General features: G+C 75.1%; 41 protein-coding genes and 1 pseudogene (1 of these 42 running past the window's edge). 26 read left to right on the forward strand and 16 right to left on the reverse strand.

Features of this window, described 5'->3' with window-relative positions:
- The 4 genes from C8054_RS25520 to C8054_RS25535 all read right to left on the reverse strand — a co-directional run.
- Window positions 1-826, reverse strand: an 826-nt coding sequence (locus C8054_RS25520) for a non-reducing end alpha-L-arabinofuranosidase family hydrolase (RefSeq protein WP_199199916.1), incomplete at its 3' end; no start/stop codon positions are given.
- Window positions 827-965: 139 nt separating this feature from the next.
- The gene (locus tag C8054_RS25525) at window positions 966-2,030 is read right to left on the reverse strand and encodes an SRPBCC domain-containing protein (RefSeq protein ID WP_107161075.1); all 1,065 of its coding nucleotides are present in this window, start codon (window positions 2,028-2,030) and stop codon (window positions 966-968) included.
- 47 nt (window positions 2,031-2,077) lie between these two features.
- On the reverse strand, window positions 2,078-3,394 hold the full coding sequence (locus C8054_RS25530) for a low temperature requirement protein A (RefSeq protein ID WP_107161077.1): 1,317 nt from the start codon (window positions 3,392-3,394) through the stop codon (window positions 2,078-2,080).
- A gap of 12 nt (window positions 3,395-3,406) precedes the next feature.
- A complete protein-coding gene (locus C8054_RS25535; protein WP_107161079.1) occupies window positions 3,407-4,036 on the reverse strand; it encodes a TetR/AcrR family transcriptional regulator in 630 nt (209 codons plus the stop codon).
- Between the two features lie 121 nt (window positions 4,037-4,157).
- Between C8054_RS25535 and C8054_RS25540 the strand changes: the two genes are divergently transcribed.
- Window positions 4,158-5,795 carry an MDR family MFS transporter gene (locus C8054_RS25540; protein ID WP_107161081.1) on the forward strand — a complete coding sequence of 546 codons (1,638 nt, stop codon included), beginning with the start codon at window positions 4,158-4,160 and terminating at the stop codon, window positions 5,793-5,795.
- 88 nt (window positions 5,796-5,883) lie between these two features.
- Window positions 5,884-6,735, forward strand: a complete 852-nt coding sequence (locus C8054_RS25545; RefSeq protein ID WP_107161083.1) for a phosphatase PAP2 family protein — start codon at window positions 5,884-5,886, stop codon at window positions 6,733-6,735.
- 28 nt (window positions 6,736-6,763) lie between these two features.
- Here C8054_RS25545 and C8054_RS25550 read toward each other — a convergent pair whose 3' ends face one another.
- Window positions 6,764-8,842 (reverse strand): cellulose binding domain-containing protein, encoded by a 2,079-nt coding sequence (locus tag C8054_RS25550; RefSeq protein WP_107161085.1) that lies wholly within the window; start codon window positions 8,840-8,842, stop codon window positions 6,764-6,766.
- Window positions 8,843-9,069: 227 nt separating this feature from the next.
- On the opposite strand from C8054_RS25550, the gene C8054_RS25555 reads away from it, so the two are divergent.
- The 7 genes from C8054_RS25555 (at window position 9,070) to C8054_RS25585 (ending at window position 15,288) form a co-directional block, all read left to right on the forward strand.
- A complete protein-coding gene (locus C8054_RS25555) occupies window positions 9,070-9,822 on the forward strand; it encodes a lytic polysaccharide monooxygenase (protein WP_107161087.1) in 753 nt (250 codons plus the stop codon).
- Between the two features lie 141 nt (window positions 9,823-9,963).
- Window positions 9,964-10,530 (forward strand): DUF305 domain-containing protein, encoded by a 567-nt coding sequence (locus C8054_RS25560; protein ID WP_107161089.1) that lies wholly within the window; start codon window positions 9,964-9,966, stop codon window positions 10,528-10,530.
- 461 nt (window positions 10,531-10,991) lie between these two features.
- Window positions 10,992-12,581: a DHA2 family efflux MFS transporter permease subunit gene (locus C8054_RS25565; protein WP_107161092.1), complete on the forward strand. Its 1,590-nt coding sequence runs from the start codon at window positions 10,992-10,994 to the stop codon at window positions 12,579-12,581.
- 138 nt (window positions 12,582-12,719) lie between these two features.
- Window positions 12,720-12,947, forward strand: coding sequence for a hypothetical protein (locus tag C8054_RS25570; protein ID WP_107161094.1), 228 nt, complete (start codon window positions 12,720-12,722; stop codon window positions 12,945-12,947).
- A 36-nt stretch (window positions 12,948-12,983) separates the two neighbouring features.
- A complete protein-coding gene (locus C8054_RS25575; protein ID WP_107161096.1) occupies window positions 12,984-14,066 on the forward strand; it encodes an NYN domain-containing protein in 1,083 nt (360 codons plus the stop codon).
- A 14-nt stretch (window positions 14,067-14,080) separates the two neighbouring features.
- Window positions 14,081-14,554 carry a molybdenum cofactor biosysynthesis protein gene (locus C8054_RS25580; protein WP_107161099.1) on the forward strand — a complete coding sequence of 158 codons (474 nt, stop codon included), beginning with the start codon at window positions 14,081-14,083 and terminating at the stop codon, window positions 14,552-14,554.
- Window positions 14,555-14,721: 167 nt separating this feature from the next.
- Complete coding sequence (locus C8054_RS25585) at window positions 14,722-15,288, forward strand: sigma-70 family RNA polymerase sigma factor (RefSeq protein ID WP_107161101.1); 567 nt, start codon at window positions 14,722-14,724, stop codon at window positions 15,286-15,288.
- Between the two features lie 102 nt (window positions 15,289-15,390).
- Here C8054_RS25585 and C8054_RS25590 read toward each other — a convergent pair whose 3' ends face one another.
- Complete coding sequence (locus tag C8054_RS25590) at window positions 15,391-16,128, reverse strand: zf-HC2 domain-containing protein (protein WP_107161103.1); 738 nt, start codon at window positions 16,126-16,128, stop codon at window positions 15,391-15,393.
- A gap of 117 nt (window positions 16,129-16,245) precedes the next feature.
- Here C8054_RS25590 and C8054_RS25595 point away from each other — a divergent pair, with 117 nt between their 5' ends.
- The 4 genes from C8054_RS25595 to C8054_RS25610 are packed head-to-tail and all read left to right on the forward strand — an operon-like array spanning window position 16,246 to window position 19,430.
- The gene (locus C8054_RS25595) at window positions 16,246-17,442 is read left to right on the forward strand and encodes a D-arabinono-1,4-lactone oxidase (RefSeq protein ID WP_107161105.1); all 1,197 of its coding nucleotides are present in this window, start codon (window positions 16,246-16,248) and stop codon (window positions 17,440-17,442) included.
- On the forward strand, window positions 17,439-17,831 hold the full coding sequence (locus C8054_RS25600) for a sensory rhodopsin transducer (RefSeq protein WP_107161107.1): 393 nt from the start codon (window positions 17,439-17,441) through the stop codon (window positions 17,829-17,831). Before C8054_RS25595 ends, C8054_RS25600 begins: the two co-directional genes overlap by 4 nt.
- A gap of 18 nt (window positions 17,832-17,849) precedes the next feature.
- Complete coding sequence (locus C8054_RS25605) at window positions 17,850-18,950, forward strand: FUSC family protein (protein ID WP_107161109.1); 1,101 nt, start codon at window positions 17,850-17,852, stop codon at window positions 18,948-18,950.
- An 18-nt stretch (window positions 18,951-18,968) separates the two neighbouring features.
- On the forward strand, window positions 18,969-19,430 hold the full coding sequence (locus tag C8054_RS25610; protein WP_107161111.1) for a hypothetical protein: 462 nt from the start codon (window positions 18,969-18,971) through the stop codon (window positions 19,428-19,430).
- A gap of 10 nt (window positions 19,431-19,440) precedes the next feature.
- Here the strand turns inward: C8054_RS25610 and C8054_RS32885 are convergent, their stop codons facing one another.
- Both C8054_RS32885 and C8054_RS25620 read right to left on the reverse strand, forming a co-directional pair.
- Complete coding sequence (locus C8054_RS32885; protein WP_233220182.1) at window positions 19,441-19,581, reverse strand: hypothetical protein; 141 nt, start codon at window positions 19,579-19,581, stop codon at window positions 19,441-19,443.
- 125 nt (window positions 19,582-19,706) lie between these two features.
- Window positions 19,707-20,090 (reverse strand): hypothetical protein, encoded by a 384-nt coding sequence (locus C8054_RS25620; RefSeq protein ID WP_233220183.1) that lies wholly within the window; start codon window positions 20,088-20,090, stop codon window positions 19,707-19,709.
- A gap of 180 nt (window positions 20,091-20,270) precedes the next feature.
- Between C8054_RS25620 and C8054_RS25625 the strand changes: the two genes are divergently transcribed.
- The 5 genes and pseudogenes from C8054_RS25625 to C8054_RS25645 all read left to right on the forward strand — a co-directional run bounded on the left by C8054_RS25625 (window position 20,271) and on the right by C8054_RS25645 (window position 22,650).
- Complete coding sequence (locus C8054_RS25625) at window positions 20,271-21,071, forward strand: helix-turn-helix transcriptional regulator (RefSeq protein ID WP_107161115.1); 801 nt, start codon at window positions 20,271-20,273, stop codon at window positions 21,069-21,071.
- Window positions 21,062-21,253 carry a DUF397 domain-containing protein gene (locus tag C8054_RS25630; protein WP_107161119.1) on the forward strand — a complete coding sequence of 64 codons (192 nt, stop codon included), beginning with the start codon at window positions 21,062-21,064 and terminating at the stop codon, window positions 21,251-21,253. Before C8054_RS25625 ends, C8054_RS25630 begins: the two co-directional genes overlap by 10 nt.
- A 124-nt stretch (window positions 21,254-21,377) precedes the next feature.
- A complete protein-coding gene (locus C8054_RS25635) occupies window positions 21,378-22,010 on the forward strand; it encodes a dihydrofolate reductase family protein (protein ID WP_107161121.1) in 633 nt (210 codons plus the stop codon).
- 22 nt (window positions 22,011-22,032) lie between these two features.
- Window positions 22,033-22,260, forward strand: a pseudogene (locus C8054_RS25640) (VOC family protein); the annotation flags it as partial.
- A gap of 9 nt (window positions 22,261-22,269) precedes the next feature.
- Window positions 22,270-22,650: a VOC family protein gene (locus tag C8054_RS25645; protein ID WP_107161123.1), complete on the forward strand. Its 381-nt coding sequence runs from the start codon at window positions 22,270-22,272 to the stop codon at window positions 22,648-22,650.
- A gap of 1 nt (window position 22,651) precedes the next feature.
- Here the strand turns inward: C8054_RS25645 and C8054_RS25650 are convergent, their stop codons facing one another.
- The 5 genes from C8054_RS25650 to C8054_RS25670 all read right to left on the reverse strand — a co-directional run bounded on the left by C8054_RS25650 (window position 22,652) and on the right by C8054_RS25670 (window position 25,806).
- The gene (locus C8054_RS25650; protein ID WP_107161125.1) at window positions 22,652-23,443 is read right to left on the reverse strand and encodes a shikimate dehydrogenase; all 792 of its coding nucleotides are present in this window, start codon (window positions 23,441-23,443) and stop codon (window positions 22,652-22,654) included.
- Window positions 23,440-24,012: an NADPH-dependent FMN reductase gene (locus C8054_RS25655; RefSeq protein WP_107161127.1), complete on the reverse strand. Its 573-nt coding sequence runs from the start codon at window positions 24,010-24,012 to the stop codon at window positions 23,440-23,442. Before C8054_RS25655 ends, C8054_RS25650 begins: the two co-directional genes overlap by 4 nt.
- Complete coding sequence (locus tag C8054_RS25660) at window positions 24,009-24,950, reverse strand: ROK family protein (RefSeq protein ID WP_107161130.1); 942 nt, start codon at window positions 24,948-24,950, stop codon at window positions 24,009-24,011. Before C8054_RS25660 ends, C8054_RS25655 begins: the two co-directional genes overlap by 4 nt.
- A gap of 7 nt (window positions 24,951-24,957) precedes the next feature.
- Entirely contained in the window at window positions 24,958-25,311 is a 354-nt protein-coding gene (locus C8054_RS25665) for a DoxX family protein (protein WP_107161132.1), read from the reverse strand.
- 63 nt (window positions 25,312-25,374) lie between these two features.
- Window positions 25,375-25,806 carry a type II 3-dehydroquinate dehydratase gene (locus C8054_RS25670; RefSeq protein ID WP_107161134.1) on the reverse strand — a complete coding sequence of 144 codons (432 nt, stop codon included), beginning with the start codon at window positions 25,804-25,806 and terminating at the stop codon, window positions 25,375-25,377.
- Window positions 25,807-25,989: 183 nt separating this feature from the next.
- Between C8054_RS25670 and C8054_RS25675 the strand changes: the two genes are divergently transcribed.
- Genes C8054_RS25675 through C8054_RS25685 form a run of 3 tightly spaced genes read left to right on the forward strand, consistent with a single transcriptional unit; the run spans window position 25,990 to window position 28,989 of the window.
- The gene (locus C8054_RS25675; RefSeq protein WP_107161136.1) at window positions 25,990-27,147 is read left to right on the forward strand and encodes a DegT/DnrJ/EryC1/StrS family aminotransferase; all 1,158 of its coding nucleotides are present in this window, start codon (window positions 25,990-25,992) and stop codon (window positions 27,145-27,147) included.
- Window positions 27,144-28,265: a Gfo/Idh/MocA family protein gene (locus C8054_RS25680; protein ID WP_107161138.1), complete on the forward strand. Its 1,122-nt coding sequence runs from the start codon at window positions 27,144-27,146 to the stop codon at window positions 28,263-28,265. Before C8054_RS25675 ends, C8054_RS25680 begins: the two co-directional genes overlap by 4 nt.
- 34 nt (window positions 28,266-28,299) lie before the next feature.
- Window positions 28,300-28,989, forward strand: a complete 690-nt coding sequence (locus C8054_RS25685; protein ID WP_107161140.1) for an HAD-IA family hydrolase — start codon at window positions 28,300-28,302, stop codon at window positions 28,987-28,989.
- Window positions 28,990-29,175: 186 nt separating this feature from the next.
- Here the strand turns inward: C8054_RS25685 and C8054_RS25690 are convergent, their stop codons facing one another.
- Both C8054_RS25690 and C8054_RS25695 read right to left on the reverse strand, forming a co-directional pair.
- Window positions 29,176-30,186: a 3-dehydroquinate synthase gene (locus C8054_RS25690; protein WP_107161142.1), complete on the reverse strand. Its 1,011-nt coding sequence runs from the start codon at window positions 30,184-30,186 to the stop codon at window positions 29,176-29,178.
- Window positions 30,183-30,959, reverse strand: coding sequence for a hypothetical protein (locus C8054_RS25695; RefSeq protein ID WP_107161144.1), 777 nt, complete (start codon window positions 30,957-30,959; stop codon window positions 30,183-30,185). Before C8054_RS25695 ends, C8054_RS25690 begins: the two co-directional genes overlap by 4 nt.
- A gap of 184 nt (window positions 30,960-31,143) precedes the next feature.
- On the opposite strand from C8054_RS25695, the gene C8054_RS25700 reads away from it, so the two are divergent.
- The 3 genes from C8054_RS25700 to C8054_RS25710 are packed head-to-tail and all read left to right on the forward strand — an operon-like array spanning window position 31,144 to window position 48,158.
- The gene (locus C8054_RS25700) at window positions 31,144-45,648 is read left to right on the forward strand and encodes a type I polyketide synthase (protein ID WP_107161146.1); all 14,505 of its coding nucleotides are present in this window, start codon (window positions 31,144-31,146) and stop codon (window positions 45,646-45,648) included.
- A 29-nt stretch (window positions 45,649-45,677) separates the two neighbouring features.
- Entirely contained in the window at window positions 45,678-47,240 is a 1,563-nt protein-coding gene (locus tag C8054_RS25705; RefSeq protein ID WP_107161149.1) for a bifunctional 3-(3-hydroxy-phenyl)propionate/3-hydroxycinnamic acid hydroxylase, read from the forward strand.
- A 30-nt stretch (window positions 47,241-47,270) separates the two neighbouring features.
- Entirely contained in the window at window positions 47,271-48,158 is an 888-nt protein-coding gene (locus C8054_RS25710) for a class I SAM-dependent methyltransferase (protein WP_107161151.1), read from the forward strand.
- Window positions 48,159-48,210: 52 nt separating this feature from the next.
- Here C8054_RS25710 and C8054_RS25715 read toward each other — a convergent pair whose 3' ends face one another.
- A complete protein-coding gene (locus C8054_RS25715; protein WP_306766828.1) occupies window positions 48,211-48,966 on the reverse strand; it encodes a thioesterase II family protein in 756 nt (251 codons plus the stop codon).
- 232 nt (window positions 48,967-49,198) lie between these two features.
- Between C8054_RS25715 and C8054_RS25720 the strand changes: the two genes are divergently transcribed.
- The gene (locus C8054_RS25720; protein ID WP_107161155.1) at window positions 49,199-54,631 is read left to right on the forward strand and encodes a type I polyketide synthase; all 5,433 of its coding nucleotides are present in this window, start codon (window positions 49,199-49,201) and stop codon (window positions 54,629-54,631) included.
- Window positions 54,632-54,652: 21 nt separating this feature from the next.
- Window positions 54,653-57,671 carry the start of a type I polyketide synthase gene (locus C8054_RS25725; RefSeq protein WP_107161157.1) on the forward strand. It continues 10,832 nt past the right edge of the window, so 3,019 of the gene's 13,851 nt are visible here — the first part of the coding sequence; the start codon lies at window positions 54,653-54,655; its stop codon lies beyond the right edge, outside the window.

The raw sequence follows: 57,671 nt of genomic DNA on the forward strand, positions 1-57,671 counted from the left end.
TCTTGTAGGAGAACGCCGTGCCACCCCACTGGTAGGTCAACACCCAGATGTTGCGCGGGGCGAAGTAGAACAGCGTCGGCGCGACGGTGCCCTGGTTCATGCCGTTCTGGCTGGCCGTGGCCATCTCGGACCAGTTGGTGAACGGGCTGAAGTTCATCGAGCCCCAGGACGAGCCGAAGTCGTGCGTGGTCGCGTACACCAGGTGCTTGCCCTGATAAGGGGCGACGGTGAAGTCCTTCAGCGACGCCCAGCCGGACTTCGGCTGCGCCAGCGCGCCGGTCGAGGACCACCGGTAGCTCGACGGCAACGAGCAGGTGCCGCCCGGCGGTGGTGTCGTGGTGGGCGGCGGGGTGGGCGAGTTGGTCGGTGACGTGGTGGGCGACGACGTGGGCGGCGTGGTGGGGGCGGTGCCGCCGGTGCAGGTGACGCCGTTCAGCGCGAAGCTGGTGGGGGCGGGGTTGCTGCTGGTCCACGCGCCGTTGAAGCCGAACGAGGTGGTGCCGTTGGTGGGGATGGAACCGTTGTAGTCGACGTTCTTGGCGGTGACGTTCGCGCCGCTCTGGGTGACGGTGGCGTTCCAGGCCTGGGTGACGGTCTGGCCGGCACCGTAGGACCAGGTCAGCGTCCAGTTGTTGAGGGGGTCGCCGAGGTTGGTGATGGCGACTTCGGCGCCGAAGCCGCCGCCCCACTGCGACGACACGGTGTATTTCACCGAACAACCGGCGGCCGCCGCGCCGGCTGGCAGCGCCGCGACGACACCGGCCGAGGCCAGCAACGCGACACCGGCCGAGACCAGGCCGACATGGGCCGCTCTGGATCTGGACATGGGGCTTCCTCCTGTGGTGGTGGCGGCTCGCGCATTCGCGGGGGCGATTGTGTTGTGAGCGTTAACAGCCGCGTCAGGTATGTTACGGGAGCGCTCCCATGACCTCAACGATAGAAATATGTGAATGACCTCCGGAGGGTCAGGACGTGGTGCAGGGGGTGCCGTCGGCGGCGCAGGACTCCGGCGCGTCGTGCAGCGGGTCTGGGTCCCGGACGTCGAAGCGGATGGTGGTCGAGCCCTCGGGCGGCAGCTCGGGGCCGGTGAACGTGACCACCACGCCGTCCTGCGCCGCCTCCGCACCGTTGACCGAGCCCACGGTGGCCCCGTCGCCGAGCGTCACGGTCACCGTCCACTCCGAGCGGGGGGCCGGTCCGGGATTGCGCAGCACCACCTCGCCCCGGTAGCCGAAGACCCGGTCGGTGACGGTCTGGTACGTCGCGGTCAGCCCGACGGCGGCCACCGACGGCGTCGGACTCGGCGTACGGCTGGGGGAGCGGGACGGCGACGGCGAGGGGGAGGCGCTGCGGCGGCTGGCGCTCGGCGTGGGCCGGGCGGTGGTGGGCCGCGGCGACGCGGCGGGCGTGGTGGTGGGCAGGACCAGCGCCGGTGACGACGGCGGCGGGGCGGCCGGCGACGGCGGGGTGTCCCGGGTCGCCCACAGCGCCGCCCCGGCCGCGCCGGCGATCAGCGTCGCCGCGCCGGCGGCCAGCAGGACCCGGCGTCGGGGGCGACCGCGCTCGTCGCCGAGCAGGCGGATCACCGGCAGCTCCGCGGTCAGCCCGCCCTCGGCGCGGCGCAGGTCCACCTCCTGGAACGCGAGCCAGTCGAGGATCGCCGGCAGTCGCCCGGTCAGCGCCCGCTCGTGCTGCTCGGCGCGCGCGTCGGCGTCCCAGTCGCCCTCCTCCAGCACCTCGCGGACGGAGAGCCGGGTGCCGTGCCCGCTGGGGGTGAGGTCGCAGGCCAGTCGGGTGGCCCGGTCGCCCTCCCGGCACCGCACCACCAGCCGTCGGGGCGCGCGCAGCTCGACCAGTTCCACCTCGGTGTCGGCGTCGTAGCCGGGCAGCGCCGCGGTCGCCAGTGTCCAGTGGTCGTCCCGCGGTGTGCTGTCGGCGAACCACTTGGCCAGCAGCGCCCGCTCGGTCAACGCCCGCCAGATCCGGGCGGGCTGGTGGAACAGGTCGACCTCGGTGGCGATCTCGATCACCCGGAGACTCTACGGCCCGCGTCGAGCGGCGGACCGGCGCGGTCAGGTCACTCCGACCCGCCGTCGTGCCACCGGGCCCGCCAGGCGGCCTCGTTCTCCTCGGCGCTGGTCCGCTCCTGGTGCACCGCCCGGCGCAGCGCCACGCGGGCGTCCGCGAAGATCACCAGCTCGACCGCGACCAGCGCCAGGCAGATCGCGGTGAGCAGACCGAGCGCGCCGAGCGCGGACAGCTGGCGGCCGACCGGCAGCGTGACCGCCAGCACGACAAGCGTGCCGACCCGGGTCCACGACAGCGTCCGCAGCGTGCGCCACTGGAACGCCATGTTGGCGGCCAGGTAGACCATCACGCCGACGAAGAGCAGCGGCACCGCCGGCCCGTGGCCCCGCTCCGCCGCGCCGCCCACCGGGTCGGTGACGGTCCGGACCAGCTCCTCCGCGCCGAGCGCGAACAGGATCACCCCGGCGATCATGGGCAGGTAGAGATAGGCGTACGCGTCGCGCGCCATCGCCACCCGCGGGTGGCCCCGGGCGGCGTGCAACGCGATCCGGGCGGCCGGCCCGATCATGTCGAAGTGGGCCCACCAGAGCGCGGCGGTGAACAGGATGCCGAAGATCGCCGCCGGGACGGCCGGCCAGGTGACCGGCTTGCCGAGCAGGTTGCCGCCGACGCCGACCGAGATGACCGACTCGCCCAGCGCGATGATCAGGATCAGGTCGTAGCGTTCGGTCCAGTGCTCCGCCGAGGTGATCTTCCAGCCGTCGGTCCCGGCCAGCAGTCCGCTGCTGTACTGGATCGCCGCCACCGCGATCCACAGCGCGTCGCGCAGCCACGGCCCGGTCTCCGGGTCCACCTGCGGCGGCAGCAACGCGGCCACCAGCAGCAGGCAGGTCGAGAGCAGCACCTCGGGCAGGAACAACCACACCTTGCGTCGGGCCGCCGGGTCGCCGCGGGTGGCGTACCAGTAGAGCGACGTGTGCACGACCCGGATGACCACGTAGCTGACCGTGACCAGGATCGGCCCGGCGGTGCCCTGGCGCAGGTCGCCGAACGTCTGCGGCAGGGCCAGCGCGAACGTGAACAACGCGACCATGCCGACCACCATCAGGATCGGCACGAAGCCCTCGCCCAGCCGCAGCCGGGCGGCCACCGCGCTGTGCACCACCCAGCACCACCAGAGCACGGCGAGCACCAGCAGCGCGTGCAGCAGTTCCCGTACCGTCACGTTGGCGGCGGTGGCCCGCGTGATGATGAAGAACGACACCACGAAGACGAGGTCGAAGAAGATCTCGAACTTGTCGACCCGGGTGGCCGGGGCGACCCGCGCCGGGGGCCCGAGCCCCTTGCGCCACCGGTCGCCGCCCACCGGCCGAGTGTGTCAGCCCCGCTCGACCGCCACGGGGAATTCAGCGGGCAGTCCCTCGGCCACGGGGGTGGCGTGGGCGAGCACGTCGCGCAGCACGTCGCGCAGCGGTGCGTCCGGGTGCTCGATCCACTGCTGGGCGGCGACCCGGAGCGTGGCCAGGAACGTGGCGGCCAGCACCCGCGCCCGCAGCGGCGCGTCGGCAGCGGTCAGCCGGCGGGTGATCTCGGTGGACAGCTCCCGCTCGATGGCCGTGTACGCGCCGACCTGGTGGGCCGCCAGGCTCGGGTGGCCGTGCAGTCGACGGCGCCGGTTCAGCCACGGCTCGGCCGGGTCGTCGTACCCCTCGTCGGCCTGGGCCAGGGCGGCCCGGGTCAGCGCGGCCCAGGGCGGCAGCTCGGTGGGTTGCGCCGCGACCAGTTCCAGCATCCGACGCAGCCGCATCGTGTCGCCGTGGAAGAGTGCCTCCTCCTTGCCGGCGAAGTAGTTGGAGAACGTGCGCCGGGAGACGTTGGCGGCGTCGGCGATGGCCTCGACGGTGACCCGGTCCGGGCCGTGCTCGACGGCCAGTCGCAGTGCCGCCTCGTGCAGGGCCAGGCGGGTGGCCGCCTTCTTCCGCTCCCGCAGGCCGGTGCACTCGTCCATGGCGGCCAGCGTACGTGATCCTTTTCTCAACGGGCAAAGTTGCCTGATGGGCAACATTTGTTGATGATTGCTTGAGGCAACCAAGCGGCCACCCCCATCCGACACCCCAGGAGGACGCGCGATGAGCGCACCCACCATGACGGCCGAGGCCGCGCCCATGAGCCGGCGGCAGACGCTGGAGGCGCTCAGCGGCCTGCTGCTGGTGCTCTTCGTGGCCATGTTGAGCAGCACCGTCGTCTCGACGGCCCTGCCGAAGATCATCGGCGCGCTCAACGGCTCGCAGACGCAGTACACCTGGGTGGTCACCGCCACCCTGCTAACCGCCACGGCCACCACGCCGATCTGGGGCAAGCTGGCCGACCTGTTCAGCAAGAAGCTGCTGATCCAGGTCGCCATCGTGGTCTTCCTGGTCGGCTCCGTCGCGGCCGGCTTCTCGCAGAGCGCCGGCCAGCTCATCGCCGCCCGGGCCTTCCAGGGCATCGGCGTCGGCGGTCTCCAGGCGCTGGTCCAGGTGGCCATCGCGGCGATGATCCCGCCGCGCGAACGCGGTCGCTACAACGGCTACCTGGGCGGCGTCATGGCGCTCGCCACGGTCGGCGGCCCGCTGCTCGGCGGCCTCATCGTCGACACCTCCTGGCTCGGCTGGCGCTGGTGCTTCTTCGTCGGCGTGCCGGTCGCGATCATCGCGCTGTTCCTGCTCCAGATCACGCTGAACCTGCCCACCGTGCGCCGGCAGAACGTCAGGATCGACTACCTGGGCGCCGCGCTGATCGCGGCCGGCGTCAGCGTGCTGCTGATCTGGATCTCCTTCGTCGACGACTCGTTCGCCTGGCTCTCCTGGCAGACCGCCGCCATGGTCGGCGGCGCGGTGCTGCTGCTGGCGCTCGCCGTCCGGGTCGAGGCGCGGGCCGCCGAGCCGGTGGTACCGCTGCACATCGTCCGCGAGCGCACCACCGCGCTCGCCATCCTGGGCAGCCTCGCGGTCGGCATGGCCATGTTCGGTGGCGCGGTCTTCCTCGGCCAGTACTTCCAGATCGGCCGCGGCTACAGCCCGACCGAGGCCGGCCTGCTCACCATCCCGATGATGGCCGGCGTGCTGATCTCATCGATCGTGGCCGGCCGGATGATCACCACCAGCGGGAAGATCAAGCCGTACATCGTGTTCGGGGCGATCCTGCTGGTCGCCGGGTTCGCCCTGCTCGGCACCATCGACCACGAGACCTCGCTGGTCATCGTCGGGGTGGCCATGTTCGTCGTCGGCGTCGGCGTCGGCATGACCATGCAGAACCTGGTGCTCGCGGTGCAGAACACGGTGGCGCTCAAGGACATCGGCGCGGCCAGCGCCAGCGTGGCCTTCTTCCGGTCGCTCGGCGGCACCATCGGTGTCTCGGTGCTCGGCGCGGTCCTGGCCCGGCGGGTCACCGACCGGATCACCCACGACCTCGCCGCGGCCGGCATCCCCACCACCGGCGGTGGCGGCAGCACGCTCAACCTGGACGCGCTGCCCGAGCCGGTACGCCAGATCGTCCGCGCCGCGTACGGGGACGCGACCGGGCACATCTTCCTCATCTCGGCCGCGATCGCGGTGGTCGGCGTGGTGGCGGCGCTCTTGCTGCGCCCGGTTACCCTGCGCTCCAGCCTCGACCTGCCGGACCCCGGGCGTTCGGTGGCGGTGGGTGCCGACGCGGTCGACGGAGCGCCCGCGTTCGACGGGGTGGACGCCGACCCGGCCGGCCGGGAGGAACACGTCCGCCGCTGAGCCGGTAACCCCAGGGCCGTCGCCGACCCCGGCGACGGCCCTGGTCCGTGCCGGCCGGCGGGCGGGCGGACCCAGGCGAAGGAGGAGCATGGACACCAGGCGAGGCGCGTCCCGGCCCGGTGGCGCGCTGCGCCGGGCGGCCCGTGAACTGACGCTGGTCGCGGTGCTCTTCCTCGCCTACAAGGCGGGCCGGCAACTGGTCGCCGGACGGGCCGACACGGCGCTGGCCAACGGCGAGCGGATCTGGTGGCTGGAACGGCTGCTGCACCTGCCGGACGAGGCGCTCGTGCAGGCGCCGCTGCTGGCGCACGAGCTGCCGGTACGGCTGGCCAACAGCTACTACGCGTACGTGCACTTCCCGGCCACCGTGCTCTGCCTGGTCTGGCTCTACCTGCGCCGGCCGGCCCACTACCTGCGGCTGCGGCGGGCGCTCGCGGCGCTCACCGGCGCGGCGATGGTGCTGCACGTCTGCGTCCCGCTCGCGCCGCCGCGCCTGACCACACTGACCGGCCTGATCGACACCGGTCGCCGGTACGGCCCGACCGTCTACGGGCCGCCCGACGCCGACCAGCTCAGCAACCAGTACGCGGCCATGCCCTCGCTGCACGTGGGTTGGGCGCTGGCGGTGGCGCTGGCCCTGGTGGCGGTCACCGCCGGGCGACGGCGCTGGCTCTGGCTGGCGCACCCGCTGGTCACCATGGTCGTGGTCGTCGGCACCGGCAACCACTACTGGCTCGACGGGGTCGTCGCGGTGGCGCTGCTCGGGCTGATCCTGGCCGCGCTGCCCCGACCGGCCACGGTGGACCGCCGACCCGTCCCGCCGGTGGTGGGGCCGTCCCGCCCGCACGTGGTGCCGCCGCCACGCCGCGCCGGCCGCCGCCGGACCACGAAGGTCCCGACGGCGGCCGACGTCCGACTCCGCCCACCCGGCCGGGGCTGACCCCGGATCGGGGGGGCGGCCCGCCGGCTCAGGGCCGGACGGTGCAGACCGTGCCGTTGAGCCGGAACACGCCGGGCGGCACGTTCGGCCCGCTGTACGCCCCGACGAACCCGACGCTGGTGCTCCCACCGTCGGCGGCCAGCCGGCGGTTGTCGGCGGTCGGGGTCACCCGGACCTCCGTGCCGGTCTGCGTCCAGGTGCCGTTCCAGCCGCTGCTCACCTGCTGCCAGCCGGTGGGCCAGGTCCAGGTCAGCGTCCAGCCGTCGACCGGGTCCGGGCCGGTGTTGACCACCTCGACGGTCGCCACGTAGCCGTTGCCCCAGTCGGTGTCGTTGTGGAAGCGCACCGCGCAGCCGCTGTCGGCCGGGCTGCCGGTGGCGAACGTCAGCGGCGGGGACGACCAGGACACCCGGCCGGCGGTGTCCCGGGCCAGCACGTTGACCGTGTAGCGGGTGCCCGGTTCGAGGTTGCGCACCGTGAACGAGGTGCCGGCGGTCTCGCCGAGCTGCTCGCTGACGGTGCCGTACTGCCGGTACACCTCGTACTTCGCGATCGGCGCGGCGCCCACGGCGGCGGCCGGCCAGGAGAGGGTCGCCGCGCGGTCGGTGACCGCGCCCGCGGTCGGCCGGCCCGGCGCGCCCGGGCGCCCGGCGGAGCTGCCGGCCGGGCGGAGCACGAGCGTGGTCAGCGAGTACGGCGGCAGGGTCCGGGTGGTGGCGCTGCCGGAGCGGTCGGTGGTCACGCCGCTCGCGCCGTTGGTCAGCGTGTGCACGGTCGGCGCCTCGTCCGCCGGGGTGAAGCCGGCGTAGTCGACCGCCACCGGGTACGCGGTGTCCGGGTCCTTGTTGAGCAGCAGCACCGCGAGGCTGCCGTCCGGCCGGCGCACCGCGTGCGCGCTGACCAGTGGTTGGTCGGTGCCGGCGCGGACGAACTGGTCACCGGGGCGGGCGAACGTGTTCATCAGGGACAGCGCGTGGTACGGCGCGAACGGCGTGTTGAACGGCGGCTCGCACACCTCGCCGTCGCCTGTGCAGCCGCCGCTGGAGAGCAGCCCGAAGTCGCCGTAGTCGGTCTGGTCGGCGACCTCGGAGACGGTGCCGATGCCGTTGTGCACGTTCCACCACTGCACGGTGAAGACGCCCTGCTCCAGCAGGCCGCTGTAGGCGTCGGCGAGGAACAGCGCGCCGGGCTGGGTGGTGCGGCCGGCGTCGACGTTCAGCTCGGTGAGGCTGATCCCGATCCGGTCGGCGTTCGCGCCGGCGTACCTGTCGATCTGCTGACGCAGCAGCCAGGTGGCGTCGGAGATCTGGTTGGTCCGGGTCAGCGACTCGGCGGCGGTGCCGCCCGGGTACCAGTGCACGTCCACGAAGTCGATCTTCGGGCCGGCGAGCGAGAGCACGGTCCGGTTCCACGGGCCCGGGTCGCCGCCGGCGGTGATGCCGTCCGGCCAGTTGCCGGGCATGGTGAGCACCGCGCCGACCTTGACGCTCGGGTCGACCGCCTTCATCGCGTCGGCGTACTCGATCACCAGCTTGGCGTACTGGGTGGCGCTCTTGTCGGCGTGGTCGTCGGCCTCCCAGGCCGAACCGTAGAGGCCGTTGCCGTAGTTCTCGTTGCCGACGGTCCACCACTTCGCGCCGTAGCCCTTGGTGACGTTGGCGTAGCGCACCCAGTCGGCCGCCTCGGCCGGCGTGCCGGTGCCGTAGTTGGCGATGATCATCGGTTGCGCGCCGACCCGGCGGGCCGCCGCCATGAACGTGTCGAAGTCGGTGTCCGGCGCGACGTAGCCGCCGGGCGCGGTGTGCGTCTTCCAGTGGTAGATGTCGGCGTACGAGCCGCCGGGGTAGCGCAGCATCCGCACGCCGGCGGCCTTGAGCAGGTCGGACGTCTCGGGGCTGCCGAGCTTCGCGTCCCAGATGGCGTGGTTGACGCCGAGCGCGGTGTCCGGCACGGTGGCCAGCCCGGCGCGGGCGTTCACGGTCACCGCGACCGGGTCGGCGGCGGCCTCGGCGGCGGGTGGTCCGACGGTGGCGAGCGCGGTGGTGACGAGCAGCAGGCTCGCCGCGTACGCGGTCCACCGGCGTGGGCGGGGCAGGGATCTCCTCATGCGGGTGTCCTTCGAGAGGTGGTTTCTCCCGGATCGGTGCCGCCGTCCTCCCGGATGCCTGCCGGCGTCCGGGTGCCCAGGGACGACGATCGGCTCCGCGCGCTGATCAGAATTCCACGCGTGGCGCGCTCGGCTCAAGGCTTAATTTATAGATAGGAGTCTTTACTGTTAACAAGGTTTAATTTATGTTCATGGCACCTTCCGTTCCCCCCGAAGGAGTTGCCACCATGCGCCGAAGAATTACACTTCCGCTGCTCAGTGCCGGTGCCGTCACCGCGGCCCTGGCGCTCGCCGCGCCCGCCCAGGCCCACGGCTACGTCTCCTCGCCGCCCAGCCGGCAGGCGCTCTGCGCGCAGAACCGGGTGCCCGACTGCGGCCAGATCCGGTACGAGCCGCAGAGCGTCGAGGGGCCCAAGGGCCTCAAGAGCTGCCACGCCGGCATCGCCCAGTTCGCGGTGCTCAACGACGACAGCCGCAACTGGCCGGCCACCACGGTCGGCAGCAGCGCCACGTTCACCTGGGTCAACACCGCCCGGCACGCCACCGCCAACTGGGAGTACTGGATCGGCAACACCCGGGTCGCGGTGGTCGACGGCGGTGGCCGGCAACCCGACGCCACCGTGTCGCACACCGTCAACCTGGGCGGCTTCTCCGGCCGGCAGAAGCTGCTCGCGGTCTGGAACATCGCCGACACCGCGAACGCGTTCTACGCCTGCGTGGACCTCCAGATCGGCGGCGGGGGCGGCAACCCGACCCCCACGCCGTCGCCGACCCCGTCGCCCACCCGGACCGCCACGCCGTCACCGACGCCCGCCCCGACCGGCTCGCCGGTGCCGGGCGGCACCTGGACCGCCGGCCGCGCGTACCAGGTCGGCGACACGGTCACCTACGACGGCCGCAGCTACCGCTGCCGCCAGGCGCACACCGCGATCGCCGGCTGGGAACCCCCCAACGTCCCCGCCCTCTGGCAGCAGCTCTGACCCCGCACCCCGCACCCCCACCCTGCTCCGGCTCGCACATTCCCGGAAAGAGTGGCCATGCCCCGCGACATGACCACTCTTTCCGGGAATCAGCGGGGTGGGGGAGCGGGAGGGGGAGGGGGCTCTCGATTGGAGGAATGGATGCGTCGGGGTGTGGTGACGGCGATGGTGGTGGTCGGGGTGCTCGGCGTCGGCGGGTGTGGTGGTGGGGCGGTGGCGCCCGTGGCGTCCCGGCCCGCGCCGGCCGTCGACGGCGCTGCCAGCGGCATCGACGCGCTCTTCCTGGCCATGATGGTGGCGCACACCGGGCAGACGCTGGAGCTCGTCGGCGTCGGCCTCGACCGGGCCGCCGACCCGCGGGTGCGGACGTTGATCGCCGCGATCCGGGCCACCGAGACCGACGAACTGGCCACCATGCGCCGGTGGCTGCGCGAGGCCGGCCCGTCGGCCGCGGCCGCCGCCACGCGGCACGACCACTCCGGGCACAGCGACGCCGCCGCCGGGCTGACCCGGCTGCGGGCCGCCCCGGCCGCCGACGTCGACCGGGTGCTGCTCGACGTGCTCACCCGGCACCAGCGCACCGCCGCCGCGCTGGCCCACGCCCAGGTCACGGCCGGCACCAGCGAACGGGTACGCGACCTCGCCACCCGCATCGACCGCTCCCGCACGGCCGAGATCGCCCTGATGGCGGACCTGTCCCCGGCGTGACGCGGCCGTCGACAGTGGAGCGGCGGCACCGCGCGCCGGCCCGCCGGGGAGCGGCCCGATGTGGCGGTGCCGCAGCCGGCAAGGTGGCACGCCGCTGCCCCGGCGTCGGAACTCCGACAGTGGAGCCGCATCGACGCCGCGCCGGAAACATGACGTTCGTCACGGTGACGGACCGGTCCCGGGCCGGTGGCAGGGCGTCCACCTGAGCCGCGAATCCGGGCGTAGGGGTGCGTACGGTGCGGCTTCTCGGAAGCCGGTGGAGCCGAACCCGGGCGACGCCCGGGGTGACGGGCGGGTGTCCGGAAGCACGGCCGTTCGCCTCTTGGCAAAACCGGCCGCCGATGTCGCACTCCGTGACTAGGCTTCCGTGCCGGACGTCGCCCACCGCGCGTCCGACCGCACGCCCCACGGCGCGCGGCGTCGCCACCGCATCGAGCCGGACCGGAACCAGGAGACTGTCTGTGACCCAGCAATCCGTAGCGACATCGAACAAACTCGACGCCGCGGTGCTCAAGGTGGCCGGTGTCGTCGTGCTCGGCGCCGTCATGTCGATCCTCGACGTGACCGTCGTCAGCGTGGCCATCCCCACTTTCCAGCGCGAGTTCGACGCCTCCTACGCGCGCGTCGCCTGGACCATGACCGCCTACACCCTCGCGCTGGCCACGGTGATCCCGCTCAGCGGCTGGGCCGCGGACCGGTTCGGCACCAAGCGGCTCTACATGGTGGCGCTGGCGCTGTTCACCATCGGCTCCGGGCTCTGCGCCACGGCCGACTCCATCGGCGAGCTGATCGCCTGGCGGGTGGTCCAGGGCCTCGGCGGCGGCATGCTCATGCCGCTCGGCATGACGATCATGACGCGGGCCGCCGGTCCGCACCGGATCGGCCGGTTGATGGCCGTGCTCGGCATCCCGATGCTGCTCGGCCCGATCGGTGGCCCGATCCTCGGCGGCTGGCTGATCGACACCGCGAGCTGGCACTGGATCTTCCTGATCAACGTGCCGATCGGCGTGGTCGCCCTCGTCTACGCCCAGCTCGCCCTGCCGAAGGACGCCCCCGAGCCCTCGGAGTCCTTCGACTTCCTCGGCATGCTGATGCTCTCGCCGGGCCTGGCCCTCTTCCTCTACGGCGTCTCCTCGCTGCCGGAGGCCGGCACGGTCACCGACCCCGAGGTCTGGCTGCCCATGGCGGCCGGCGCCGCGCTCGTGGTCGCGTTCGTCCGCTACTCGTTCCGGCCCCGGCACCCGCTGCTCGACCTGCGGCTGTTCCGCAACCGCAACCTGACCATCGCCGCGCTGACCCTGGTCGCCTTCATCATCGCGTTCATGGGCGCGGGCCTGCTGTTCCCGAGCTACTTCCTCCAGATCCGGGGCGAGACCACGCTCAACGCCGGCCTGCTGATGGCGCCGCAGGGCATCGGCGCGATGCTCACCATGCCGATCGGTGGCATGCTCGCCGACCGGGTGCCGATCGGCCGGACGGCGCCCTTCTCGCTGGTGCTCATCGCGGCCGGGTTCTTCACCTTCACCCAGGTCGGCACCGACACGTCCTACCTGCTGCTCTGCGGCTCGCTGTTCGTGATGGGCCTCGGCATGGGCGGCACCATGATGCCGATCATGACCTCGGCGCTGAGGACCCTGAACGCGGCCGAGGTGGCGCGCGGCTCGACGCTCCTCAACATCGTCCAGCAGATCGCCGGGTCGGTGGGCGCCGCGACGATGTCGGTGATCCTCACCAGCGAGCTGAACGGCTCCCGGCCGATCCCCGGCGTGACCGATCCGGGCACCGGCGCGCCGGTCACCGAGGCCCAGCTCGCCATCGCGGTGCAGCAGCAGCCCGAGCTGGCGCAGCAGTTCCCGGTGCCGCCGTCGCTGATCGAGCGTGGGCTCGACTTCGCGGCCAGCTCGTTCGCCACCACGTTCTGGGTCGCCTTCGGGCTGGCGGTGCTCACCTTCGTCCCGGCCGCCTTCCTGCCCCGCCGGCGGGAGCCGTCACACCTGCTGGACGGCGAGTCGGGCGAGGAGCAGCTCCCGACGCCGGTGCCGATGCACTGATCCGCCCTGTCCCGTGGGGGCCGACCGCCGACGGCGGCCGGCCCCCACGGCACTTGCGGGGCAGCGGCCGGATCCGCCACCGGCGGGCCGGGCAGCACCTAGGCTCGAACCGGGAGAGCCGGGGGAGAGGCGGGCGGGGTGAGCGCAGGCGGTGGGGAGCGGTCGGCGCGGCGGCGTACGCGGCTGCTGCTGGCCGGCCTGCTGGCCGTGGTCGGGCTGATCCTGCTGCTGCTCGGCCTCACCGTCGCCAACGGCACGGTCGCCGGGGTCGAGGTGGTGCTCGCACTGGCGCTCCTGGTGGCCAGCTACGCCATCCAGCGCGTCGCCCGCCGGGAGACCCTCTACCGCGACGAGCGGCGGCGCTGACCGGCGCGCCGGTCCGACCCCGCTAGGCTGGCCGACGTGGATCAGGAAGACCGGATCGCGCTGTTCCTCGACTACGAGAACCTGGCGCTGGGCGTACGAGACCATCACGGCGGTCGGCCGTTCGACCTTCGTCCGATCGCCGACGCCCTGGCCGAACGCGGCCGGGTGGTGGTGCGCCGGGCGTACGCCGACTGGTCGTACTTCGACGAGGACCGGCGGATGCTGACCCGGTCGCACGTCGAGCTGATCGAGATCCCGCAGCGGATGGGTTTCTCCCGCAAGAACGCCGCCGACATCAAGATGGCCGTGGACGCGGTCGAGCTGGCCTTCGAACGGGGCTACATCTCGACGTTCGTGATCTGCACCGGGGACAGCGACTTCACCCCGCTCGTGCACAAGCTGCGGGAGCTGAACAAGCGGGTGATCGGCGTCGGGGTGGAGAAGTCGACCTCCGCGTTGCTGCCGCCGGCCTGCGACGAGTTCCTCTACTACGACCGCCTCGAAGGGGTGGACGTGCCGCCGCCCGCCGCCCGCCGGACCCGTCCCACCCGGTCGACGGGGCCGTCGGTGGCCGGGCCGGCGCCCGAACCCGCGGCGGAGACCGCGCCGACCGAGGAGGAGTCACCGCGCGACGTCGACACGCTCGCCGTCCTGCTCGTGCAGACCGTGGCCGGCATGCAGGGCAGCGGCGGCGGCGAGGTGACCGCCTCCGGCCTGAAACGCGCGCTGCTCCGCAAGGACCCCACGTTCAGCGAGTCCGACTACGGCTTCCGTACCTTCGGGGAGCTGCTGCGGCACCTGGCCGGGTCGAACGTGGTGGAGCTGGCCGCCGGCCCGGCCAAGGGCGACCCGGAGGTGTCGCTGCCCGAGCGGGGCGACCGGGAGGTCACGTTCGGGCTGCTCCGCGCTGTGGTGGCGGACCTCGCCGGCGAGGGCGGCGCGGTGGCGCTCTCCGGCCTGAAGGACCAGCTCCGGCGTGCCCGGCCGGACTTCAGCGAGAAGAAGCTCGGCTACCGCAGCTTCCTCCAGTTCTGCAAGGCGGCTGCGACCGACGGCGTGGTGGAGCTGCGGTGGAGCCCCGACGACGGCGACTACCTGCTCACCCCGCAGCCCTCCTGAGCGCGGTCGTCGCCGTGCCGCACATCGTTCAGTTGCTGGCCTCGCCGGTGCACCGCTACGTGGGCCGGCCGGCGGACGGGCCGGCCCCGGCGCCTCCCGGTGAACTGGTCGACCAGGTGCGGCTCCGCGCCGGGCTGGGCATCGTCGGGGACCGCTACTTCGGACGGCCGGCGCACCGCGCCGCCAGTGTCACGCTGATCGCGCAGGAGTCGCTGCCGGCCGGCGCCGATCTCACCCAACTCCGACGCAACGTGCTGACCAGCGGCATCGCGGTGGACGAGCTGGTCGGGCGGGTGCTCACCCTGGATTCCGGCGACGGGCCGGTCCGCCTGCGCGTGCATCGGGCCGCGCCGCCGTGCGCCTGGCTGGACGTGGTGGTCGCGCCCGGCACCTGGAAGGCGCTGCGCCGCCGGGGCGGCGTCCGCTGCGCCCCGCTCACCGACGGCGTCCTGCGGGTCGGCCCGGTCGCGGTCTCCGTCGCCGACTGACCGCCGGTGCCCGGGAACTTTTCCCGCCCCGGGGCCGACCAATGTCGGGCCACTCCGATCGTCGCGGTCGGTGGCCGGGTGACGGAGAGGACGCCAGGGATGAACCGAGCGAGCGCCGCATCCGTACCGTTCGGCATGGCCGGACCGGACCGACGGGTGGGCCCGGGATGAGCCTGGACGCCGACGACGATCAGGTGACCCGGTGGGCGCACCGGGCCGGCCGGGGTGACCAACAGGCCGCCGCCGCGTTCGTCCGCGCGCTCCAGGGACCGGTGTGGCGGTTCCTGGTCCACCTGGCCGGGCCGGCCGAGGCCGAGGACCTCGCCCAGGAGACGTTCCTGCGCGCGCTGCGCAGCCTGCCCGGGTTCGCCGGCCGCTCCTCGGCCCGGACCTGGATCTTCACCATCGCCCGCCGGGTGGCCGTGGACCACGTACGGGCCGCGACCGCCCGCCCCCGGGTGGCCGCGCTGTCCGACTGGCAGACCGCCGCCGAGGCGGCCGGGGCGGTGACCGCCGGCGGGGACGACGGCGTGGCGCTGCGCGGACTCATCGCCGGGCTCGCCCCGGACCGCCGGGAGGCGTTCGTCGCCACCCAGGTGCTCGGCCTCTCCTACGCCGAGGCGGCCGAGGTGTGCGGCTGCCCGGTCGGCACCATCCGGTCGCGGGTCGCCCGCGCCCGCGAGGACCTGGTCGCCGCCTGGGCCGGGGACGCCCGCGGTCGCCGCGCCCGCTGAGCCCCCCGGCGACGACCGGCCGAACGCGGTGGCACCGGCCGGCCAGGGTCACCGGTCGAGGGCTCGCCGGCCCGCGCGGCGTACGGGCGGGCCGCTCGCGGGTCAGGCGGCGCGGCGGTCGCGGGCCTGCGCGGGGTACGGGCCCGGCGGCACCAGCCGCAGCGGCGTCGGCGCGGCCGGCTCCTCGGCACGCAGTGTCCAGCGCGAGCCGGTCGACCGCCCGCGGCCGGGCGGGGTGTCCCCGGGCCGCCACCAGGGCCGGGACAGCACCAGCATCACCGCCCAGCCGACCAGCAGGAAGCCGTGGCTGACCAGCCGGGTCACCGCCACCTGACCGGTGATCAGGTCGTTCACCGACAGCAGCACCAGCGTGGCGACGAACGCGCTGAGCATCGGCAACAGGCCGGACGGGGTCGACCGGCGCAGCGCCACGTAGAGGAAACCGGCACCCACCGCCACGTTCCACGCCGCCGACTCGTGCCACAGGTGCTGGCCGGAGGCGTGCGCGTGGGCGACCACCGCCTCCCGGCCGATCTGCGCCAGGCCCAGCACCAACTGCACCGCGCCGAGCAGGCCGAGCGCCGCGCGGAGCCCGAGCGCCACCCGCCGGCGTCGGCTCGGCCGGGGCGGCGGCGCGGCGGCCAGCACGGACGCCACCAGATCGGGCACCTGTGGGGCGAGGTGTGTACGGGCCCGGCGGGTGACCGCCGCGGCGGAGTCGAACCAGCCCCGGCAGCCGGCGCAGCCGGCCAGGTGCGCCTCGGCCGCCTCGCTCTCCGACCGGGACGCCTCACCGTCCAGCTGGGCCGACAGGATCTCCCGCCACTGCTCACACGCCATACAGGGATAGTCGTCCGGGCCGCCCGCCTGGTTCCCGGCGGGGTCCCGATCCGGTTCACGACTACCGAGGGTGGGCGCGGGTATGCGGCCCGGAACGGCGCCGGGGGAGGGAGCGAGGTGACACGCCCGTTCGTGAACTGGTCCGGGAGCCTCTCGTTCACCCCGGCGGAATGGGCCGAACCGGCCGACGAGGACGAGGTCGGCGCGCTGGTGCGCCGGGCCCGGGAGACCGGTACGACGATCCGCCCGGTCGGCTCGGGGCACTCGTCCAGCCCGTTGGTGCGTACCGACGGGATCCTGCTCGGCCTGAACCGGCTCGCCGGGGTGCTCTCCGACGACGGGGAACGTGCCACCGCCTGGGCCGGCACCACGCTCCGGGCGCTCGGCGAGGGGCTCTACGACGCCGGGCTCGCGATGGACAACCTGGGCGACGTCGACTACCAGTCGATCGCCGGGGCGACCGCCACCGGCACCCACGGCACCGGGCTGGGGTTCGGGAACCTGAGCACCCAGCTCACCGGCGTACGCCTGGTCACCGGCACCGGGGAGACGCTGGACGTGACCGCGGACCGTGACCCGGGACTGCTGCCGGCGGTGGCGCTCTCCCTCGGCGCGCTCGGCGTGGTCACCCGGGTCACGCTCGACGTGCAGCCGCGCTACGAGCTGCACCGGCGTTCCTGGTGCGCGCACCTGGACTGGACGCTGGACCACCTCGCCGAACTCCAGCACACCAACCGCAACATGGACTTCTACTGGTACCCGCGCAGCGACCGGACGCAGATCCGGGTGATCAACCGGGTCGACGGGGCGCACCACCCGCCGACGTCCCGTACGCCGGGCGGCGAGCCCCGGCAGAGCCAGGTCGGGCCGACCCACCGCACCATTCCCCGACACCGGGAGCTGCGCTTCGAGGAGATCGAGTACATGCTGCCCTCGGAGGCGTTCCCGGCCTGCTTCGCGGAGGTACGCCGCCGGATCCGCGACCGGCACCGGCGGGTGGCCGGCTGGCGGGTGCTGGTGCGCACCATCGCGTCGGACGACATCTGGCTCAGCAACGCCTACGGCCGGCCCACCACCACGATCGCCTGCCTCCAGAACACCTCGCTGCCGTACGAGGAGTACTTCCGGGACATGGAGGCCGTCTTCCGGCACCACGGCGGACGACCGCACTGGGGCAAGAAGCACTGGCTCGGCGCGCGGGAGCTGCGTCCCCTCTATCCCCGGTGGGACGACTTCCAGGCGGTGCGGCGCCGGCTCGACCCGGACGGGGTGTTCCTCACCCCCGACCTGGCCCGACTGCTGGCGGAACCGTGACCGGGCCGATCGGCGCCCGGGTCTGGGTGGTGCCCGGCGGGCACGTGCCGTTTCCCGCGCACGGCGCGGAGCCGGCGTTCACCGGCTTCGACCAGCTCTGCGTGCTCAACGCCGGCGACGACGACGCCGAGTTGACGCTCGACTTCTACTACGAGGACGCCGAGCCGGTGGGACCCTACCGGCTGCCGGTCGCCGCCCGCCGGATCCGTCACGTGCGGGTCAACGACCTGATCGACCCCGAGGCGGTCCGGCTGGACCGCCCGTACGGCTGCCTGCTGCGGTCCCCGGTGCCGGTGGTGGTGCAGTTCCTGCGCCAGGACACCCGGCTGCCGGGCGTGCTGGCGCTGACCGGCACGATGGCGTACCCGGCGGGCGGTTCGACCGGGTGACGGCGGGTACCCCGGCGCATGCGGGCAGTCGGCGACCGGGTGCGCCGGGTCGGACGGGCCGGTGTGGAGCGGCTGCGCACGTACCTCATCGTGGCGGTGCAGGCCGGTCTGGCCGCGGCGCTGTCATGGCTGGTCGCGCGCGAGGTACTCGGCAACCCCGACCCGACGTTCGCACCCGCCGCGGCGGTCGGTGTCATCGCCGCCGCGTTGGGCGGGCGCACCCGACGCACCGTCGAGCTGGTCGTCGGCGTGGTCCTCGGCATCGTCGTCGGGGACGTGCTGATCCACCTGCTGGGCACCGGGCCGTGGCAGACCGGCGTGATCGTGTTCCTGGCGGTCGGCGCCGCGGTGCTGGTGCGCGGCACCGGCGCGCTTGTCACCCAGGCCGGCGGTACGGCCGTGCTGGTCGCCACGCTCACCCCGGTCTCGCCCGACCTGGAGTTGCCCCGGACCGTCAACGCGCTGGTCGGCGGCGTGGTCGGCCTGCTGGTGGTGCTGGTGCTCGCGCCGCTGAACCCGCTGCGCACGGTACGCCGGATCGCCGATTCGGCGCTCGACACGTTCGCCCGGGAGATGACCGCCTCGGCGGCGGCGCTGGCGGACGGCGACGTGCGGGCCGCCGACGCGGTGCTGGCCCGGATGCGCGCCGCCGAGCCGGAACTGGACCGGATCGACGAGGTGGTCGCCGCCGCCGACGAGGTGGTCCGGTTCTCCCCGGTGCGCTGGCGACGGCGGCGCGCGCTGACCGCGTACCGGCGCGGCGCCGAACACCTGGACCGGGCGTTCCGCAACAGCCGCGCGTTGGTCCGTCGCGTCGGCACCGCGCTGCGCGACGACGAGCCGGTGCCGGCCGACCTGCCGGCCGCGCTGGAGCACTTCGGCGCGGCGATCCGGTTGCTGCACCGGGAGTTCCTGGCCGCCCGGGAGCCGGTCGCCGCCCGGGACCGGGTGTTGCGGGCGGTCCGTGACGCGGGCGCGGCGTGTCGGCAGGACATCGGCTTCTCCGGCACCATCGTGGTGTCACAGCTCCGGACCGCCGCCAACGACGTGCTCCGCGCCACCGGCGTCCCGGCGGACGAGGCCCGTCGCCTGGTCCGCCGGGCCGCCGCGGCCCGCTGATGCGGCTAGCCTGACCCGGTGACTTTCGATGCCACGCTCACCCGCATCAACGAGGGTGTGCAGGTGCACCATCAGCACGGCCGGCGGGATGCCGCCCGCGACCTGTTCGCGCAGGTCTGGCAGGAGATCGGTGAGGAGCGGGGCGACCCCCTGCACGTCTGCGTCCTCGCCCACGCGATGGCCGACGTGCAGGACGACGTACGCCAGGAACTGCTCTGGGACCAGCGGGCGCTGGCCGCGGCCGACCAGCTCACCGACGCCCGGGTGGCGGAGGCGGGGGTGCCGCTGTCGGTGGCCGGCCTGTACCCGTCGCTACATCTCAACCTGGCCGACTGCCACCACCGGCTCGGCGACCTCGACCGGGCCCGGGAGCACCTCCGGCTCGCGGAGGCGGGAATCGGCGCGCTCGGCGATGACGCCTACGGAAAGCTGATCCGGAACGGCCTCGACCGGCTGACGCAGCAGCTCGGTCCCGAGTAGCCCTGCCGACCTACCGGGCGGCGCGACGCGAGTGGTCGAGCCAGGCCAGGAAGCGGTCCCAGAGCGCGGCCGGCGTCGGCGCGTCGTCCGGGTTCAGCGCGTACAGGTCGCGGACCGCGTCGTGCAGCATTCCGGCCAGGTAGACGGCCAACCCGACCAGGTCACCGTCGTAGTCGCGAAGCAGCGTGGCCCGTGCCGGTGGGCAAGGCCAGGGCTGCCCGTCGACGCGGCAGAACCACCCCGGGCGTACCGGGTGGTGCGGCTGTCCGCTGTGGCTCACCGCAGCCTCAGCGCCACGGCGCGGGCCTCCTGGTCGGTCAGCGGCAGGAACCACAGGAAGCGACGCACGATCGCGACCGGGTCCGGGCCGTCGATCCGCCCCCGCAGGTCGCGGATGGCGTGGCGGGTGATCCGGGAGAACTCGGGGAGCAGTTCCGCCCGCCGCGCCGCACCGGTCGGCGCGGACCGCAGCGTCGGGCAGGGCCAGTCCCGCCCGCACTCGTCGCACACCCAGGCGGGGCCGCAGGCGCGGTGGGCGGACAGCCACTCCGGCGGCGCGCTGTTCGTCGCGGACCGGCCGATGCAGCGGTACGACGACACGGGCGGCCCGAACCGCCGGGCTGCCGGTCCACGGTGCGGTCTCGACTTCTCCTCGGCCATGCGCACTCCTCAGGTCGCCGGTGGGATCGATCCGGGTGGTCCCCGCGCGATCCAGATGGTGACACTCTGCGGTGGAGGCACTACGGTCGGAAGGGGGTTGCCCTGTCCGTCAGGAGCTGGGAGAACCGCTCGGTTCATGAGTGGCCCCGGGCAGTCGATCTCTGGTTTGGAGCACGGTGAATGGCTGAGGTGCCGGGACCTCTCGCGGGTTTCATCGTTACCGAGATCCGGCGGGCCCGGGGCGCGGCGGGCCTGACGCAGGAGGCGTTCGGCAAGCACGCCGGTTTCAGCGCTTCGCACGTCAGCGCCGTCGAGGGACGAACCCGGGCGTTGACCGTCGACTTCATCCGAGGCGCGGACCGCGCCCTGCGCAACGGCGGTATCTTCGAGCGGCTGGCGGCCGAGTTGGGCACGCCGTCGTGGTTCCGGCCGTGGCTCGACGCCGAACGCGGCGCGACCCAACTCCGCTACTTCGAGCCCACCCTGATCCCCGGCCTGTTCCAAACCGAGGCCTACGCCCGAGCGGTGCTGCGGCTCGATCCCCGCCTTACCGACGGCGAGGTGGAGCGTCGGGTGGCCGCACGGATGGAACGACAGGAGATTCTCGCTCGGGACGCGCCGCCACGGGTCGTCGTGGTGACCGACGAGAGCGCGATCCGACGTGCGGCGGCGGGCGGGGAGAAGATGATGGGTGAGCAGCTGCGGCACCTCTTGGGCTGCGCGGAACGACCCAACATCAGCGTGCACATCGTGCCGGCCGACGTCGGCCTGCACGCCGGACTGTCCGGCCCCCTGTCTCTGGCGCACCTGCCCGACGGCAGTTGGTTGGGCCATCTTGAGAGCCAGCTCGGCGGCGACGTCGTCGATCGGCCGGCCGACCTCGATACCCTGTTCGAGCGGTGGGAAGGCGTCCGCACCGAAGCGCTGCCGCGACGGCAGTCCCTGACCCTGATCAAGGAAGTGGCGAATCGATGGACCTGACTCGCGCTCAGTGGCGGAAGTCCACTCGGAGCGGCACCAGCGGCGGCAACTGCGTCGAGGTGGCCGACAACCTGCCCGACGTCGTCGGCGTACGTGACTCGAAGGACCCGTCCGGTCCGGTGCTCGTGTTCGGCCCGACGACGTGGCGCGCTTTCGTCGACCAGCTCCCCGAACGACGGTAACCCGGCCGCCGCGCGGAGATCGTGACGCCGCGCTGCTTTACCCGGTCACCGGCAGCGATGAGTTCGGCGAGGGGCACCGGTCTACCTTCCCGACCGAGATGACCAGACGACCGGAGCACGGGCCATGGGACTGATCCACATCGAGCTGTTCGCCACCCTCGACCTCGTCGGGCAGTCGCCCGGCGGCCCCGAGGAGGACCCGGTGGGGTTCCCGTTCGGCGGCTGGCAGGCACCGCTGCTGGACGAGACCACCGGCGCGCAGGTCATGGCCGCGTACCGGGGCACGGACGCGCTGCTGCTCGGCCGGCGGACGTACGACATCTTCGCCGCCTACTGGCCGCACCAGGAGGGCGGCGAGGACAATGAGATCGCCACGCTGTTCAACCGCGTCCCGAAGTACGTGGCCTCCCGTGGCCGACCCGACCTGTCGTGGCCGGGGTCCACGGTGCTCGGCCCGGACCTGGCGACAGCGGTCCGCGAGATCCGGGACCGGCACGAGCACGTGAAGGTGGTCGGCAGCTTGAACCTGGTGCAGACGCTGCTGCGCGAGAAGCTGTTCGACCGGATCGACCTCTGGGTGCACCCGATCGTGCTGGGCGTCGGCAAGAAGGTGTTCGACGGCGGCGCGGTGCCCACCAACGTCACGCTCCTCGAACCGCCGGTTGCCAACCGGAAGGGCACCGTCTACCTGCGCTACGGGCTCGCCGACGGCACGCCGGGCACCGGGGACATGAGCGCGCCCGGTCGCGACGACTGACCTCGGGTCAACGGCGGCGGGCCAGGTGCCCGAGCCGAAGCGGGGCAAGAACCGCCTTCATCTGTGCCTGCGTCCGGAGACGTCGCGCGACGAGGAGGTGGCCCGGCTGCTGGCGCTCGGCGCCGCCTTCGTCGCCGACCACCGAAATCCGGACGGTTCCGGGTGGGCGGTCCTCGCCGACCCGGAGGGCAACGAGTTCTGCGTGCTGCGCAGCGTGTCCGACCGCGCCGCGACGGGTGCGGGGGCGTAGGTTCCGGTCATGGCCTGTCGGATCAGCGAACTGGTGCTCGACTGTCGTGACCCCGAGGCGCTGGCGCGCTTCTGGTGTGAGGTCCTCGACTTCGTGGTGCTCGACCGCGAGGGCGACGGCAGCATCGAGATCGGGCCGCGCGACGGGTTCGGCGGCCCGCAGCCGACGATCATCCTCAGCCCCACGGTCGAGCCGGAGCGGGCGAAACCCCGCCTGCACATCGACGTCAACGCCACCGACCGTGACCAGGACGCCGAACTCGACCGCCTGCTGAGGCTCGGCGCCCGCCCGGCCGACGTCGGCCAGACCGGCGAGGAGTCCTGGCACGTCCTCGCCGACCCGGAGGGCAACGAGTTCTGCCTGCTCAAGGCGCGTCTCGCGCCGCTGTGACTCAGAGGCCGAAGAAGTCGAGGTAGCCGTCGATCTGGTGGGTCAGCATGGGCTCACCGGGATGCGCGGGCAGGCCCCGGTCGCGGGCGGCGCGCAGCAGCGCCGTCTCCGCCGGGGTCATGATGATGTCCGCGACCACCGCCCGCGCCGGCAGCTCCGACACCGGGAACGGCGGCGGGTCGGTCGGGCGCAGCCCCACCGGCGTCGCGTTGACCGCGAGGTCGACGTCGGCCAGTCGCGGCCGGGACGCCGCATCGACCCGGCCGGGGTACGCGGCCGACAGCCGCCCGCCGAGCGTGGCCAGCCGGGCCCGGTCGGTGTCGGCCAGGTGCAGCGCGGCCACCCCGGCGTCGAGCAGCGCCACCGCGATGGCGCTGCCCGCGCCGCCGGCGCCCACCACGCAGACCCGCCGGCCGCGCGGGTCGTGTCCGGCCGCGACCAGGCCGCGGACGAACCCGTCGCCGTCGAACGTGTCCGCCGACCAGGTGCCGTCCGCCTCGCGGCGCAACGCGTTGACGCTGCCGGCCCGGTGCGCCCGGTCGGTGGCCCGGTCGGCGAGGTCGAGCAGGGCCGCCTTGTGCGGCACGGTCACCAGCATGCCGTGCAGGTTGGCCACCTGCCGCAGCCCGGCCACCACCTCCGGCAGCGCGGCGGCGGGCACGTGCACCGGCACCAGCACCGCGTCGGTGCCGCGCCGGGCCAGCACCGGGTTGAGCAGGCCGGGCGCGCGTACCTGCGTGATCGGGTCGCCGAGCAGCGCGTAGAGGCGGGTGGCGCCGCCGATCGCGATCATCGCACCGGTTGCGGGCGGCGCAGTGTCCGCAGCGCGCCCGCCCAGGCCACCACCTCGTCGAGCATGGTGCCGACCGCCTCCCGCTGGTGCGGGCCGGGGCGGAAGTCGCGGAACGCCACGAAGTCGGTGTGCAGGGAGAGCGCCACCTGGGAGCGGACCACCGGCACCGACACCTGCCCGAGCACCAGCCGCAGGTGCTCGGCGGCCCGGGTGCCGCCGTGCGCCCCGTAGCCGACCAGCCCGGCCGGCTTGTGGTGCCACTCCTGGTAGAGCACGTCGATCGCGTCCTTGAGCACGCCCGGGATCGAGTGGTTGTACTCCGGGGTGACGAAGACGAACGCGTCCAGCGCGCCGACGACCGCACCCCACCGGCGGACCGCCGGTCGGCTCGACGGCGCCATCGACGGGGGCAGCGGCTCGGCGAAGTGGGGCAGCGGATGGTCCGCCAGGTCGACGAGTTCCGCGTCGACGTCCGGCCGCGCGCCGGCGATGTCGCACACCCAGCGCGCCACCGCGTCGGCCTTACGGCCCGGGCGGGTGCTGCCGGCGACGACCCCGATCCTGATCATTGGCTGTTCTCCCTTGGTCGAGCCCCGGTCCCGGGCGGGACCGGGACGCCCGCGAGGTCGCGGGCGAGGTGGAGCGCGCCGTGCAGCGAGGAGAGCCCGCCGAGCGCGGCGGCGACGACGCGAGGCGCGGGCCGCCCCGGACGGCCGACGGCGAGGTCTCCGACCAGCGGCACGAAACCGGGCAGGCTGGTGGCGAACCCGCCGCCGACGATCGCCAGGTCGGCGGCGAGCAGCTCGCCGAGGCTCACCACCGCGGCGGCCAGCGCGGCGCAGGCCGGCTCGATCGCCGCCACCGCCCACTGCCGGCCGTCGTCCAGCCCGGCGCGCAGCCGGTGGTGGTCGACCGGTCCGCCGCGCAGCCGGGCGGCGCGGCGCAGCGTGGCCGGCCCGGACGCGACCGCCTGGAGGCAGCCGGACCGGCCACAGTCGCACCGGTCGCCGCCCAGGTCGACCACCATGTGTCCGACCTCGGCGGATACGCCGGCCGGAACGTTGCGCCCGCCGAGCACGATCCCGCCGCCGACGCCGGTGCCGACCCCGAGATAGAGCACGTCGGCGCGGCCCGCGTGGCGGGCCTCGGCCAGCGCCGCCAGGTCGCCGTCGTCGGCGTACCCGGTCGGGGTGTCGGGGAACAGGCCACGCAGCGCGCCGGCCAGGCCCAGGCCGACCCAGCTCGGCCGGCCGGGCCAGGCCACGACCGCGCCGGCCCGGTCGACGGTCGCCGGCATGGCCACGCCGACCGCGTCGACCGGGCCGAAGCCGGCGCGCAGCGCGGCCACCTCGGCGGCCAGCACGGCCAGGTCGGCGGCCGGGTCCGCGCCGGCCGGCCAGGTGACGATCCGTTCGTACGCGGGCCGGCCGGCCGCCTCGGCGCGCAGCGCGACCTTGGTGCCCCCGACGTCGACGCCCAGCAGCGCGGCGCCCGGCCCGCCCGTCACGCCGGCCTCAGTGCGCCAGCAGGTGCAGGAACGCCAGCGCGGCCGAGGCGAACGCGAAGAACAGCGGCACCATGATCACCTTGCCGTCGTCCTTGGCACGCAGGTGGTAGGCGACGGCGGCGATCAGCAGCACGGTGATCGCGACCGCGGCGACCACGCCGAGCTGCCAGAACTTCAGGCCCAGCAGCAGCCCGGCGACGCCGGCCAGCTCCAGCAGGCCGATGACGCGGGTCAGCCCGGCGGAGACGCCGAGGTGCGACATCCGCTGGCGCATCTGCGCGTTGCCGGTGAGCTTCTGCACGGCCAGCGGAATCAGGATGATGGCCAGCAGGATGGTGAGAACGATGATCGCGACGGTCACGGGGTTCCTCGGGGGTCGGGTCGCCGCGGCGGACGACCGGTACGGGTGCGACAGGGTGGACGGTCAGGGCACGGTCGCGACGAGCGCGCGGGCCGCCAGCCGGTAGCCGAGCGCACCGAGGCCCACGATCACCCCCGAGGCCAGCGGGGCGAGCACCGAGTCGTGCCGGAAGCTCTCCCGGGCCCACACGTTGGACAGGTGGACCTCCAGCCACGGATGGGGATAGTTGGCCAGCGCGTCGCGCAGACTCCAACCGGCGATCATCAACGCGCCCGGGTTCACGATCGCGCCCACCGTCTCATAACTGTCCTGGATGGTACGGATCATCTCGCCCTCGCAGTCGTGCTGCCTCGCGACGACCCGCCACCCCCGTCCGGCGACCTCCTCGCCGACCGCCCGCTCGATGTCCGCCACCGTGTCGGTGCCGTAGATCTCCGGTTCCCGTTTGCCGAGGATGCCCAGGTTCGGGCCGTTGAGCAGGAGCACCTCGGGCACGTTGCACCTCACCGGAATCGGACGACGACAGGTCATCGGAGTATCGACCCCGTCCCCCGTGTCGACCCCCGCCGGCAGGGGGCGGTTAGGGGCGGCTAGGGGCCGTTAGGGGAGGTCAGCGCCGTGCCGGCTCGGTTAGCGTCCTGCCGGGCCGTTCCAATCTGGATCAGGGAGTGGGACATCATGAGTGATCTGTCGGCGCCGGAGTTCCCCGAGTGGCCGCAGTTCGGCGACGAGGAACGGACCGGCCTCATCCGGGCCCTGGAGCAGGGCCAGTGGTGGCGTGTCGGAGGCAACGAGGTCGACACGTTCGAGGCCGAGTTCGCCGCGTACCACGGGTCGTCGCACGCGCTGGCCGTCACCAACGGCACGCACGCGCTGGAGGTGGCGCTGGAGGTCCTGGGCGTCGGACCGGGCACCGAGGTGATCGTCCCGGCCTTCACGTTCATCTCGTCGTCGCTGGCCGCGCAGCGCCTCGGCGCGGTGGCCGTGCCGGTCGACGTGGACCTGGACACCTACTGCGTCGACCCGGACGCGGTGGCCGCCGCCATCACCGACCGGACCCGGGTGGTGATGCCGGTGCACATGGCCGGGCAGTTCGCCGACATGGACGCGCTCGACAAGATCACCTCCGACGCCGGCGTCGCGTTGCTCCAGGACGCCGCGCACGCGCACGGCGCGCAGTGGCAGGGCAAGCGGGTCGGTGAACTCGGCTCCGTCGCCGCGTTCAGCTTCCAGAACGGCAAGCTGATGACCGCCGGCGAGGGCGGCGCGGTGCTCTTCCCCGACGAGGAGAGCTACGAGAAGGCGTTCCTGGTGCACAGCTGCGGCCGGCCCCGCACCGACCGGGACTACCTGCACCGCACCACCGGCTCGAACTACCGGATGAACGAGTTCAGTGCCGCCGTGCTGCGCGCCCAACTGTCCCGCCTGGACGGTCAGATCGCGGTGCGCGAACAGCGCTGGCCGCTGCTGGCGAGCCTGCTCGCCGAGATTCCCGGCGTGGTGCCGCAGGGACGCGACCCGCGCGGCGACCGCAACCCGCACTACATGGCCATGTTCCGGATCCCCGGCATCACGTCGGAACGCCGCCGGGTCGTGGTCGACGAGCTGATCGCCCGGGGCATCCCGGCGTTCGTCGCGTTCCGTGCCATCTACCGCTGCGACGGCTTCTGGCTGGCCGGCGCGCCGGACGAGACCGTCGAGCAGATCGCCGAGCGGTGCCCGAACGTCGAGCAGATCCACGCCGACTGTGTCTGGCTGCACCACCGCACGCTGCTCGGCACCGAGGAGCAGATGCACCAGATCGCCGCCGTGCTCGCCGACGTGCTGGCCGGATGACCGGGCCGCAGCCGGCCGCCGCGCCGGGGCGTACCGTCCGGGTCGCGGTGGCCGGTCTCGGCTGGGCCGGGCGGCAGATCTGGCTGCCCCGGCTCGCCGCGCACCAGCGGTTCACGGTGACCGCCGTGGTCGACCCGGACGCCGCCGCCCGGGACCGGGCCCGCACCGCGCACGGCGTGCCCGACGCGTACGCCGACGTGGCCGACCTGCCCACCGACGCCGCCGACCTGGTGGTGGTGGCGGTCCCCAACCACCTGCACGCCAGCGTGGCGGCCCGGCTGCTGCGCCGGGGCGTACCGGTGTTCCTGGAGAAGCCGGTCTGCCTCACCTCCGCCGAGGCCGCCGACCTGGCCGACGCCGAACGCGCCGGCGGCGCGGTACTGCTGGCCGGCAGCGCCGCCCGCTACCGCGCCGACGTGCGGGCCCTGCTGCGGGCCGTGGTCGACCTCGGGCCGGTCCGGCACGTCGACGTCGCCTGGGTACGCGCCCGGGGGGTGCCCGACGCCGGCGGCTGGTTCACCCGGCGGGACCTCTCCGGCGGCGGCGCGCTCGTCGACCTGGGCTGGCACCTGCTCGACACGGTGCTGCCGCTGCTCGGCCCGGCGCCGATCGCGCACGCGGTGGGCAGCGTCTCCGACGACTTCGTCAACGACGGCGCCGCGCAGGCCGCGTGGCGCGGCACCGCCGGGCCCGGTGGACGCGGCGACGTCGAGGACACCGCCCGCGCGTTCCTGCTCACCGCCGACGGCGCGTCCGCCGCGCTGCACGCCTGCTGGGCGTCGCACGAGGCGACGGACCGCACCACCATCTCCGTGCACGGGACCCACGGCTCGGCGATGCTGCGCTGCACGTTCGGGTTCAGCCCGAACCGGGTCGGCGCGCCGGAGCTGACCCGTACCCGCGACGGCGAGACCGTCGCGCTGCCGCTGGCCGCCGAGACCATCGGCGCCGAGTACGACCGGCAGCTCGACGCGCTGCCCGGCCTGCTCGCCGACGAGGCCAGCCGGGGCGTGGCCGCCGCCGACGCCCGCCGCACCATCGACGCCATCGAACGTGTCTACCGCTGCGCCCGGCCCACCCCGCCGGTGCCCGCGCTGGCGGGAGCGCGCGACCGGTGAGAACCACCGGGCGACATCACCTTCGGGAGCAGCCATGAATCAGCCGCCGTCGACCGCCGGCGCCACCGTCCTCGCCCGGCGTACGGGCCCGATCCGCGCTGTCGTGTTCGACCTCGACGGGGTCGTGGTCGACAGCTCGGCGGTGATGCGGGAGGCGTTCAGCGTCGCGTACGCCGAGGTGGTGGGCGGCGGACCGGCGCCGTTCGAGGAGTACAACAAGCACATGGGGCGGTACTTCCCGGACATCATGCGGCTGATGGGGCTGCCGCTGGAGATGGAGGCGCCGTTCGTCCGGGAGAGCTACCGGCTGGCGCACCGGGTGCCGCTGTTCCCCGGCGTCCGGGAGACGCTGGAGGCGCTGCACGAGCGCGGCGTCCGGATGGCGGTCGCCACCGGCAAGAGCGGCCCCCGCGCCCGGTCCCTGCTGGACCTGCTCGGCGTGCTCGGGCTCTTCGACCACGTGATCGGCTCGGACGAGGTGCCCCGCCCCAAGCCGGCGCCGGACATCGTGCTGCGCGCGTTGGCCCTGCTCGACATGCCGCCCGGCGTGGCCATGATGGTCGGTGACGCGATCACGGACCTGACCAGCGGCCGGGACGCCGGGGTGACCACGGTGGCCACCACCTGGCACGGCGGTGACGTGACCGCGCTGCTGGCCGCCGGCCCCGACCTGGTCGCGCACAAGCCCGAGGAACTGCTCACGCACTGCCCGGCGGTGCGCTGAGGCACGACCCGGCGATGGTGAGGGTTGGCGCGGTCCACCCGAGTGTCACGGTGCGTGAGGGTCACCAGGAGATGGTGGCGACGAAGCGATATACCCTCAGGTCATAATTATGACAAGTGGTCATATCGCTCTTGAGCGATCTCCTCCCTCGACGCCGACACGCCCGAGTGCCGGGCCTCGACCTACCTACATCTCGGCCAGGGCGGCGCGGACCTCGGTCTCCGGCACGTCCGCGACCAGCTCAGGGCCGGTCGCGCCGTCCAGCACGAAGGTCAGGCCGGCGGTGGACTTCTTGTCGCGCCGCATGAACGCGATCAGCTCGTCGTGCGTCACCCCCGGCGGCAGCGCGGTCTCCAGGCCGTAGCCGGCCACCACCTCGTGGTGCTCGGCCACCCGGTCGGCGTCGATCCGACCGAGCCGCCCGGCCAGCCGACCGGCGAACACCGTGCCCACGCCGACCGCCTCGCCGTGCCGCAGCCGGAAGTCGGTGGCCCGCTCCAGCGCGTGACCGAGCGTGTGACCGTAGTTGAGGATGTGCCGCAGCCCCGCGTCGCGCTCGTCGGCGGCGACCACCCGGGCCTTGAGCGCCACGCACGCGGTGATCTGCTCGGTCACCGTCCGGCCGCGCAGGTCGCCGGCGCCGATGAAGTGCGCGCGGGCGATCTCGCCGTAGCCGTTGCGTCGCTCCACCTCCGGCAGCGTGCCCAGGTGCTCGGTGTCGCAGAGCACCGCGCGCGGCTGCCAGTAGACGCCGACCAGGTTCTTGCCCTCCGGCAGGTTCACCGCGGTCTTGCCGCCCACGCTGGCGTCCACCTGGGCGAGCAGCGACGTCGGCAGGTGGATGACCGCGACGCCCCGGTGGTAGAGGCCGGCGGCCAGGCCGACCACGTCGGTGGTGGTGCCGCCGCCGCAGGAGACCACCGCGTCGGCGCGGGTCAACCCGAACTCGGCGAACGCCCGGCACAACGTCTCCACGGTGGCCAGCGTCTTGTCGTGCTCGCCGTCGCGGGCCGGCACCACCCGGTGCGGCACGCCCGGGTCGGGCGTCCACTCCGGCGGGCGGGCCGAGACCACCACGACCCGGCGGGCGCCGATCCGCGCCACCTCCGCGGCCAGCCGGTGCCGCACGCCCGGGCCCACCAGCACCGGGTACGCGCGGTCGCCCAGTTCCACGTCGACCCGTTCCACGACGGTCATCCGACTCTCCCACCTGGTGCGGGGACGGTGTGCCCGGCCAGCCGCAACGCCAGCGCGGCCAGCGAGTCGACGGCCGGGTCGATGCCCCAGCGGCGGTGGCTGAGCTGGGCGTGCTCGGCGATCAGGAAACCGCGCGGCGCGGCCGGGTGGTCCTCGGCGACCACCTCGGTCACCCGGTCCAGGTAGCGCCGCCAGGCCGCCGACACCGGATCGTCGGCGAGCGGCAGGTCGGCGGCGGCCAGCACGATCTTGTCGGCGCCGGCGTGCGCCTGCGCGGCGAGGTCCCGGCGCTGCGCCCCGGTCAGCGTGCGACTGCGGTCCTGCCAGTGCAGGAACAGGAAGGACGCCCGGTCGCCGGCCGGCAACAGCCCGCACAGGTGCCGCAGGTGCGCCACCGCGAGCGGCAGCTCCAGGCCGGCCAGCCACGGCGGCTCACCGCCGAGCAGACCCAACGCCACCTCGCTGCCGGCGTGGGCGAGCGGTCCGCCCCGGGCCGGGTCGCGCACCGCGTACGCCGGGGGCGCCGGCCGGGCCGACGGGCCGAGCCGGTCCCGTGCCAGGTCCAGCGCGGCGGGCCCGGCGTGCAGGCCCAGCCGCAGCCGGGTCGGAGCGGGTGAGTCGAGCCGGTCGAAGAACCAGCAGCCGTCCGGGTCGGCGGCGCGCAGCTCGGACACCAGCCCCGCCAGCACCGTGCCGACCAGCTCGGCCGCCCGCACGTCGACGCATCCCCCGCCGGGCACGGCGAGGTCGGCGAACAACCAGGAGCGTTCCATGGCACCTCGACTGTCGGCGGTGGTACGCGGCGTCCTCGGGGCGTGCCCATCATCACCGCGCCGGCCCGCCGGAGGGCCCGCACGCGGCCGGGAACCGGGGTCCGGTTAGGGGGCGACAGGGGTAGGTCACCGCCGGGCCGCTGGCCAGACTTGGGCCGTTACGGCGAAGGACGGATGTGCTGACATGCTTCGGAGTGACCTGGTCCAGCCGTTGCCCGAACTGCTCCGGGCCCACGCCGGCCGGCTGCCGGACCAGGTGGCGTTCCGCGACGCGGACCGGGCGGTGTCCTGGGCCGCGCTGGAGGCGGTCACCGCCCGGCTGGCCGGCCACCTGGTCGACGCGGGCGTCGGCCGGGGTGAGCGGGTCGCGTTCTGCCTGGGCAACCGGGTGGAGACGGTGGAGACCTGGCTGGCCGTGACCCGGGCCGCGGCGGTCGGCGTACCGCTGAACCCGCGCAGCACGGACGCCGAGCTGGCCCACCTGCTCGACGACTCCGGCGCGGTGCTGGTGGTCACCGACCCGCAGCACGTCGACCAGTTCCTGCGGCTTCGCGCGGACCGGCCCGACCTGCGGATCTGGGTGACCGGCGACGGGCCGTACCCGGACCCGGCGACGGCCTGGCCGGCGCTCGTCGACGCGGCGCCGGCCGCCGACGCCCGGGACGACCTCGGCCTGGACGAGGTCGCCTGGATGCTCTACACGTCCGGCACCACCGGCCAACCCAAGGGCGTGCTCTCCACTCAGCGCACCTGCCTCTGGTCGGTGGCCGCCTGCTACGTGCCGGTGCCCGACCTGACCGCCGCCGACCGGGTGGTCTGGCCGCTGCCGCTGTTCCACAGCCTCTCCCACATCGGCTGCGTGCTGAGCGTGACCGCGGTCGGCGCGAGCGCCCGCCTGGTCGACGGCTTCGCCGCCGCCGACGTGCTGCGCGCGGTCGCCGAGGACGAGGCGACCGTGCTGGCCGGCGTGCCCGCCATGTACCACCACCTGGTCGACGCGGCCCGCGCCGACGGGTTCCGCGCGCCCGCGCTGCGGGTGTGCCTGGTCGGCGGCGCGATCACCACCGGGGAGCTGCGACGCGCGTTCGAGGAGGTCTTCGACGCGCCGCTGCTCGACGCGTACGGCAGCACCGAGACGTGCGGCTCGATCGCGGTGACCCGCCCGGACGAGCCCCGGGCCGAGGGTTCCTGCGGCCGGGCCGTGGACGGCGTGCAGGTGCGCCTGGTCAGCCCGGACACCGGCCGCGACGTGCCGACCGGTGACGAGGGCGAGGTGTGGGTCCGCGGCCCGGGCGTCATGCTCGGCTACCACGGGCTGCCCGAGGCCACCGCGGCGGCACTGCGCGACGGCTGGTACCGCACCGGTGACCTGGCCCGCCGCGACGCCGACGGGAACCTCTTCGTCACCGGCCGGCACCGGGAACTGATCATCCGGGGCGGCGAGAAGGTGCACCCGGTCGAGGTCGAGGACGTGCTGCGCGCGGTGCCCGGCGTGGCCGACGTGGCGGTCACCGGCCGCCCGCACGAGGTGCTCGGCGAGGTGCCGGTCGCGTACGTGGTGCCCGCGCCGGAGGGCTTCGCGCCGGCCGCCGCGTACGCCGCCTGCCGCGAGCGGCTCGCGTACCACAAGGTGCCGCAGGAGCTGTACGAGATCGACGCGGTGCCGCGGACCGCCTCCGGGAAGGTCACCCGGCGGCTGCTGGCGGAGACGCCGGCCCGGCTGCGCGCGGTCAACGGCACGCACCACGAGGCGCTGACCCGGCTCACCTGGCGTCCACTGGACCCGGCCGACCGGGTCCCCGGCCGGCGCTGGGCGGTCGTCGGACCGCACGCCGGGGCGGTCGCCGACGCGCTGACCGCCGAGGGCGAGGACGTCCACACCGGCGCCCACTCCACCGACACCGACGCGGACGTGCTGGTGCTGGCCGGCGTCGACCCGGCGGCACTGCCCGGCTGGCTCGACGACGCGCGCTACGCGACCGCCCGGGTGGTGGTGCTGACCAGCGGCGCGGTGGACGCGTCCACCGCCGACACGCCCGACGACCCCGACCTGGTCCCGGCCGCCGCCGTCGCCTGGGCGCAGGCGCGCTGCCGGCAGGCCGCCCGGCCGGACCGGATCGTGCTCGTCGACGCCGACCCGGCCTCGGCGGCGTTGCTGCCGTCCGTGGTGGACGCCGGCGCCGCCCAGGTCGCGCTGCGCGCCGGCACCGCCCGGTACGCGACGCCCGCGCCGGCCGCCGCGCCGGCCCCGGAACACGCCGCCACGGTGCTCGACCCGGCCGCGCCGGCGGTGCTGGCCGGCGCGGACACCGCCGAGCGGGCGGCGCTGGCCCGACACCTGACCGGCGCGTACGGTGCCCGGTCGCTGCGGCTGGTGCCGGTCGACGGCCCCACCACCGACCTCGCGACCCGGGACGCCGAACCGGTCGGGGCGGCCGTGCTGCGGGTCCGCGCGGCCGACCTGACCGACCACGACCGGAGCGCCCGGCTGCTCGACCTGGCCGGCCGGCTGGACCGGGACACCCGGCACGCCGCCGCCACCGCGTACACCGTGCTGGTCCCCGCCGACGTGCTGCTCGGCGCCGCCGGACGGGAACCGGCGGCGGGCGCGGTCGCCGCGCTGCACGCGCTGGTCGCCCGGCGGCACGCGGCCGGGCTGCCGGCCCGGCTGATCGGGGTGACCGGACCGGCGTGGGCCGAGACCGCCGCGTTCGACGTCGCGCACGACGGCGACGACCTGGTGCTGGTGGCCGGCCCGGCCGAGCGGGTGGCCGCCCACCCGGCCTGGCGCGGCCCGACCCGGCCCGACGACGACGCGGACGCGCTGCGCCGCCGGTTCGCGGCGCTCACCACCGCCGACGGCGACCGCCTCCTGGCCGACCTGGTCCGGGCCGCCACCGCCGAGGTCGCCGGGCTGCCCGGCGCGGGCGCGGTCCGGCCCGGCCGGGCGTTCACCGAACTCGGGTTCACCTCGGTTCGCGCGGTCGCGCTGCGCGACCGGCTGAATCGAGCCACCGGCGCCCGGCTCTCCGCCACCGCCGCGTTCGACCACCCGACACCCGCCGCGCTCACCCGGCACCTGGCCACGCTGCTGCGCGGCGCCGGCCCGACCGAGGCCGGAATCGCGGACGCCGCCGCCCGGACCGGCCCGGTCGCCGCCGACGACCCGGTGGCGATCGTCGCCATGGCCTGCCGGCTGCCCGGCGGCGTCACCGGCCCCGACGAGCTGTGGGAACTGCTGGAATCGGGCGGCGAGGGGCTCACCGGGTTCCCCACCGACCGGGGCTGGGACCTGACGCACCTGTTCGCCGACGACCCCGACCGGGCCGGCACCTCGTACGTGCGGGTGGGCGGGTTCCTGGCCGGCGCCGGGGACTTCGACGCCACCCTGTTCGCGATCAGCCCGCGCGAGGCGCTCGCCATGGACCCGCAGCAGCGACTGCTGCTGGAGACGTCCTGGGAGCTGTTCGAGCGCGCCGGGATCGACCCGACCGGGCTGTGCGGCAGCGCCACCGGCGTGTTCACCGGCGTGATGCACCACGACTACGCGGCCAACGTCGGCCAGGCGCCGCCCGGCACCGAGGGCTACCTCGGCGTCGGCACCGCCGGCAGCGTGGTCTCCGGGCGGGTCGCGTACGCGCTGGGCCTGGAGGGACCGGCGGTGACCGTGGACACCGCCTGCTCGTCGTCGCTGGTCGCGCTGCACCTGGCCGCGCAGGCGCTGCGCGCAGGGGACTGCGCGCTCGCGGTGGCCGGCGGCGTCGCGGTGATGGGCACCCCGCAGGCGTTCGTCGAGTTCAGCCGCCAACGCGGACTCGCGCCGGACGGCCGGTGCAAGGCGTTCGCCGAGGCCGCCGACGGCACCGGCTGGTCCGAGGGCGTGGCCGTGCTGCTGCTGGAACGGCTCAGCGACGCCCGCCGCCACGGCCACCCGGTGCTGGCGCTGCTGCGCGCCAGCGCGGTCAACCAGGACGGGGCCTCGAACGGGCTCACCGCGCCGAACGGGCCGGCCCAGGAACGGGTCATCCGGCGGGCGCTGGCCACCGCCGGCCTCGGACCGGGCGACGTGGACGCCGTCGAGGCGCACGGCACCGGCACCCGGCTCGGCGACCCCATCGAGGCGCAGGCGCTGCTCGCCACGTACGGGCAGGGCCGGCCGGCGGACCGTCCGCTGCTGCTCGGCTCGCTCAAGTCGAACCTCGGCCACACCCAGGCGGCGGCCGGCGCGGCCGGGGTGATGAAGATGGTGCTCGCGCTGCGCCACGGCACGCTGCCGCGCACGCTGCACGTGGACGCGCCGACCGGCGAGGTCGACTGGTCGGCCGGCGCGGTCGAGCTGCTCACCGACGCCCGGCCGTGGCCCGACGTGGACCGGCCCCGCCGTGCCGGCATCTCCTCGTTCGGCATCAGCGGCACCAACGCCCACGTCGTCGTCGAGGCGGCCCCCGCCGCGCCCGCCCCGCCGCCGGTCACCCGGCGGCAGCCGGCCGGCGTCGTGCCGTGGCTGCTCTCCGCGGCCAGCCGGGAGGGCCTGCGCGACCAGGCGGCCCGGCTGCTGAGCCGGCTGGACCGGATCGACGCCGACCCGGCCGACGTGGCGTACGCGCTGGCCACCACGCGGGCGGCACTGGACCACCGGGCGGCGCTGCTGGTCGGCGACCCGGCCGACGCCCGCGCCGCGCTGACGGCGCTGAGCCGCGGCGACACCGACCCGGCCGGCGTGCTCACCGGCCGCGTCTCCGACGGCCGGCTCGCCGTGCTCTTCGGCGGGCAGGGCGGGCAACGCGCCGGCATGGGCCGGGAGCTGCGCGCCGCGTACCCGGTCTACGCGGAGGCGTTCGACGCCGCCTGCGCCGAACTGGACCGGCACGTCACCGGCCAGTCGGTCGCCGACGTGGCCCTCGCCCCGGACGGCGACACGCGGGCCGCGCTGCTGCACGAGACCCGCTACACCCAGCCGGCGCTGTTCGCCGTGGAGGTGGCGCTGCACCGGCTGCTCGAATCCTGGGGCGTCCGCCCGGACCTGCTGCTCGGCCACTCGATCGGCGAGATCGCCGCCGCGCACGTGGCCGGTGTGCTCACGCTCGCCGACGCCGCCGCGCTGGTCGCCGCCCGGGGCCGGCTCATGCAGGCGTTGCCGGCCGGCGGCGCGATGGTCGCGGTGGAGGCCGACGAGACCGAGGTGTTGCCGCACCTGACCGACCGGGTCGGGCTGGCCGCCGTGAACGGGCCGACCGCGGTGGTGCTCTCCGGCGACGCCGACGCGGTCGAGGCGGTCGCCGCCACGTTGCGCGCCGCCGGCCGCCGCACCAGCCGGCTGCGCGTGTCACACGCGTTCCACTCGCCGCGCATGACGCCGATGCTGGACGCGTTCCGGGAGGTCGCCGCCGGGCTGACCTACCGCGCGCCGCAACTGCCGGTGGTGTCCACGTTGACCGGTGCGCCGGTCGACGCGGCCCGGCTCACCTCGCCCGAGCACTGGGTGGCCCACGTCCGCGACACCGTGCGCTTCGCCGACGGCGTCCGCGCCCTGCACACCGAGGGCGCCACCACGTTCCTGGAGATCGGCCCCGGCGGCGTGCTCACCGCGCTGGCCGCCGAGTGCCTCGCCGACGCCGGCGACGACCTGGCGTTCGTGCCCACGCTGCGGGCCGGCACGCCCGAACCGGCGGCGCTGCTCACCGCCGCCGCCCGACTGCACGTGCGCGGCGTGCCGGTGGACCGGGCCGCGCTGGCCGGCCCCGGCCCGCACGCGCCCGTCGCGCTGCCCACCTACGCGTTCCGGCACCGGCACTACTGGCTGCCCGCCACCCCCGGCGCACCGACCGGCGACGCCGGGCACCCGCTGCTCGCCGCCGTGCTGCCTGTCGCGGGCACCGGCCAGGTGCTCGCCACCGGACGGTTCACCGCCACCCGGCCGGCCACCCCGGACGGCGCCGCGCCGCTGCTGCCCGCCGCCGTGCTGCTCGACGCGCTCGGCCACCTCGGCGAACGACTCGACACCCCGGTCCTGGCCGACCTGCGGATGCCGGAACCCGCGCCGCTGCCCGCCGGCCTCGCGGTCGACCTCCAGTTCGACGTCGCCGGCCCGGACGCCGCCGGCCGACGCGCCGCCCGCTGTCACGTCCGCGCCGGCGAGCACGAGCCGTGGCGGGCGGTCGCCGACGCGGTACTCGCCCCGGCCGACCCGCTCGCCGCGCCCGGCGTACCGGCCCCGGCCTGGCCGCCGGCCGGCGCCCGCCCGGTCGAGGCGGCGCATCCGCTGCTGCGGGCCGCCTGGACCGCCGGGGACCGGCTGCACCTCGACGTACGGCTGTCCGACGACGCCGCCGACCCGGACGCCGAGCGGTACGGCGTGCACCCGGACGTGCTCGACGCCGCGCTGGACCTGCTCCCGCTGGCCGGGTTCGCCCCGCCGGCCGGGCCGGGGGAGCGGATCGTGCCCACCGACTGGACCGGCGTACGCCGGCACGCCACCGGCGCGTACGCGCTGCGGGTCAGTCTCGCCCCGGCCGGCGCGGACGCGGTCACGCTCAACGCCGTCGACGACGCCGGCCGGCCGGTGCTCGACGTCGACCGGATCGCGCTGCGCGCCGTGACGCTGCCGTCCGCCGCCGCCCCGGCGCCGGAGACCGGCCCGGGCGGGCTGTACACGGTGGACTGGCTGCCCGCCCCGAGCGGCCCGGTGCCCACCTGGACGCTCGCCGACGCGGTCCCGGCGACCGGGCCGCTGCCGCCGGTGCTGGTGCTGCGCCTACCCGACGGCGACCCGGACAGCACCGTCGCGCAGCGCGCCGACGCGATCGGCCTGGACCTGCTCGGCGTGCTGCACCGCTGGCTCGACGACCCGCGTGCCGTCGACACCCGGCTCGCGGTGGCGGTGCGCGACGGCGACCCGGCGCACGCCCCGGCCGCCGGCCTGCTCCGGGTGGCCCGCGCCGAGCACCCCGACCGGTTCCTGCTGCTGCACCTGGACACCGTCGACGACACCACCGTCCGCGCCGCGCTTGCCGCCGCCGACGACGAACCCGAGGTCGCGGTCCGCGACGGCCGCGCGGTGCTGCCCCGGCTCCGCCCGGCCACCGAGTCCGACGCCGCCGCGCGACCCGCGCTGTCCGGTGGCGCGGTGCTGCTCACCGGCGGCACCGGCGGCCTCGGCCGGCACGTCGCGGTCCACCTCGCGCAGACGTACGACGTGCGGGAGTTGGTGCTGCTCAGCCGTACCGGCCGGCCCGCCCCCTGGACCGACGAGCTGGCCGCGACCGGCGTCGACGTCCGGGTGGTCGCCGCCGACGTCGCCGACCGGGACGCGCTCGCCGCCGTGCTGGCCCCGATCGCCGACCGGCTGGTGGCCGTCGTGCACGCCGCCGGCGCCACCGACGACGCGCTGCTCACCGACCTCGACCCGGACCGCTGGGCCGGCGCGCTGCGGGCCAAGATGCACGGCGCCTGGCACCTGCACGAGCTGACCGCCGGCCTCGACCTGGCCGCGTTCGTGCTGTTCTCCTCCGCCTCGGCCACGTTCGGCAGCCCCGGCCAGGGCAACTACGCCGCCGGCAACGCGTTCCTCGACGCGCTCGCCGCGCACCGCCGCGCCCGCGGGCTGCCCGGCACCGCGCTCGCCTGGGGCCTGTGGGCCGAGACCGACGGAATGGCCGGCCGACTCACCGCCGCCGACCTGGCCCGGCTCGCCCGCGCCGGCACCCGTCCACTGGACGCCGCCGCCGGGCTGGCGCTGTTCGACGCCGCGCTGCGCGCCGAGCCGGCGACGCTGGTGCCGATCGGACTGGACCTGGCCGCGGTCCGCGCCACCGGGGAGGTGCCGGCGCTGCTGCGGGCGCTACTGCCGCCGGCCCCGCGCCGGGCCGTTGTCGCCGAGCCCGGCACCAGCACCGGAACCGGCTTCGCCGACCGCCTGGCCGGCCTCGGCGAGCCGGACCGGGCCGCGCTCCTGCTCGACCTGGTCCGCACCCGCTGCGCCACTGTCGTCGGGCACGCCGGGCCGGACCAGATCGAACCGCGCCGCCCGTTCAAGGAACTCGGCTTCGACTCGCTGATGGCGGTGGAGCTGAGCAACCGGCTCTCCGCCGCCACCGGCGTCCGGCTCGCCCCGCACGCCGTGTTCAACCATCCCACCCCGGAACTGCTCGCCGCGCACCTGCACGCCCGGCTGCTCGGCACCGCCGCCACCGAGGTCGCCGACGCCACCACCGTCGCGCTGGACGAGCCGGTCGCGGTCGTCGCGATGGCCTGCCGGTTCCCCGGCGGCATCGGCTCCCCGGAGGAGCTGTGGCGGCTGCTCGACGCCGGCGGCGAGGTGATCGGCGACCTGCCCACCGACCGGGGCTGGCCGCTCGCCGACCTGTACGACCCGGAGCCCGGCACGCCCGGCCGCACCTACACCCGGGCCGGTGGCTTCCTCACCGGGCTCGCCGACTTCGACGCCGCGTTCTTCGGCATCAGCCCCCGCGAGGCGCTCGCCATGGACCCGCAGCACCGGCTGCTGCTGGAGACCTCCTGGGAGGCGCTGGAACGGGCCGGCATCGACCCGGACACGCTGCGCGGCAGCCGCACCGGCGTGTTCGCCGGCACCCACGGCCAGGACTACGCCGACCGGATCACCCCCGGCGCCACCGCCGACGACGGCGAGACCGTCGCCGACGAGGGACACCTGCTCACCGGCACCGCTGCCAGCGTGCTCTCCGGGCGGGTCGCGTACGCGCTGGGGCTGGAAGGGCCGGCGGTCACCGTGGACACCGCCTGCTCCGCCTCGCTGGTGGCGCTGCACCTGGCCACGCAGGCGCTGCGTCAGGGCGACTGCGACCTGGCGCTCGCCGGGGGCGTGTCGGTGCTGTCCAGTCCGGCCGGGCTGACCGGCTTCAGCCGCCAGCGTGGCCTCGCCCCGGACGGCCGGTGCAAGGCGTTCGCCGAGGACGCCGACGGGTTCGGCATGTCCGAGGGCGTCGGCGTGCTGGTGGTGGAACGGCTCTCCGACGCCCGCCGACGCGGCCACCCGGTGCTGGCCGTGGTGCGCGGCTCGGCGGTCAACTCCGACGGCGCGTCCAACGGCCTCACCGCCCCCAACGGTCCGTCCCAGGAACGCGTGATCCGGGCCGCGCTGGCCGCCGCCGGGCTCGACCCGGCCGACGTCGACGCGGTCGAGGCGCACGGCACCGGCACGCCACTCGGCGACCCGATCGAGGCCGAGGCGATCCTCGCCACCTACGGCCGCCGGCCCGACGGCGTCCCGCCGCTGCTGCTCGGCTCCGTGAAGTCCAACCTCGGCCACACCCAGGCCGCGGCCGGCGTCGCCGGGATGCTGAAGGTCGTCCTCGCCATGCGGCACGGTCGGTTGCCCCGCACGCTGCACGCCGAGCAGCGCACCAGCCGCGTCGACTGGGCGGCCGGCGCGGTCGACCTGCTCACCGAGGCCCGGCCGTGGCCGCGTACCGACCGGCCGGCCCGCGCCGGCGTCTCCTCGTTCGGCATCAGCGGCACCAACGCCCACGTGGTGCTCGAGGCCGTGCCGGACGAGCCGGCCGTCGACGCCGAGCCGCCGGCCGGGCCGGTGGCGCTGCCGTGGCTGCTCTCCGCGCGTACCCCGGAGGCGCTGGCCGGGCAGGCCCGCCGGCTACGCGACCACCTCGCCGACCGACCCGACCAGCGACCGCTCGACGTGGCCTGGTCGCTGGCCACCACCCGGGCCGGCTTCGACCACCGGGCCGTGCTGGTCGGCGACCCGGCCGAGATCACCGCCGGCCTGGACGCGCTCGTCGCCGGCGAGCCCGCCACCGACCTGGTACGCGGCGACGTCACCGCCACCGGCAAGCTGGTGTTCGTCTTCCCCGGCCAGGGCTCCCAGTGGGCCGGCATGGCGCTGGACCTGCTCGACGAGGCGCCCGTGTTCGCCGAGCGGATGGCCGCCTGCGACGCCGCGCTGCGGCCCTGGCTGGACCACCCGCTGCGGGACCTGCTGCGGCAGGCGCCCGGCACGCCCGACGCCGAGCGGGCCGACGTGGTGCAGCCGCTGCTGTTCGCGGTGATGGTGTCGCTGGCCGAGCTGTGGCGCTCGTACGGCGTGCAGCCCGCCGCCGTGGTCGGCCACTCGCAGGGCGAGATCGCCGCCGCCTGCGTGGCCGGCGTGCTGTCGCTGACCGACGCCGCCCGACTGGTGGCGCTGCGTGCCCGCGCGCTGCGCAAGCTGGCCGGCGCCGGGGTGATGGCCGCCGTGCCGCTCCCGGCCGAGGTGGTCCGCGAGCGGATCGCCCGGTACGGCGACCGGCTGGCGGTGGGCGCGGTCAACGGCCCGGCGAACGTGGTGGTCTCCGGCGAACCGGACGCGGTCGACGCGTTCGCCGCCGAGCTGGACGCCGACCGCATCCGGCTGCGCCGGATCCCGATCGACTACGCGTCCCACTCCCCGCAGGTGGCGCGGATCCGCGCCGAGCTGGCCGAGGCGGTCGCCGGCGTCACGCCCGGACCGGCGGCGGTGCCGATCTACTCCACCACCGACCTGTGCTGGCTCGGCGGCGAGGAGATGGACGCCGACTACTGGTACCGCAACCTGCGCCAGCCGGTCGAACTGGCGGGCGCGGTACGCGCGCTGACCGCCGAGGGCCACCACACGTACGTCGAGTGCAGCCCGCATCCGGTGCTCACGCCGGGCATCGAGCAGACGGTCCAGGAACACGACCATCCGGCGGTGGTGGTCGGTTCGGTGCAGCGCGGCCGGGGCGACCGGGCCCGGTTCCTGCTCTCCGTGGCCGCGCTGCACGTGCGCGGCGTACCCGTCGACTGGCAGCCGGTGCTGGCCGGCGGACGCCGGGTCGACCTGCCCACGTACGCGTTCGCGCACCGCCGCTACTGGCCCCGCCCGGTCACCGGCGCCGCCGACGTCGGCGCGGCCGGGCTGGCCGCCGCCGGGCATCCGCTGCTCGGCGCGTCGGTGCCGCTGGCCGACGGGCGGGGGCACCTGTTCACCGGCCAGCTCGCGGTCGCCGAGCAGCCCTGGCTGGCCGACCACCGGGTCGCCGGTCGGGTGCTGGTGCCCGGCACCGGGCTGGTCGAGCTGTGTCTGCGGGCCGGCGACGAGGTCGGCTGCCCCGCCCTCGACGAGCTGGTCATCGAGGCGCCGCTGACGTTGCCCGAGGACGCCGCCACCCAGGTGCAGGTCGCGGTCGGTCCGCCCGCCGACGACGGCCGCCGCCCGGTCACCGTGCACTCCCGGCCCGCCGCCGGGCCGCCCGACGCGCCGTGGACCCGGCACGGCAGCGGCACGCTCTCCGCCGCCGGAGCCACCCCGGCGACGCCGGCCGGGCCGCTGCCGGACGCCCACGCCGTCGACCTGACCGGCTTCTACGACCGCCTGGTCGACGAGGGGTACGGCTACGGCCCGGCGTTCCAGGGCCTGCGCGCGGTCCGGACCGGCGACGACGAGGTGTACGCCGAGGTGGAGCTGCCGGCCGGCCCGCGCGCCGACGCCGACCGGTACGCGCTGCACCCGGCGCTGCTCGACGCCGCGCTGCACGCCGCGCACTTCGGTGGTCTCGCCGACGCCGGCGGCGAGAAGATCCTGCTGCCGTTCGCCTGGAACGGGCTCACCGTGCACGCCACCGGCGCCACCACGCTGCGGGTCCGGCTGCGGCGGGTCGGCCCGCACGCGTTCGCGTTGTCCGCCACCGACCCGGCCGGCGCGCCGGTGATCGAGGCGGCGTCGCTGGCCATGCGCCCGATCTCCCGCGCCGAACTGGGCGCCCGCGACGACGCGGTCACCGACGCGCTGTTCCACCTGACGTGGCAGCCGTTGCCGACGCCCACCGCGCCGGCCCCGGCCCGGATCGCCGTGCTCGCCGCCCCGGGCGCCGCCGCCGACCCGTCCGCCGCCGATCTGTCGCGCCACGCCGACCTGTCCGCCGCGGCCGACCTGTCGCGCTACGCCGACCTGTCCGCCCTGGTCGCCACGATCGACGCCGGGGCCGCGCCGCCGGACGCGGTGCTCGCGCCGCTCACCGCCGGGGCCGGTGTGCACCGGACGACGACCCGCACCGACCCCGCCGCCTCGGACCGGGCGCGACGGCTCGCCGGGGACGCGCTCGCGCTGGTGCAGCGCTGGCTGGCCGAGCCGTGCTGGGCCGAGACCCGGCTGGTGCTGCTCACCCGCGGCGCGGTCGGCGTGCACGGGCCCGGCGAGGTCGACGACCCGGCCGCCGCCGCCGCGTGGGGCCTGGTCCGTTCCGCCCAGTCCGAACACCCGGACCGGTTCGTGCTGCTCGACGCCGACCGCATGCCCGACGCGGCCACCCTGACCGCCGTGCTCGCCGCCGACGAGCCGCAGGTGGCGCTGCGCGACGGCGGCGCGTACGCGCCCCGGCTGGCCCGCCGCGCCGACGCGCCGACGCTCGCCCCGCCCGCCGACGCGACCGCCTGGCGGCTGGACGTGCCCCGCCGGGGCAGCCTCGACCACCTGGCACTGGTGCCCACCGACGCGGCCGACGCGCCGCTCGGCGCGTACGACGTCCGGGTCCGGGTCCGCGCCGCCGGCCTGAACTTCCGCGACGTGCTCAACGCGCTCGGCCTCTACCCGGGCGATCCCGGTCCGCCCGGCGGGGAGGCCGCCGGCGTCGTCTCCGAGGTCGGCGCGGCGGTCACCGACCTGCGCCCCGGCGACCGGGTGCTCGGCGTGTTCACCGGCTGCTTCGGCCCGGTCGCGGTCACCGACCGGCGGCTGCTCGCGCCGGTGCCGGACGGGTGGACGTTCGCGCAGGCCGCGACCGTGCCGGTGGTGTTCCTCACCGCCTGGCGCGGGCTGGTCGGGCTGGGCCGGCTGCGGGCCGGGGAGTCCGTGCTGGTGCATGCCGGCGCCGGCGGCGTCGGCATGGCGGCGGTGCAGATCGCCCGCCACCTCGGCGCGGACGTCTTCGCCACCGCCAGCGAGGGCAAGTGGCAGGCGCTGCGGGAGCTGGGCGTGCCCGCCGACCACCTGGCGTCGTCCCGGACGCTCGACTTCGAGGCGCGTTTCCTCGACGCCACCGGCGGCCGGGGCGTGGACGTGGTGCTCGACTCGCTGGCCCGCGAGTTCGTCGACGCGTCGCTGCGGTTGCTGCCGCGCGGCGGCCGGTTCCTGGAGATGGGCAAGACCGACCTGCGCGACCCGGCCCGGGTCGCCGCCGACCACCCCGGCGTCGACTACCAGGCGTACGACCTGACGCAGGTCGAGCCGGACGAGATCCAGCGGATGCTCACCGAACTGCTGGCGCTGTTCGCCACCGGCGCGTTGCGCCCGCTGCCGGTGCGCGCCTGGGACGTCCGGCAGGCCCCGGACGCGTTCCGCTACGTCAGCCAGGCCCGGCACGTCGGCAAGGTGGTGCTCACCATGCCCGAGACCTGGGACCCGGACGGCACGGTGCTGCTCACCGGCGGCACCGGCCTGCTGGGCGGCCTGGTGGCCCGCCGGCTGGTCACCGGGCACGGTGTGCGGCACCTGCTGCTGGCCAGCCGGGGCGGCCCGGACGCGCCCGGCGCGGCCGAGCTGACCGCCGAGCTGACCGCGCTCGGCGCCACCGTCACCGTGGCCGCCGCCGACGTCGCCGACCGGGACGCGGTGGCGGGGCTGCTGACCGCCGTGCCGACGGCGCATCCGCTCACCGCCGTGGTGCACCTGGCCGGCGTGCTCGACGACGGCGTGGTCACCGCGCTCACCCCGGAACGCCTCGACACCGTGTTCCGCCCCAAGGTGGACGCCGCCCGCCACCTCGACGAGCTGACCCGCCACCTCGACCTCGCCGGGTTCGTGCTGTTCTCCTCCGGGGCCGGCGTGTTCGGCGTGCCCGGCCAGGGCAACTACGCCGCCGCCAACGCCTGGCTGGACGCGCTGGCCCGCCGGCGACGCGGCGCCGGACTGCCCGCCCGCGCGTACGCCTGGGGGCTGTGGGCGCAGGCCAGCACGCTGACCGCCGGCGTGGACCGGGCCGGCACCACCCGCGACGGGCAGCTCGCGATCCCGTCCGACCTGGGCATGGCGCTGTTCGACGCCGGCCTCGCCGCGCCGGAGGAGCACCTGGTGCCGACCCGCGTCGACCGGGCCGCGCTCGCCGGCCGGCCGCACGTGCCGGCGCTGATGCGCGGCCTGGTCCGCGTCGACCGGCCGAAGGCCCGCGCCGCCACCACCGGCGGCGTCGACCTGGCCGGGCGGCTGCGCGCGCTCACCGGCGCGGAACAGTCCGCGCTCCTGCTCGACCTGGTCCGGGCCACCGCCGCGGCGGTGCTCGGCCACGGCAGCCCGGACGCCATCCGGGACGGCCAGGCGTTCCACGAGCTGGGCTTCGACTCGCTGACCGCGGTCGAGCTGCGCAACCGGCTCACCGAGGCGACCGGGGAACGGCTGCCGGCCACCGCCGTCTTCGACTACCCGGACCCGGCGGCGCTGGCCGGCTACCTGCGCTCCCGGCTGGTGCCCGACGGCGCGCAGGCCGCCCCGGCGGTGCTCGCCGAGCTGGAACGCCTGGAACGGGCGCTCGCCGAGACCACCGTCGAGGCGGACCTGCACACCCAGGTGGCGGCGCGGCTGGAGGTGCTCGTCGCCAAGTGGCGGACCATGCGCGGCGCCTCCGCCACCGACGACGACCTGGACCTCGACCGGGCCAGCGACGACGAGATCTTCAGCCTGATCGACACGGAACTCGGGCTGTGACGGCCCAGGCGGACGAACGAGGGACGGCGATGACCGACGTACTGATCGTGGGCTACGGCCCGGTGGGCCAGGTGGCCGCGATCCTGCTGGCGCAGCGCGGCTTCACGGTGCGGGTGCTGGAGAAGTGGACCACCCCCTACAGCATGCCGCGCGCCGTCTCCTACGACGGCGAGGCCAGCCGGATCCTCGCCGCCTGCGGCGTGGCCGACCGGCTCGGCGACGTGACCGAACTGTCCGGCGAGTACACCTGGAAGAACGGCTTCGGCCGGACGCTGCTGCACGTGCGCGCCGCGCCGGACGGCCCGTCCGGGTGGCCCGACTCCACGTCGTTCTACCAGCCCGGCGTGGAGGAACGGCTCGCCGAACGCGGGGCGGAACTGCCCGGCGTGCAGGTGCAGCGGGGCGTCGAGGTGACCGGCCTGACCGACCACGGCGACCGGGTCGAGGTGACCGCCGTGGACGGCGACGGCGGCCCGCACACCTACACCGCGTCCTGGGTGCTCGGCTGTGACGGCGCGAACAGCTTCGTCCGGGGCTGGCTCGGCGCGACCGTCACCGACCTGGACTTCACCCACGACTGGCTGGTCTGCGACGTGGTGCTGCACACGCCGCGCGAGTTCACCCCGAACAACCTCCAGATCTGCGACCCGGCGCGCCCGCGTACCGCCGTCTCCGCCGGGCCGAACCACCGGCGGTGGGAGTTCATGCGGGTGCCGGGGGAGACCCTGGCGGAGTTCCGCTCCGAGGCCAGCGCGTGGCGGCTGCTCGGCCTGTTCGACATCACCCCGGACAACGCCCGGCTGGACCGGTACGGCGTCTACACCACCCAGGCCTGCTCCGCCGACGTGTGGCGGCGCGGCCGGGTGTTCCTGGCCGGCGACGCCGCGCACGTCATGCCGCCGTTCCTCGGGCAGGGCATGAGTTCCGGCTTCCGCGACGTGGTCAACCTGGCGTGGAAACTCGACCTGGTGCGCCGCGGCCGGGCCGGGGAGGCGCTGCTCGACACGTACCAGGTGGAGCGGCGCGCGCACGTGCAGCACGCGATCCGGATGTCGATGGACTCCGGGGCGGTGATCTGCGAGACCGACCAGAAGAAGGCCGCCGGCCGGGACTCGGTGATGCTGGCCGCGCTGCGCCGGCGTACCCAGCAGCGGCACGTCCGCTCGCTGCGCGAGGCGATCGTCGACGGGGTGCTGCACCGCGCCGACGACGGCACGCCCACCCCGCGCGCCGGTGAACCCGCGCCGCAGGGCCGGGTCACGGTCGACGGGCGCACCGGTGGCTTCGACGACGTGGTGGGCGTCGGCTTCACGCTGCTCACCCGGGAACCCGCCCCGCTGGACGACGACGCGGTCGCGTTCCTCGACGACCTCGGCGCGTACCGGCTGGTCGTGCGGTCGGCCGACGACGGCGCGGCGGTCGGCGACCTGGCCGACCTCGACGGCGTCTACTCGACCTGGCTGGGCGGCGCGGACGCCGCGCTGATCCGGCCGGACTTCTACCTCTTCGGCGTGGCCGCCGGCCCCGACGCCGCCGTCACCCTGGTGGCCGACCTGCGCCGGCAGGTCGCCGCGCCCGCCCTGCAGCCCTGACCAACCCCCGCACAGCCCTGAGGAGCTGACATGCTGGAGAACCTCCGCACCCTCGGCCGGGTCATCCGGACCCTGGCCACCAAGGACCCGGTGACCCGGGTCCGCCGGTTCTACGAGATCCAGTCGCCGGACGTCGAGTTCGCGGCCCGCACCTCCCGCTACATGAACGTCGGCTACTGGGAGGAGGGCGTGACCAGCATCGACGTGGCCGGCCAGGCGCTGGCCGACAAGCTCGCCGACGCCGCCGGGTTCAAGCCCGACGACACCGTGGTCGACGTCGGCTTCGGCTACGGCGACCAGGACTTCGCCTGGCTGCGGGACCGCCGGGTGGCGAAGGTGCACGGCATCAACGTGACCCCCCGCCACGTCGAGCACGCCCAGGAACGGGCCCGCCGTGAGGGCCTGGCCGACCGGGCCGACTTCCAACTCGGCACCGCCACCGCGCTGCCGTTCCCGGACGCCAGCGTGGACCGGGTGGTGGCGCTGGAGTCGGCGTTCCACTTCCACCCGCGCAGCGCGTTCTTCGCCGAGGCGTTCCGGGTGCTGCGGCCGGGCGGCACCATCGCCACCGCCGACATCATCCCGCTGAGCAACGACACGCCGCGCATGTCGATCAGCTCGGGCCCGCTCAGCTTCGTCAAGTTCAGCCTGCCGGACGAGAACTGGCACGACCGCAGGACCTACGGCGAGCAGCTCGCCGCCGCCGGCTTCGGCGCCGTCGAGGTGCACTCCATCGCGGACCGCACCTGGGAGGGCTGGCGCCGGTTCCAGTCCGCCCGCCCGTCCGACCCGGCGTTCCGGGCCGCCGCCGACGGCAGCGCGGTCAAGGGGATGGCCAACCACTGGCGCGACACCGAGCTGATCAAGAAGGAGCTGGGTCTGCTCGACTACGTCATCGCGGTGGCGCAGAAGCCGTGAACCGCCACGGTCCCCGCCGCCCGGACCGGGCGGCGGGGACCGGCGAGTGGAATCAGCGGACCGCCGCGCCGGTCAACGCCGCCGAGAGGGTACGCAGGATCGCCGGCTGGTGGGACGCCAGGAAGAAGTGCCCGCCCGGGAAGACGTGCAGGTCGAACGCGCCGGTGGTGTGCTCCGACCAGGCCCTCGCCTCGTCCACAGTGGTCTTCGGGTCGGCGTCCCCGGTGAACACCGTGACCGGGCAGCTCAGCTTCGGCCCCGGCGCGTACGTGTACGTCTCCGCCGCCCGGTAGTCGCTGCGGATCGCCGGCAACGCGGCACGCAGCATGTCCGGGTCGCCGAGCACCGCCGAGTTGGGGCCGCTGAGCTTCTTCACGTCGGCCAGCAGCCCGTCATCGTCGAGCAGGTGCACCGTCTCGTGCCGGTGACACGACGGCGCCCGACGGCCGGACGGGAACAGGTGCGCCACCGTCCCACCCTCGGCCTCGATCAGCCGCGCCACCTCGAAGCCCAGCGTCGCGCCCATGCTGTGCCCGAAGAACGCCAACGGCCGGTCCCGCCAGGGCCGCAGCACGTCGGTCACCTGCCGGGCCAGCTCACCGATGCTCGGCACGCACGGCTCGTGCCGGCGGTCCTGTCGGCCCGGGTACTGGATGCTGAGCACCTCCACGGCCGGTGACAGCGCCCGGGACACCGGGAAGAAGAAGCTCGCGGAGCCCCCGGCGTGCGGCAGGCACACCAGTCGCGGGGCGTCGTCCGGGGCCGGATGGAACCGGCGAACCCACAGGCCGTTGTCGTGGTCGGTCATCGTCACGCGGTCCTTCCGGCGGTGGCGCCCGCGACCGGGCGCCAGGGCGGTCCACCGGACGGTAACCGGGCCGCCGCCGGCCCGGCCACCCCCTAGCCCGCCGGGCCTACGGGTTAGGGGTTGTCGCAGCTCAGCGCGACGCCATAGCTTCCCCGCAAAGGGGACCCGTGGCTCCCGGATGACGCGTGCGCGCCGGACGACGGCAGGTCCCCGCCGACCGAGGGTCAGGTTGATGGACACCGAAGAGAAGCTCCGGGAGTATCTGAAGAGGGTCACCACCGACCTGCGGCGGACCCGGCAACGGCTCCGCGACGTGGAGGACGCCGCCCGCCAGCCGATCGCCGTGGTCGGCATGGCGTGCCGCTTCCCCGGCGGGATCACCTCGCCGGACGCGCTGTGGGACCTGGTGGCCGCCGGCGGGGACGCGATCGGCCCGTTCCCCGACGACCGGGGCTGGGACCTCGCCACGCTCTACGACCCGGAGCGGGAGCGCCCCGGCACGTCCTGCGTGCGCGACGGCGGCTTCCTGACCGACGCCGCCGGCTTCGACCCGGCGTTCTTCGGCGTCTCGCCCCGCGAGGCGCTCGCCATGGACCCGCAGCAGCGGTTGCTGCTGGAGGTGTCCTGGGAGGCGTTCGAAACCGCCGGCGTCGACCCCACCGGGCTGCGCGGCGCACGCGTCGGCGTCTTCGCCGGGCTGACCCACGCCGACTACGCGGCCGGTGCCGCCGACGTGCCCGACGGGGTCGCCGACTACCTGGGGCTGGGTAGCGCCGGCAGCGTCAGCTCCGGCCGGGTGTCGTACGCGTTCGGGTTCGAGGGACCGGCCGTCACCGTGGACACCGCCTGCTCGTCGTCGCTTGTCGCGCTGCACCTGGCCGTGCAGTCGCTGCGCGCCGGCGAATCCGACCTGGCCCTGGCCGGCGGCGTGACAGTGCTGCCGACCCCGTCGATCTTCGTGGACTTCACCCGGCAGAACAACCTGTCCCGGGGCGCCCGCTGCCGGGCGTTCGCCGACGCCGCCGACGGCACCGCGCTCGGCGAGGGCATCGGCGTGCTCCTGGTCGAGCGTCTCGCCGACGCGCAGCGGCTCGGCCACCGGGTCCTCGCCGTGGTGCGCGGGTCCGCGGTGAATCAGGACGGCGCGTCGAACGGGCTGACCGCGCCGAACGGGCCGTCGCAGCAGCGGGTGATCCGGGCCGCGCTCGCCGACGCCCGGTTGTCCGCCGCCGAGGTGGACGTGGTGGAGGCGCACGGCACCGGCACCACGCTGGGCGATCCGATCGAGGCGCAGGCGTTGCTGGCCACGTACGGGCAGGAGCGGGAGACGCCGCTGCTGCTCGGGTCTGTCAAGTCGAACATCGGCCACACCCAGACCGCCGCCGGCGTGGCCGGCGTGATCAAGATGGTGCAGGCGATGCGGCACGGCACGGTACCGGCCACGCTGCACGTGGACGCGCCGTCGTCCAAGGTGGACTGGGCGGCCGGCGCGGTCGAGCTGGCCACGTCCGCGCGCCCCTGGCCGGCCGCCGACCGGCCCCGCCGCGCCGCGGTCTCGTCGTTCAGCATCTCCGGCACCAACGCCCACGTGATCCTGGAAGCGCCCACCCCGGCCGAGGACGAGCCGCCGGCCGTCCTCGACGCGGCGGCGTTGCCGGTGCTGCCGTGGCTGGTGTCGGGGCGGTCGTCGGACGCGCTGGCGGGTCAGGCGGCCCGGCTGCGCGACCACCTGCGGCGGCACCCGGATGTGTCACCGGTCGAGGTCGGCTTCTCGCTGGCGACCGCGCGGGCCGCGTTGGCGCACCGGGCGGTGGTGGTCGGTACGGATCGGGACGCGTTGCTGGCCGGCCTGTCGGCCGTCGTGGAGGGTGCGTCCGCGTCCGGTGTGGTGACCGGGGAGGTGTCGTCGGGTCGGCGGGCGGTGTTGTTCACCGGTCAGGGTGCGCAGCGGGTCGGTATGGGTCGGGAGTTGTACGGGGCGTTTCCGGTGTTCGCGGACGCGTTCGATCGGGTGTGTGCCGGGTTCGAGGGTCGTTTGGACCGTTCGGTGCGGGAGGTGGTGTTCGACGGCGGTGATCTGCTGCATCAGACCGTCTATGCGCAGGCGGGCCTGTTCGCGGTGGAGGTGGCGTTGTGGGAGCTGCTGTCGTCGTGGGGTGTGACGGCCGACTACGTGGCGGGGCATTCGATCGGTGAGGTGACGGCCGCTCATGTGGCGGGTGTGTTGTCGCTTGCGGATGCGTGTGTGTTGGTGGCGGCGCGTGGGTCGTTGATGCAGGCGTTGCCGGCTGGTGGCGGGATGTTGGCGGTGGGTGCGTCGGAGTCGCAGGTTCGGGCGTTGGCGTCCGGGGTGGATGTGGCGGCGGTGAACGGTCCGTCGTCGGTGGTGTTGTCCGGGCCGGTGGCGGATCTGGATCGGGTGGCCGAGGCGTGCATTGCCGAGGGTTGGCGGGTGAAGCGGTTGACGGTCAGTCACGCCTTCCATTCGCGGTTGATGGAGCCGATGCTGGCCGGGTTCCGGGCCGCGATCAGTGGTGTGGACTGGCAGGCTCCGCGTCTGCCGATCGTGTCGAATCTGACCGGTCGGCTCGCCGACCCGGTGGAGATCGCGGGTCCGGACTACTGGGTGCGGCATGTGCGGGAGGCGGTGCGGTTCGCCGACGGGGTGGCCACGTTGCACGAGTTGGGTGTGTCCACGTTCCTGGAGGTGGGTCCGGACGCGACGTTGACCGCGATGGCCGCCGACACCCCGGCGGACCGGCCGGTGCAGCACATTCCGGCGTTGCGGCGCGACCAGGACGAGGTCACCGCGCTGACCACGGCGGTGGCTCGGTTGCACGTGGCCGGCACCCGCATCGACTGGGCGGCCTGGTTCACCCGCGACGGACGCCGGCCGGCCACCGTCGACCTGCCCACCTACGCGTTCCAACACCAGCGGTACTGGATCGACGCCCGCACCGCCGGCCACGACGCCGCCGGCCTGGGCGCCCGAGCCGCCGGTCACCCGCTGCTCGACACCGCGCTCACCACCGCCGCCGGCGACGTCCGCGTCCACGGCGGCCGGCTGTCCGCGCGTACCCAACCCTGGCTCGCCGACCACGTCGTGCGCGGCCGGATCGTCGTCCCCGGCACCGCGCTGGTCGAGCTGGCGCTGCACGCCGGCGCACAGGCCGGCTGCGACACCGTCGAGGAACTCACGCTCGCCGCGCCGCTCGTCCTGCCCGACGACGGCGCCCGCACGCTCCAACTCCAGCTCGCCGCGCCCGACGAGGACGGCCGACGCCGGATCACCGTCCACTCCCGGCCCGCCGACGACCCGCACGCCGACTGGACCGCCCACGCCGACGGCGTCCTCGCCCCCGGCGCGGGCGAGACCGCCGAGCCGCTGACCGCCTGGCCACCGCCCGGCGGCGTCGCCGTGCCCGTCGAACCGATCTACACCCGGCTCCGCGACCTCGGCGTCACCCACGGGCCCACGTTCCGCGGGCTGCGCGCCGCCTGGCGTACGCCCGACGGGGTCTTCGCGGAGGTGGAACTGCCCGACGGCGCCGCCACCACCGGCTACGCGCTGCACCCGGCGCTGCTCGACGCCGCGCTGCACGTCGTCGGCCTCGCCGACGACCCGGCCGCCGACGACGCCGGCGCCCGGCTGCCCTGGTCCTGGAGCGGCGTCACGCTCACCGCCGAGGGCGCCACCCACCTGCGGGTACGGCTCACCCGCAGCGGCCCGGCCAGCACGCTCACGCTCGCCGACGCGGCCGGCGCACCGGTGGCCCGCATCGACGCCCTGGTGTCCCGACCGCTCGCCGCCGACCAACTCGACCCCGGCACCGCCGACCTGCCCCTCTACGACCTGCGCTGGAACCCGGTGCCGCTGCCGGCCCGACCGGCCACCGGAATCGTGCCGCTCGACCCGGGAACCGGCCTCGCCGGGACCGCCGCCGACGCCCGGCTGGTGCTCGTCCCCGCCCGCGACACCGCGCCGGGCGACCCGCTCGCCGACACCCGCACCCGGCTCGCCGACACGCTCACGCTGATCCAGGACTGGCTGGCCGACGACCGGCACGCCGACCGGCGGCTCGTGGTGCTCACCCGCGGCGCGGTACCCGCCGACGATGACGTCACCGACCTGGCCGGCGCCGCCGTCTGGGGACTGGTCCGCGCGGCGCAACTCGAACACCCCGGCCGGTTCGTCCTCGCCGACCTGGCCGGTGACGACGACGCCGACCTGCTCGCCCGCGCGCTCGCCGCCGACGAACCCCAGTTCGCGCTCCGCGACGGCCGGCTGCTCGTGCCGCGCCTCGCCCCGGCCGAACCCGACCCGACCGGCGCCGTCGACCTCGTCCCCGACGGCACCGTGCTGATCACCGGCGCGACCGGCGCGCTCGGCGGCGTCGTCGCCCGGCACCTCGTCACCCACCACAAGATCCGGCACCTGCTGCTGGTCAGTCGACACGGCGCCGACGCCCCCGGCGCGGCCGACCTGCTCGCCGACCTCACCCGTCTCGGCGCGCGCGCCAGCCTCACCGCCGCCGACGTGGCCGACCGCGACCAGCTCGCCGGCCTGCTCGCCGCCGTGCCCGCCGAACATCCGCTCGCCGGCGTGGTGCACGCCGCCGGCGCGCTCGACGACGCCGTGGTCACCGCGCTCACCCCGGACCGCACCGAGACGGTGCTGCGCCCCAAGGCCGACGCCGCCTGGCACCTGCACGACCTCACCCGCCACCTCGACCTGCCCATGTTCGTGCTGTTCTCCTCGATCGCCGGGCCGCTCGGCGCACCCGGGCAGGGCAACTACGCGGCGGCCAACGCGTTCCTCGACGGTCTCGCGCACCACCGCCGCGCCGCCGGGCTCGCCGCCACGTCACTGGCCTGGGGCCCCTGGGCGGAAACCGGCGGCATGACCCGCGACCTGGGCGCCGCCGGCCGGGACCGGCTCGCCCGCCAGGGCATCGTCCCGCTCCCCACCGACCGGGCGCTGGCCCTGTTCGACGCCAGCCGGCGCGGCCGGCAGCCGCTGCTGCTCCCGGTCCACCTCGACCTGGCGGCGTTGCGGACCCGCACCGGCCGCGACGAGCTGCCGGCGCCGCTGCACGGCCTCGCCGGCGGGCCCGCGCGCCGCGCCGCCGCGACGACCACCGGCGGCCTCGCCGACCGGCTCGCCGGGGCGTCCGCCGAGGACCGGGCCCGCCTGGTCGCCGAGCTGGTCGCCAGCCAGGTCGCCGACGTGCTCGGGTACGCGTCACCGGCCGCCGTCGGACCCGACCGCTCCTTCACCGAACTCGGCTTCGACTCGCTCACCGCCGTCGACCTGCGCAACCGGCTCACCGCCCGGACCGGGCTCACCCTGCCGGCGACGATGGTCTTCGACCATCCCACCCCGGGGGCGCTGACCGGGCACCTGCTGGGCCGGCTCGGACCGGCCGCGACCGCGCCCACCGTTCTCGACGAGCTGGACCGCCTCGAAGCCGCGTTCGCCGCCACCGGAGCCGACGCGCTCGCCGAACTGACCGCCGACGACGAGACCCGTACCGCCGTCGCGGCCCGGCTCCGCGCCCTGCTCGCCCGCTGGGACGGCGACGGCGGCGAGGTGGCCGCCAGCCTCGACGACGCCAGTGACGACGAACTGTTCGACTTCATCGACAGCCGCTTCGGCCGGTCCTGACCCGCGACAGGTGAATACCCGATGGCGAACGAAGCCAAGCTCCGTGAGTACCTCAAGCGCGTCACCGCCGACCTGCACGAGACCAGCGAACGGCTGAGGGCGGCCGACGCCAAGGACCACGAACCGATCGCCATCATCGGCATGAGCTGCCGCTACCCGGGCGGCGTCCGCTCACCCGAGCAGTTGTGGGAGCTGGTCGCCGCCGGCGGCGACGGCATCACCGGTTTCCCCACCGACCGGGGCTGGGACACCGAGCGGGCGTACGACCCGACCGGGGAACGGCGGGGCAGCACGTACGCCCGGGAAGGCGGCTTCCTGCACGACGCCGGGAACTTCGACCCGGAGCTGTTCACCATCTCCCCGTACGAGGCGCTGGCCATGGACCCGCAGCAGCGGCTCATGCTGGAGGCGTCCTGGACGGCGATCGAGGACGCCCGGATCGACCCGCTGTCGTTGCGCGGCAACCGGGTCGGCGTGTTCGCCGGCATGATGTACCACAACTACGCGGCCGGGCTCGACGAGGTGCCCGACACGGTCGACGGGTTCATCGGCGGCGGCACCGCCAGCAGCGTGCTCTCCGGTCGGGTCGCCTACACGCTCGGCCTGGAGGGCCCGGCGCTCACCGTCGACACCGCCTGCTCGTCGTCGCTGGTCGCGCTGCACCTGGCCGTGCAGTCGCTGCGCTCCGGCGAATCCGCGCTGGCCCTCGCGGGCGGCGTCACCGTGATGACCACGCTGGAGACGTTCATCGACTTCAGCCGGCAACGCGGCCTCGCCCCGGACGGCCGGTGCAAGTCGTTCGCCGACAGCGCCGACGGCACCGGCTGGTCCGAGGGCGTCGGTGTGCTGCTGCTGGAACGCCTCTCCGACGCCCGCCGCCACGGCCACCGCGTCCTCGCCGTGGTACGCGGATCGGCGGTGAACTCCGACGGCGCGTCGAACGGGTTGACCGCGCCGAACGGGCCCGCCCAGCAGCGGGTCATCCGGGCGGCCCTCGCCTCGGCGCGGCTGTCACCGGTCGAGGTGGACGTGGTGGAGGCACACGGCACCGGCACCAGACTGGGTGATCCGATCGAGGCGCAGGCGCTGCTGGCCACGTACGGGCAGGAGCGGGCCGAGCCGCTGCTGCTCGGGTCGGTGAAGTCGAACCTGGGCCACACCCAGGCCGCCGCCGGGGTCGCCGGGATCATCAAGATGGTCCTCGCCATGCGGCACGGACTCGTGCCGCAGACCATCCACGTCGACGCCCCCTCCTCCCACGTCGACTGGTCGGCCGGCGCGGTGGACCTCGTCACGTCGGCGCGTCAGTGGCCGGCGGTGGACCGGCCGCGTCGGGCGGCGGTGTCGTCGTTCGGCATCTCCGGCACCAACGCCCACGTCATCATCGAGGCCCCGGAACCCGAGCCGTCGCCGGAGACGCCGCCGGCCGGGTTGCCACCGACCACCCCGTGGGTGCTGTCGGCGCGGTCGACGGCGGCCCTCGCCGGCCAGGCCGCCCGGCTGGCCGACCACCTGCGGGCGCACGCCGAGCTGCCTCCGGCCGAGGTGGGCTGGTCGCTCGCGACGACCCGCGCCGCGCTGGAACACCGCGCGGTGGTGCTCGGCCCGGACCGGGAGTCGCTGCTCACCGGCCTGTCCGCGCTCGCCGACGGTGCGTCGGCGTCCGGCGTGGTGACCGGCGAGGTGTCGTCGGGTCGGCGGGCGGTGCTGTTCACCGGTCAGGGTGCGCAGCGCGCCGGCATGGGTCGGGAGGTGTACGGGGCGTTTCCGGTGTTCGCGGACGCGTTCGACCGGGTGTGCGCCGGGTTCGAGGGCCGCCTCGATCGTTCGGTGCAGGACGTGGTTTTCGACGGCGGCGACCTGCTGGATCGGACCGTCTACACGCAGGCCGGGTTGTTCGCGGTGGAGGTGGCGTTGTGGGAGCTGCTGTCGTCGTGGGGGGTGACCGCGGACTTCCTGGGTGGGCATTCGATCGGTGAGGTGACCGCCGCGTATGTGGCGGGGGTGTTGTCGCTCGCGGACGCGTGTGCCCTGGTGGCGGCGCGGGGTGCGTTGATGCAGGCGTTGCCGGCCGGTGGCGGGATGCTGGCGGTGGGAGCGTCGGAGTCCCAGGTCCGGGCGTTGGTGGCCGACGTCGACGTCGACGTGGCAGCGGTGAACGGTCCGTCGTCGGTGGTGCTCTCGGGCGCGGTCGAGGAGCTGGACCGGCTGGCGGGGGAGTGCGGGCAGCAGGGTTGGCGGGTGAAGCGGCTCACCGTCAGTCACGCGTTCCACTCCCGGCTGATGGAACCGATGCTGGCCGACTTCCGGGCCGCGATCGCTGGCTTGGACTGGCGGGCCCCGCGTCTGCCGATCGTGTCGAACCTGACCGGTCGGCTCGCTGAACCCGCCGAGATCGCCGGTCCGGACTACTGGGTGCGGCACGTCCGCGAGGCGGTCCGTTTCGCCGACGGGGTGGCCACGCTGCACGAGTTGGGCGTGTCCACGTTCCTGGAGGTGGGTCCGGACGCGACGTTGACGGCGATGGCCGCCGACACCCCGGCCGACCGGCCGGTGCACCACATTCCGGCGTTGCGGCGGGACCAGGACGAGGTCGCCGCACTCACCACGGCGGTGGCCCGACTGCACGTGACCGGCACCCGCATCGACTGGGCGGCCTGGTTCACCCGCGGCGGGCGGCGGCCGGCCACCATCGACCTGCCCACCTACGCGTTCCAGCATCAGCGCTACTGGCTCGATGCCCGCACCCGCCACCACGGCGGTGACCCCGACGACGACACGGCGTTCTGGCAGGTGATCGAGAACGAGGACCTGGACGGCCTCGCCGCCGCGCTCGCCGTCGACCCCGACACGCCGCTCGCCGACGTGCTGCCCGCGCTCTCCGCGTGGCGACGCCGCCGGGAGAGCGAAGCCACGCTCGACTCCTGGCACTACCGGGTCACCTGGCAGCCGCTGCCGGACCCCACCGGGCCCGACGTCGGCGACCTGCTTCTCGTCGTACCGGCCGAGGTGGACGAGGCGGGCCGGCGGTGGGTCGACG

The organism is Micromonospora sp. RP3T (assembly GCF_003027925.1).
In the GTDB taxonomy this organism is placed as follows: domain Bacteria; phylum Actinomycetota; class Actinomycetes; order Mycobacteriales; family Micromonosporaceae; genus Micromonospora.

Excerpts from the sequence above, each read along its gene's own strand:
- C8054_RS25605 (WP_107161109.1), top strand. The coding sequence starts at position 17,850 with ATGCGGGCAGTCGGCGACCGGGTGCGCCGGGTCGGACGGGCCGGTGTG.
- C8054_RS25645 (WP_107161123.1), top strand. The coding sequence starts at position 22,270 with ATGGCCTGTCGGATCAGCGAACTGGTGCTCGACTGTCGTGACCCCGAG.
- C8054_RS25650 (WP_107161125.1), bottom strand. The coding sequence starts at position 23,443 with ATGATCGCGATCGGCGGCGCCACCCGCCTCTACGCGCTGCTCGGCGAC.
- C8054_RS25590 (WP_107161103.1), bottom strand. The coding sequence starts at position 16,128 with ATGGCGTGTGAGCAGTGGCGGGAGATCCTGTCGGCCCAGCTGGACGGT.
- C8054_RS25625 (WP_107161115.1), top strand. The coding sequence starts at position 20,271 with ATGGCTGAGGTGCCGGGACCTCTCGCGGGTTTCATCGTTACCGAGATC.
- C8054_RS25705 (WP_107161149.1), top strand. The coding sequence starts at position 45,678 with ATGACCGACGTACTGATCGTGGGCTACGGCCCGGTGGGCCAGGTGGCC.
- C8054_RS25710 (WP_107161151.1), top strand. The coding sequence starts at position 47,271 with ATGCTGGAGAACCTCCGCACCCTCGGCCGGGTCATCCGGACCCTGGCC.
- C8054_RS25620 (WP_233220183.1), bottom strand. The coding sequence starts at position 20,090 with ATGGCCGAGGAGAAGTCGAGACCGCACCGTGGACCGGCAGCCCGGCGG.
- C8054_RS25690 (WP_107161142.1), bottom strand. The coding sequence starts at position 30,186 with ATGACCGTCGTGGAACGGGTCGACGTGGAACTGGGCGACCGCGCGTAC.
- C8054_RS25720 (WP_107161155.1), top strand. The coding sequence starts at position 49,199 with ATGGACACCGAAGAGAAGCTCCGGGAGTATCTGAAGAGGGTCACCACC.
- C8054_RS25700 (WP_107161146.1), top strand. The coding sequence starts at position 31,144 with ATGCTTCGGAGTGACCTGGTCCAGCCGTTGCCCGAACTGCTCCGGGCC.
- C8054_RS25555 (WP_107161087.1), top strand. The coding sequence starts at position 9,070 with ATGCGCCGAAGAATTACACTTCCGCTGCTCAGTGCCGGTGCCGTCACC.
- C8054_RS25540 (WP_107161081.1), top strand. The coding sequence starts at position 4,158 with ATGAGCGCACCCACCATGACGGCCGAGGCCGCGCCCATGAGCCGGCGG.
- C8054_RS25715 (WP_306766828.1), bottom strand. The coding sequence starts at position 48,966 with ATGACCGACCACGACAACGGCCTGTGGGTTCGCCGGTTCCATCCGGCC.
- C8054_RS25695 (WP_107161144.1), bottom strand. The coding sequence starts at position 30,959 with ATGGAACGCTCCTGGTTGTTCGCCGACCTCGCCGTGCCCGGCGGGGGA.
- C8054_RS25680 (WP_107161138.1), top strand. The coding sequence starts at position 27,144 with ATGACCGGGCCGCAGCCGGCCGCCGCGCCGGGGCGTACCGTCCGGGTC.
- C8054_RS25535 (WP_107161079.1), bottom strand. The coding sequence starts at position 4,036 with ATGGACGAGTGCACCGGCCTGCGGGAGCGGAAGAAGGCGGCCACCCGC.
- C8054_RS25585 (WP_107161101.1), top strand. The coding sequence starts at position 14,722 with ATGAGCCTGGACGCCGACGACGATCAGGTGACCCGGTGGGCGCACCGG.
- C8054_RS25560 (WP_107161089.1), top strand. The coding sequence starts at position 9,964 with ATGCGTCGGGGTGTGGTGACGGCGATGGTGGTGGTCGGGGTGCTCGGC.
- C8054_RS25550 (WP_107161085.1), bottom strand. The coding sequence starts at position 8,842 with ATGAGGAGATCCCTGCCCCGCCCACGCCGGTGGACCGCGTACGCGGCG.
- C8054_RS25655 (WP_107161127.1), bottom strand. The coding sequence starts at position 24,012 with ATGATCAGGATCGGGGTCGTCGCCGGCAGCACCCGCCCGGGCCGTAAG.
- C8054_RS25545 (WP_107161083.1), top strand. The coding sequence starts at position 5,884 with ATGGACACCAGGCGAGGCGCGTCCCGGCCCGGTGGCGCGCTGCGCCGG.
- C8054_RS25635 (WP_107161121.1), top strand. The coding sequence starts at position 21,378 with ATGGGACTGATCCACATCGAGCTGTTCGCCACCCTCGACCTCGTCGGG.
- C8054_RS25675 (WP_107161136.1), top strand. The coding sequence starts at position 25,990 with ATGAGTGATCTGTCGGCGCCGGAGTTCCCCGAGTGGCCGCAGTTCGGC.
- C8054_RS25685 (WP_107161140.1), top strand. The coding sequence starts at position 28,300 with ATGAATCAGCCGCCGTCGACCGCCGGCGCCACCGTCCTCGCCCGGCGT.
- C8054_RS25630 (WP_107161119.1), top strand. The coding sequence starts at position 21,062 with ATGGACCTGACTCGCGCTCAGTGGCGGAAGTCCACTCGGAGCGGCACC.